53 protein-coding genes and 1 tRNA gene are annotated in these 57,671 nt (G+C 45.2%); 15 read left to right on the forward strand and 39 right to left on the reverse strand.

The window, feature by feature from the left end; genetic code table 11:
• Positions 1-142 precede the first annotated feature (142 nt).
• Positions 143-937 (forward strand): transposase family protein, encoded by a 795-nt coding sequence (locus QUA20_RS23030; RefSeq protein WP_333191436.1) that lies wholly within the window; start codon positions 143-145, stop codon positions 935-937.
• Between the two features lie 276 nt (positions 938-1,213).
• Here QUA20_RS23030 and QUA20_RS23035 read toward each other — a convergent pair whose 3' ends face one another.
• On the reverse strand, positions 1,214-1,819 hold the full coding sequence (locus QUA20_RS23035) for a 50S ribosomal protein L25/general stress protein Ctc (protein WP_333191438.1): 606 nt from the start codon (positions 1,817-1,819) through the stop codon (positions 1,214-1,216).
• Positions 1,820-2,012: 193 nt separating this feature from the next.
• Positions 2,013-3,350, reverse strand: a complete 1,338-nt coding sequence (locus QUA20_RS23040; RefSeq protein ID WP_333191440.1) for an adenylosuccinate synthase — start codon at positions 3,348-3,350, stop codon at positions 2,013-2,015.
• A 255-nt stretch (positions 3,351-3,605) separates the two neighbouring features.
• Here QUA20_RS23040 and QUA20_RS23045 point away from each other — a divergent pair, with 255 nt between their 5' ends.
• From QUA20_RS23045 to QUA20_RS23060, 4 genes are all read left to right on the forward strand, one after another.
• Positions 3,606-4,643, forward strand: a complete 1,038-nt coding sequence (locus QUA20_RS23045; protein WP_333191442.1) for an adenosine deaminase — start codon at positions 3,606-3,608, stop codon at positions 4,641-4,643.
• A gap of 201 nt (positions 4,644-4,844) precedes the next feature.
• The gene (locus QUA20_RS23050) at positions 4,845-6,323 is read left to right on the forward strand and encodes a TldD/PmbA family protein (RefSeq protein WP_333191445.1); all 1,479 of its coding nucleotides are present in this window, start codon (positions 4,845-4,847) and stop codon (positions 6,321-6,323) included.
• A gap of 111 nt (positions 6,324-6,434) precedes the next feature.
• Positions 6,435-7,781: a TldD/PmbA family protein gene (locus QUA20_RS23055; protein ID WP_333191447.1), complete on the forward strand. Its 1,347-nt coding sequence runs from the start codon at positions 6,435-6,437 to the stop codon at positions 7,779-7,781.
• Positions 7,782-7,961: 180 nt separating this feature from the next.
• Positions 7,962-8,402 carry a GNAT family N-acetyltransferase gene (locus QUA20_RS23060; protein ID WP_333191450.1) on the forward strand — a complete coding sequence of 147 codons (441 nt, stop codon included), beginning with the start codon at positions 7,962-7,964 and terminating at the stop codon, positions 8,400-8,402.
• Positions 8,403-8,502: 100 nt separating this feature from the next.
• On the opposite strand, the gene QUA20_RS23065 is transcribed toward QUA20_RS23060, so the two are convergent.
• The 3 genes from QUA20_RS23065 to QUA20_RS23075 form a co-directional block, all read right to left on the reverse strand.
• Positions 8,503-9,525, reverse strand: a complete 1,023-nt coding sequence (locus tag QUA20_RS23065; RefSeq protein ID WP_333191452.1) for a sucrase ferredoxin — start codon at positions 9,523-9,525, stop codon at positions 8,503-8,505.
• A gap of 75 nt (positions 9,526-9,600) precedes the next feature.
• Positions 9,601-10,749 carry a JmjC domain-containing protein gene (locus QUA20_RS23070; RefSeq protein ID WP_333191453.1) on the reverse strand — a complete coding sequence of 383 codons (1,149 nt, stop codon included), beginning with the start codon at positions 10,747-10,749 and terminating at the stop codon, positions 9,601-9,603.
• A gap of 141 nt (positions 10,750-10,890) precedes the next feature.
• A complete protein-coding gene (locus tag QUA20_RS23075) occupies positions 10,891-11,043 on the reverse strand; it encodes a hypothetical protein (protein WP_333024559.1) in 153 nt (50 codons plus the stop codon).
• 460 nt (positions 11,044-11,503) lie between these two features.
• Here QUA20_RS23075 and QUA20_RS23080 point away from each other — a divergent pair, with 460 nt between their 5' ends.
• A complete protein-coding gene (locus QUA20_RS23080) occupies positions 11,504-12,628 on the forward strand; it encodes a THUMP domain-containing protein (protein WP_333191455.1) in 1,125 nt (374 codons plus the stop codon).
• A gap of 279 nt (positions 12,629-12,907) precedes the next feature.
• Here QUA20_RS23080 and hpxZ read toward each other — a convergent pair whose 3' ends face one another.
• The 3 genes from hpxZ to QUA20_RS23095 all read right to left on the reverse strand — a co-directional run bounded on the left by hpxZ (position 12,908) and on the right by QUA20_RS23095 (position 15,048).
• Complete coding sequence (gene hpxZ, locus QUA20_RS23085) at positions 12,908-13,294, reverse strand: oxalurate catabolism protein HpxZ (RefSeq protein WP_333191457.1); 387 nt, start codon at positions 13,292-13,294, stop codon at positions 12,908-12,910.
• A 225-nt stretch (positions 13,295-13,519) separates the two neighbouring features.
• Positions 13,520-13,939, reverse strand: coding sequence for a peptidylprolyl isomerase (locus tag QUA20_RS23090; RefSeq protein WP_172185822.1), 420 nt, complete (start codon positions 13,937-13,939; stop codon positions 13,520-13,522).
• Between the two features lie 239 nt (positions 13,940-14,178).
• Positions 14,179-15,048, reverse strand: a complete 870-nt coding sequence (locus QUA20_RS23095; protein WP_333191460.1) for a prohibitin family protein — start codon at positions 15,046-15,048, stop codon at positions 14,179-14,181.
• A 135-nt stretch (positions 15,049-15,183) separates the two neighbouring features.
• Here QUA20_RS23095 and QUA20_RS23100 point away from each other — a divergent pair, with 135 nt between their 5' ends.
• Both QUA20_RS23100 and QUA20_RS23105 read left to right on the forward strand, forming a co-directional pair.
• Positions 15,184-15,975: an RNA ligase family protein gene (locus QUA20_RS23100; RefSeq protein ID WP_333191462.1), complete on the forward strand. Its 792-nt coding sequence runs from the start codon at positions 15,184-15,186 to the stop codon at positions 15,973-15,975.
• 15 nt (positions 15,976-15,990) lie between these two features.
• Positions 15,991-17,175 carry an AAA family ATPase gene (locus QUA20_RS23105; RefSeq protein ID WP_333191465.1) on the forward strand — a complete coding sequence of 395 codons (1,185 nt, stop codon included), beginning with the start codon at positions 15,991-15,993 and terminating at the stop codon, positions 17,173-17,175.
• Between the two features lie 10 nt (positions 17,176-17,185).
• Here the strand turns inward: QUA20_RS23105 and QUA20_RS23110 are convergent, their stop codons facing one another.
• The 4 genes from QUA20_RS23110 to QUA20_RS23125 all read right to left on the reverse strand — a co-directional run bounded on the left by QUA20_RS23110 (position 17,186) and on the right by QUA20_RS23125 (position 20,722).
• Complete coding sequence (locus QUA20_RS23110; RefSeq protein ID WP_333191466.1) at positions 17,186-17,866, reverse strand: HAD family hydrolase; 681 nt, start codon at positions 17,864-17,866, stop codon at positions 17,186-17,188.
• Positions 17,867-18,091: 225 nt separating this feature from the next.
• Positions 18,092-18,946, reverse strand: a complete 855-nt coding sequence (locus tag QUA20_RS23115; protein WP_333191468.1) for a manganese catalase family protein — start codon at positions 18,944-18,946, stop codon at positions 18,092-18,094.
• A gap of 372 nt (positions 18,947-19,318) precedes the next feature.
• A complete protein-coding gene (locus QUA20_RS23120; protein WP_172185828.1) occupies positions 19,319-19,528 on the reverse strand; it encodes an acetyltransferase in 210 nt (69 codons plus the stop codon).
• 27 nt (positions 19,529-19,555) lie between these two features.
• Positions 19,556-20,722 carry a zinc-dependent alcohol dehydrogenase gene (locus QUA20_RS23125; RefSeq protein WP_333191471.1) on the reverse strand — a complete coding sequence of 389 codons (1,167 nt, stop codon included), beginning with the start codon at positions 20,720-20,722 and terminating at the stop codon, positions 19,556-19,558.
• 745 nt (positions 20,723-21,467) lie between these two features.
• On the opposite strand from QUA20_RS23125, the gene mutS reads away from it, so the two are divergent.
• Entirely contained in the window at positions 21,468-24,095 is a 2,628-nt protein-coding gene (gene mutS, locus QUA20_RS23130; RefSeq protein WP_333191473.1) for a DNA mismatch repair protein MutS, read from the forward strand.
• 191 nt (positions 24,096-24,286) lie between these two features.
• Here mutS and QUA20_RS23135 read toward each other — a convergent pair whose 3' ends face one another.
• From QUA20_RS23135 to QUA20_RS23210, 16 genes are all read right to left on the reverse strand, one after another.
• The gene (locus QUA20_RS23135) at positions 24,287-24,997 is read right to left on the reverse strand and encodes a hypothetical protein (RefSeq protein ID WP_172185831.1); all 711 of its coding nucleotides are present in this window, start codon (positions 24,995-24,997) and stop codon (positions 24,287-24,289) included.
• A gap of 29 nt (positions 24,998-25,026) precedes the next feature.
• Positions 25,027-25,704 (reverse strand): actin-binding WH2 domain-containing protein, encoded by a 678-nt coding sequence (locus QUA20_RS23140; protein ID WP_333191476.1) that lies wholly within the window; start codon positions 25,702-25,704, stop codon positions 25,027-25,029.
• A gap of 371 nt (positions 25,705-26,075) precedes the next feature.
• Positions 26,076-26,146 (reverse strand) — tRNA-Gly (locus QUA20_RS23145).
• Between the two features lie 143 nt (positions 26,147-26,289).
• The gene (gene uvrC / locus QUA20_RS23150) at positions 26,290-28,317 is read right to left on the reverse strand and encodes an excinuclease ABC subunit UvrC (protein WP_333191478.1); all 2,028 of its coding nucleotides are present in this window, start codon (positions 28,315-28,317) and stop codon (positions 26,290-26,292) included.
• Positions 28,318-28,432: 115 nt separating this feature from the next.
• The gene (locus QUA20_RS23155; protein WP_333191480.1) at positions 28,433-29,185 is read right to left on the reverse strand and encodes an amino acid ABC transporter ATP-binding protein; all 753 of its coding nucleotides are present in this window, start codon (positions 29,183-29,185) and stop codon (positions 28,433-28,435) included.
• A gap of 62 nt (positions 29,186-29,247) precedes the next feature.
• The gene (locus QUA20_RS23160) at positions 29,248-30,483 is read right to left on the reverse strand and encodes an amino acid ABC transporter permease (RefSeq protein WP_333191482.1); all 1,236 of its coding nucleotides are present in this window, start codon (positions 30,481-30,483) and stop codon (positions 29,248-29,250) included.
• A 120-nt stretch (positions 30,484-30,603) separates the two neighbouring features.
• Positions 30,604-31,125: a DUF29 family protein gene (locus tag QUA20_RS23165; protein WP_333191484.1), complete on the reverse strand. Its 522-nt coding sequence runs from the start codon at positions 31,123-31,125 to the stop codon at positions 30,604-30,606.
• A 169-nt stretch (positions 31,126-31,294) separates the two neighbouring features.
• Positions 31,295-32,509, reverse strand: a complete 1,215-nt coding sequence (locus QUA20_RS23170) for an ABC transporter permease subunit (RefSeq protein WP_333191486.1) — start codon at positions 32,507-32,509, stop codon at positions 31,295-31,297.
• 180 nt (positions 32,510-32,689) lie between these two features.
• Positions 32,690-33,775, reverse strand: a complete 1,086-nt coding sequence (locus QUA20_RS23175; RefSeq protein ID WP_172185838.1) for an amino acid ABC transporter substrate-binding protein — start codon at positions 33,773-33,775, stop codon at positions 32,690-32,692.
• Positions 33,776-34,087: 312 nt separating this feature from the next.
• Positions 34,088-34,306 (reverse strand): hypothetical protein, encoded by a 219-nt coding sequence (locus QUA20_RS23180; RefSeq protein ID WP_172185839.1) that lies wholly within the window; start codon positions 34,304-34,306, stop codon positions 34,088-34,090.
• A 420-nt stretch (positions 34,307-34,726) separates the two neighbouring features.
• A complete protein-coding gene (locus tag QUA20_RS23185; protein WP_333191489.1) occupies positions 34,727-39,835 on the reverse strand; it encodes a PAS domain S-box protein in 5,109 nt (1,702 codons plus the stop codon).
• Positions 39,836-40,168: 333 nt separating this feature from the next.
• On the reverse strand, positions 40,169-40,570 hold the full coding sequence (locus tag QUA20_RS23190; protein WP_015178455.1) for a fasciclin domain-containing protein: 402 nt from the start codon (positions 40,568-40,570) through the stop codon (positions 40,169-40,171).
• Between the two features lie 347 nt (positions 40,571-40,917).
• The gene (locus tag QUA20_RS23195; protein WP_333191491.1) at positions 40,918-41,307 is read right to left on the reverse strand and encodes a hypothetical protein; all 390 of its coding nucleotides are present in this window, start codon (positions 41,305-41,307) and stop codon (positions 40,918-40,920) included.
• 1 nt (position 41,308) lies between these two features.
• Positions 41,309-41,671 (reverse strand): hypothetical protein, encoded by a 363-nt coding sequence (locus tag QUA20_RS23200; RefSeq protein ID WP_333191493.1) that lies wholly within the window; start codon positions 41,669-41,671, stop codon positions 41,309-41,311.
• A 128-nt stretch (positions 41,672-41,799) separates the two neighbouring features.
• Positions 41,800-42,189 (reverse strand): hypothetical protein, encoded by a 390-nt coding sequence (locus QUA20_RS23205; RefSeq protein ID WP_333191495.1) that lies wholly within the window; start codon positions 42,187-42,189, stop codon positions 41,800-41,802.
• Complete coding sequence (locus QUA20_RS23210; protein WP_333191497.1) at positions 42,182-42,523, reverse strand: hypothetical protein; 342 nt, start codon at positions 42,521-42,523, stop codon at positions 42,182-42,184. Before QUA20_RS23210 ends, QUA20_RS23205 begins: the two co-directional genes overlap by 8 nt.
• Before the next feature lie 27 nt (positions 42,524-42,550).
• On the opposite strand from QUA20_RS23210, the gene QUA20_RS23215 reads away from it, so the two are divergent.
• Positions 42,551-42,700, forward strand: a complete 150-nt coding sequence (locus QUA20_RS23215; RefSeq protein WP_333191499.1) for a hypothetical protein — start codon at positions 42,551-42,553, stop codon at positions 42,698-42,700.
• Between the two features lie 73 nt (positions 42,701-42,773).
• Here QUA20_RS23215 and QUA20_RS23220 read toward each other — a convergent pair whose 3' ends face one another.
• Positions 42,774-43,217 (reverse strand): Hsp20/alpha crystallin family protein, encoded by a 444-nt coding sequence (locus tag QUA20_RS23220; RefSeq protein ID WP_333191501.1) that lies wholly within the window; start codon positions 43,215-43,217, stop codon positions 42,774-42,776.
• Positions 43,218-43,620: 403 nt separating this feature from the next.
• Positions 43,621-43,908, reverse strand: coding sequence for a hypothetical protein (locus QUA20_RS23225; protein ID WP_333191503.1), 288 nt, complete (start codon positions 43,906-43,908; stop codon positions 43,621-43,623).
• A 186-nt stretch (positions 43,909-44,094) separates the two neighbouring features.
• Between QUA20_RS23225 and QUA20_RS23230 the strand changes: the two genes are divergently transcribed.
• The 4 genes from QUA20_RS23230 (at position 44,095) to plsY (ending at position 47,523) form a co-directional block, all read left to right on the forward strand.
• Positions 44,095-44,889 carry an MlaE family lipid ABC transporter permease subunit gene (locus QUA20_RS23230; protein ID WP_333191505.1) on the forward strand — a complete coding sequence of 265 codons (795 nt, stop codon included), beginning with the start codon at positions 44,095-44,097 and terminating at the stop codon, positions 44,887-44,889.
• A gap of 53 nt (positions 44,890-44,942) precedes the next feature.
• A complete protein-coding gene (locus QUA20_RS23235; RefSeq protein ID WP_333191507.1) occupies positions 44,943-45,335 on the forward strand; it encodes a DUF3119 family protein in 393 nt (130 codons plus the stop codon).
• Positions 45,336-45,394: 59 nt separating this feature from the next.
• Positions 45,395-46,726, forward strand: coding sequence for a DUF3086 domain-containing protein (locus tag QUA20_RS23240; protein WP_333191509.1), 1,332 nt, complete (start codon positions 45,395-45,397; stop codon positions 46,724-46,726).
• A 113-nt stretch (positions 46,727-46,839) separates the two neighbouring features.
• Positions 46,840-47,523, forward strand: a complete 684-nt coding sequence (gene plsY / locus QUA20_RS23245; RefSeq protein WP_333191511.1) for a glycerol-3-phosphate 1-O-acyltransferase PlsY — start codon at positions 46,840-46,842, stop codon at positions 47,521-47,523.
• A 94-nt stretch (positions 47,524-47,617) separates the two neighbouring features.
• Here plsY and QUA20_RS23250 read toward each other — a convergent pair whose 3' ends face one another.
• Positions 47,618-48,406 (reverse strand): calcium-binding protein, encoded by a 789-nt coding sequence (locus tag QUA20_RS23250; RefSeq protein ID WP_333191513.1) that lies wholly within the window; start codon positions 48,404-48,406, stop codon positions 47,618-47,620.
• 165 nt (positions 48,407-48,571) lie between these two features.
• Here QUA20_RS23250 and QUA20_RS23255 point away from each other — a divergent pair, with 165 nt between their 5' ends.
• The gene (locus QUA20_RS23255) at positions 48,572-50,980 is read left to right on the forward strand and encodes a bifunctional serine/threonine-protein kinase/ABC transporter substrate-binding protein (protein ID WP_333191515.1); all 2,409 of its coding nucleotides are present in this window, start codon (positions 48,572-48,574) and stop codon (positions 50,978-50,980) included.
• Between the two features lie 36 nt (positions 50,981-51,016).
• On the opposite strand, the gene proC is transcribed toward QUA20_RS23255, so the two are convergent.
• From proC to der, 8 genes are all read right to left on the reverse strand, one after another.
• Complete coding sequence (proC, locus tag QUA20_RS23260; RefSeq protein WP_333191517.1) at positions 51,017-51,862, reverse strand: pyrroline-5-carboxylate reductase; 846 nt, start codon at positions 51,860-51,862, stop codon at positions 51,017-51,019.
• Between the two features lie 192 nt (positions 51,863-52,054).
• Positions 52,055-52,672, reverse strand: coding sequence for a cell division protein SepF (locus QUA20_RS23265; RefSeq protein WP_333191520.1), 618 nt, complete (start codon positions 52,670-52,672; stop codon positions 52,055-52,057).
• Between the two features lie 117 nt (positions 52,673-52,789).
• Positions 52,790-53,455, reverse strand: a complete 666-nt coding sequence (locus tag QUA20_RS23270; RefSeq protein WP_333191521.1) for a YggS family pyridoxal phosphate-dependent enzyme — start codon at positions 53,453-53,455, stop codon at positions 52,790-52,792.
• Between the two features lie 72 nt (positions 53,456-53,527).
• On the reverse strand, positions 53,528-53,797 hold the full coding sequence (gene pipX, locus QUA20_RS23275; RefSeq protein ID WP_006634205.1) for a transcriptional coactivator PipX: 270 nt from the start codon (positions 53,795-53,797) through the stop codon (positions 53,528-53,530).
• A gap of 42 nt (positions 53,798-53,839) precedes the next feature.
• Complete coding sequence (acpS, locus tag QUA20_RS23280) at positions 53,840-54,298, reverse strand: holo-ACP synthase (RefSeq protein ID WP_172190292.1); 459 nt, start codon at positions 54,296-54,298, stop codon at positions 53,840-53,842.
• A gap of 165 nt (positions 54,299-54,463) precedes the next feature.
• Positions 54,464-55,459 (reverse strand): energy-coupling factor transporter transmembrane protein EcfT, encoded by a 996-nt coding sequence (locus QUA20_RS23285; RefSeq protein ID WP_333191522.1) that lies wholly within the window; start codon positions 55,457-55,459, stop codon positions 54,464-54,466.
• A 183-nt stretch (positions 55,460-55,642) separates the two neighbouring features.
• Positions 55,643-56,014, reverse strand: coding sequence for a four helix bundle protein (locus QUA20_RS23290; protein WP_333191524.1), 372 nt, complete (start codon positions 56,012-56,014; stop codon positions 55,643-55,645).
• Positions 56,015-56,206: 192 nt separating this feature from the next.
• Entirely contained in the window at positions 56,207-57,568 is a 1,362-nt protein-coding gene (gene der / locus QUA20_RS23295) for a ribosome biogenesis GTPase Der (protein WP_333191526.1), read from the reverse strand.
• Positions 57,569-57,671: the final 103 nt, after the last annotated feature.

Genomic DNA, 57,671 nt, shown 5'->3' on the forward strand with positions numbered 1-57,671 from the left:
CGCTCTTAAATTATAATGGAATTTTATCCCCAAAAACATGAGCCAACTCCGAGAATATATTGAAAAGCATCCATCCAAGACTAAAAGAATGTTGGGTATAGACTACGACCAATTAATACAACTAATTACCCATGCATAAAATTTGTACGCTCGTCAAAAAACATCTCAAGAAAGTCAGAAAACTCGGCTCATTAAACCAGGCAGCGGTCGCCCCCCTAAACTAACGATAGCAGACCAAATTATGTTGACATTAGTGTACCTGCATAACTTACCTACTTTTCAAATGCTTGGGGTACAATTTGGCATTGGTGAATCAACCGCTAATTATATTTTTCACCGCTGGGTAAAGATTTTAAGAGATTTATTGCCGGCTTCGGTGTTAGAACAAGTAAAAAAAAATGATGACGTTCGGGCATGGGTTCTGGAAATTTTGAAAGATGTTGAGTTGATAGTAGATAGCTACGAGCAGCCCATACAAAGACCTACAGACAATGAAGAGCAGAAAAAAAATTACTCTGGCAAACAAAAGAGGCATACTAAAAAGAACCAGGTAATAGTCATGCCATCCGGTAAAGAGATTGTTGACGTAGTAGTAGGAGAAACCGGAGCAACAGCCGACATAAACATTTGGAGAAAGCAGAGAGCGTCATTAGAAACATCACAAAAGTTTCAAGGAGATAAAGCTTATGTAGGAGAAGCATTAATTAATACTCCTCATAAAAAACCGCGTCAGGGAGTTCTGACTCCAGCTCAAAAAAGAGCGAATAAGTCAAAGGCTCAAAAAAGAATCTTTGTCGAGCATCTAATTAGATTATTAAAAATCTGGAGAGTAGCATCAGAAAGATTTCGCTTAAGAACGAAAAATTACGAGAGAGTAATTTTGGTGGTATGTGGATTAGTAAGATGGCGAATAGGTGCGCTCATTATGTATCAATAAAAGTCCCTACAAACTGAAAAAAAAAAAGTAAAATTTAGGTGATAAAATTGGGCCGTTTTTATCGATAGACCGTTGAAACCCTTATGGACGCGTTGGTTTCTGACGGACGGTTCCTGCAGGAACCGTCCGTCAGAAACCAAGCGGGGAAAGGGATTGGAATTATGGGAGAGGTCTAAACGAGAATAGCCTTTTTAGCAAAAAACGATCGCCCTTTTGGGAGAAAGCGATCGCCCTTTTTTTTTCAACAATTAGTTAACAACTATTAGTAATTACTAATCAAGCTGCTGCCTCTGCGTCTTCTTCTGCGTCTTCGGGTTCAGAACCTGCTTGAATTCCCAGCACTGTAACAACCACCTGATCGGGTTCGCCTAGAGCTACCACTCCCGGAGGCAAAACTAATTCGTGAATGTGCACCGCATCCCCTACCTTTAAATTAGAAATATCTACTTCAATTGCTTCAGGAATGCTGTCTGGTTTGCACTTAACTGCTAGTTGCGTCAGTACGGTATCCAAGATGCCGCCTTCTAACTTGACGCCGACAGCTTCGCCGACAAAATTCAGGGACACTTCAACTTCCAGACTGTCTTGAGTTGCCACGGAGAAAAAGCTCAGGTGGTAAGGATAGCCCTTCCAAGGATGAACTTGAACTTCCCGGAGCAAGGTTTTTCCGCTCCAAGAGAGGTCGGGAATGCTGAGGTCAATTAGGGCATTGTTGACTACGTGCTTTTTGAGCAGGTTTTCAACTGTTTTGGCTTTGATGGTAAGGGAAATGGATTCAGATCCTTTGTGGCCGTAGAGGACGGCGGGAATCAATCCAGAGCGGCGGAGGGCGTTAGGTTTGCTGCCTTCGGCCCGCTTTTGACATTCTACTGCGAGTTCCATTTTATGACTTTCTGTTGATTGTTTTCACATTTTATCAAATTTATGCTACAGAGATCGAACTTAATTAAATTCGCTGAATATTTGATCGTAATAATTGGGAATTGGGAATTGGGAATTTGGCTATTCTCCGAATCTCCGCCTCTCCAAATCTCCCTATCTCCCCATCACTCTTTCCCCATCTAAAATCTCAAACCTAAAATGGTTTGGCGGGATGGCCGTCAGCAGAGAGCAAAGCGCGTTTCGGCCCGTGAATCGGGTCTTCTACAATAATAGTTTGGTCGCGGCTCGCACCGAGAGAAACGATCGCGATCGGCACTGCCATCAAATCTGCCAAAAACTTCAGATAATCCAAAGCTTGCTGTGGCAAATCTTCCAAATTCCGGCAGTCTTCCGTTGACTGTTTCCAACCGGGAAGAGTTTCGTAAATAGGTTTGCACCGAGCAAATATCCGGGAACTTTTCGGAAAATCCACACAGCGTTCGCCGTCAATTTCGTAAGCCACGCAAACTTTTATTTCTTCTAATTCATCCAAAACATCTAGTTTGGTAATGGCCAGACAGTCAAGGCCGTTGATGCGGACTGCGTAGCGGCCGATTACTGCGTCGAACCAACCGCAGCGGCGTTTCCTGCCCGTTGTCGTGCCGAATTCGGCACCTCTTTCGCCCAAAATTGCGCCAACTCCATCTATCATTTCGGTAGGGAAGGGGCCTTCTCCGACGCGGGTTGTATAAGCTTTTGCTACGCCAATTACGCGATCGATCGCTGTTGGGCCGACTCCGGTTCCCACACAAGCCCCACCAGCGATGGGATTGCTCGAAGTAACGTAAGGATAAGTACCGTGGTCTAAGTCTAATAAAGTGCCTTGTGCGCCTTCAAACAGAATATTTTTCCGCTTGTGAATTCCCTCATAAATTTTCAGGGAACTATCAACTACGTGCGGCCGCAAACGTTCCGCATAAACTCGATATTCGTCAATTACCTCTTGGGGATTTAGAGGTGGCAAATTGTAGAGTTTTTCGAGAAGGACATTTTTACAATTAATCGTCCATTCCAGTTGTTCTCGGAATCCTTCCAAGTCCATTAAATCTAGCATCCGAATGCCAGTGCGTTCAGACTTGTCGGCGTAAGTAGGGCCGATGCCGCGTCCCGTGGTCCCGATTTTATAATTTCCCCGCTGCGTTTCCGATGCTACATCAATTAATCGATGATAGGGCATCGTTACGTGAGCCGTCTCCGAAATCATCAGGGAGGCTGTCGAAATATTCAGTTCCTCTAACTGGTCTAACTCTGCAATTAAAACTTTAGGGTCGATGACCGTACCGCAGCCGATGATACACTCTTTATCAGGGTAGAGAATCCCGGACGGAATTAAGTGCAGCTTGAAAGTCTGACCGTTTACTACCACGGTGTGACCGGCGTTGACGCCCCCTTGGTAGCGGACAACGATATCTGCGGATTTGCTGAGCAAATCGGTAATTTTGCCTTTTCCTTCATCGCCCCACTGGGCGCCGATCACAACTACGTTAGCCAAGGGTTTCTCGCGTTCAGTTCAGGTTGACACAATCTCCGATTATGGACGAATGCGTCCGAAATGTCAATCAATTTTAGATTTTAGATTTTGGATTTTAGATTTTAGAGGCTAGGCCACGGATACATCGGTTCACAGGTCGATCGGATACGCAAATTAGTGAGAGCCGATCCACAGACGAGTCCGGAGGCAACAGACCCGATTGTTTTCGGTCAAATTAATTTTTGTTAACATTGAGAAAATAGAGGCTTTGTTGCCATGACTTTACACGCTGAGTTGCACCGCCATCTGGGTGGTTCTGTCGTTCCTAGGGTGCTGTGGCGGTATTTCGATCGCCACAATGCTGAGATGGTTAATCGATTTCAAGAATACTCGGAGTTTGAGGAGTTTTACACTCGTCCGCGCAATACTCTCAATGAGTATTTGGAACTGCACACGCTGGTAGAAAGCGTTCAAACTGTTGAGACTTTGCCTTATTTCATCTATCGGTTGATGCGGGGCGCTTACGTGTTTGAAAATCTGGCTTATTTGGAGTTGCGCTATACGCCTTATTTGCGGACTCCAGAACATTTGAATCAGTCAGAACGCATAGATTTGATGGCAGGAATTGTAAAGGTTGTGGGCAAGGCAAGTCAAATTAGCGATTGTCCGATTGTTACCAGCCAAATTTTGTGTATGCACTCGCGTTTACCCTATGAGGTGAATCGGGCGATCGTAGATTTGGCGGCGCAAATGGGAGAATATGTTTGTGCGATCGATATAGCTGGCGGCGATGATTGTATTGGCGAGCGTTTGGAGGAGTTTGTAGGATTGTACCAGTACGCGAGGTCGATCGGCATCAAAACTACCGGCCACCTCTATGAAACTACCTCTGGCTGTTATCCCGAACTTTTGCCTTATCTGATGCGTATCGGCCACGGGATTCAAATTCCATTAAAATATCCCGAACTGCTGCCAGAAGTCGCGCGCAGGGGTCAATGCTTGGAGGTTTGCCCGACTACGTATCTCAAAACGGGGACGTTGCAGGATATGCGCGAATTGAAGGTTGTGTTCGATCGATGTTTTGAAGCTGGTGTCGATATTGCCATTTGTACCGACAACGCGGGATTGCACAACGTGCGGCTGCCTTTTGAGTACGAGAATTTGTTAACTTTGGATATCATTGATTTTCGGCAGTTGCAAGCGTGTCAAGAGGCAGCTTTTCGCCATGCTTTCGCGTGGCCCTACGACGAAAGGCCTGTGAAAATGCTGACAGGTTTGTTGCACCATGAGTCTGTACCCGCGATCGTTAATTAAAGAATATCTATTTAATGAACCGCGAAGGCGCGAAGAAAGACAAAGAGGAAGATAGGTAGATGTTTTCAGGTAAAGACTCTACTTGGAAATGAGAAAAAGCTCTTTCTTCTCTTCCTTCGCAATCTTTGCGTCCTAGCGGTTCGTTCAAAAAAATGAAAAGCGCTATAATAATTGACAACTAACGACGAATGACGAATAACTATGGTGCAATTAACTGCAAAAATCTCTGCTAACGAGTTAGCAAATTTGGCTGTAGATTTGATTCGGAAAACAGGTTGCGAGTACGGTGATGTGCGTTTTTGCACTTACCGAAAGCAGAATCTTTACGCGCGCGATCGATCTTTAAGTCAACTGTCCGATAATGTAAGTTCCGGTTTTGGCGTGCGGGTGCTTCTAGACGGCGCTTGGGGGTTTGCCGCCAGTCACAGCAAAACACCCGCAGAGGTTGCAAGAATAGTGGCTTTGGCTGTAGAAATCGCTAAAGGCAGCCGCCTAACTCAGAAGGAACCGGTGCGCTTAGTGCCTGTCGAAAAATATGTCGATACCTACATTACTCCGATCGCCATCGATCCTTTTTCTGTACCCGTTGCTGACAAAGCCGAACTGCTGCTAACTATCAACGAGAAGCTACTAGCACACGGCGCACAAGGCATCAAAAAAGCTTCTTCTTTTTTGCAGTTCAGCCGCGAAGACAAGGTTTTTGCTTCCACAGAAGGCTCGCTAATCGAACAAACAATCTACCGCAGCTATCCGGGTTTTGACTGTACGGCAATTGCGGGCGGCGATGCCCAAAGTCGCAGTTACGATCGCCCGCCAATGAATATCGGTTACGAACATATTAATCCTGAGGATTTGTTGAGTCAAGTCGAAAGAGTTGCGGCCGAAGCTATTGAGAAAGTCAGCGCTCCCACCGTTCCTGCTGGTATTTGCAAATCCCTAATTCTTAAGCCGACAAATTTGTATCTGACTATCCACGAATCTGTAGGACATCCAACAGAATTAGACCGGGTTTACGGCTACGAATCTAATTTTGCTGGCACGAGCTTTGCTACTACTGATAAGTTAAATAAACTGCAATATGCTGCACCTTGGGTGAATTTTAAGTGCGATCGCACTCAACCGGGTGGCCGCGGTACAATGGGTTACGATGATGAGGGCGTAAAATCACAAGATTGGTACGTTGTCAAGGATGGAATTTTAGTTGATTATCTCACTGACAGAGAGACGGCTTATCGCCTCGGACGCGTTAGCAGCAACGGTTCTGCTTACGCTGACAGTTGGTCGAGCGTGCCGATGGTGAGAATTCCCAATTTGGGATTGGAGCCGGGCCCGGATGGCGGCAGCCATACTGCTACTTTGGCACAGATGATTGCTGATACCGAAGACGGGATTTTAATCGACGGTATAGGTAGTTATTCGATCGACCAGCAGCGGCGCAATTTTCAATTCGGTGGCGATGCTTTTTGGAAGGTGGAAAAAGGTAAAGTTGTCGGTATGTTGAAAGATGTAACTTATCAGGCGATGACTACTGATTTCTGGAATCAAATAGATGCGATCGGGCCGGCTTCGGAGCTGGTTCAGTGCGGTACTCATATATGCGGAAAGGGCGAGCCGATGCAGGTTGCTCAGATGACTCACGCTTGTGTGCCGGTGCGAGTAAGGGATATTCAAATTGGCTAATAGGGCATCGGTTCTTAGTTATTAGTTAATTGCTAACCATGCCCAATTCGCAATGCCCAATTTGCAATACCCAATTCGCAATGCCCAATTCGCAATGTCTAATTACTAATCATGATTGTAACAACATCGCCCGCAAGTTTAAGTGAAGACCAAGCCTTATCTGTAGTAGAAAAAGCAGTCAAATTATCCAAAGCAGAGGAAGTATTTGTAAGTCTCTCTACTGGCGAAGAATCTCTTTCGAGATTCTCGGAAAATCAAATCAGCCAAAATATCAGCAAAACTGTATTTAACCTGAGCATTACTAGCTATTTTGGCAACAAAAGCGCCTCTGCTGCTGTTACAGAATTTGATGAAGATGCGATCGCCTCTGCAGTCAAGCGATCGGAAGAATTGGCCAGAATTGCGCCTGCAGACCCCGAATGGATGCCGCTGCTGCCGCCTCAAACCTACGATTTGCGATCGCCGGCATTCGACGCAGCAACGGCAACTGTATCGCCTCTAGCGCGGGCCAAAATGGTGCAGCAAGCTTGCGCCATTGCCGGACAGGGGGGGGCTCACGGTTCGGGTACTTTGAGCGCTGATGCGTCGCTGTACGCGATCGCCTCGTCAACCGGACTCCGCGCCTGCAACCAATCTACAGAGGCAGATTTCAGCTTTACTGCTCGCATTGACAACGGTTCTAGCTGGGCTCAGAGCACTGCTTGGAGTATCAACGAATTGCCGATCGCCCAATTAGCAGAACAAGTGCTCGATCGGGCGATCGCATCCCGCAACCCCCGCGAAGTCACTCCCGGCATTTATCCTGTAATCTTTGACGGTGCTGCTTTTGGGGACTTGCTACCGTGGGTAATTTGGAGTTTGGATGCGAGGGCGGCGGATGAGGGGCGATCGTTTATGTCGATCGCCGACGCAGAGGGAAAACCAGCGGGAAACCGCGCGGGAGAACAACTTTTTAGCCTGTTAGTGCAAGTGCAGCGCGATCCGGCTCATCCTTTGCTGCGATCGAATACTTTTTTCGGCGACGGATTGAGCAATAACTATTTGGAAATCATCAAAGATGGCGTCCCTCAAAGTTTGTCTTATTCCCGCTACTGGGCCGCACAAAAAGGCAAAGAGGCAAAAGGTGCTTATTACCCGATCGTGATGACAGGTTCAGACCAAAGTTTAGCAGATTTAATTGCTCAAACCGAGCGCGGAATTTTCGTCAGTCGAGCTTGGTACGTTCGGTACGTGAATCCGAAAACTTTGGAAGTAACGGGAATGACTCGCGACGGTACTTTTTGGATTGAGGATGGCAAGATTGCTTATCCGATTAAAAACCTGCGTTTCAATCAAGTTTTACCTGATATGTTGCGCGATGTGGATGCAGTTAGTGCGGTGAAGCGTTACGGCGGTAGTGTCGTGCCCGGAGTGCGCGTGAAAGCTTTTAATTTCACCAGTATTACTGACAGTTTGTAACTCGCACATTATAACGTAGGGTGCGTCGCTCCAAACAATCTGTAATTAAAATCGAAAATCTGGTAGCGACGCACCCGAAAAAGGGTGGATTTTACCAACTATCTTGACCTAAAACAAATTATATTGTAAACCCGCCCTCATCCTTTACTCTTATAAATACAACATTAATCAAATCAAAAAATGCCTCAAGTAGATATACATCCCGTTAAAAATCAACAAGAATTAGAAGAGATGTTTTACCAGCGGTGGCTGGTTTTGCGATCGCCTCTAGGAATGGAGATTGGTAGCGAAAGGGATAGTCACGAAGATGATGCTTTGCATTTAATTGCCATGTGCGATCGCCAAATCATTGCTTCAGCCCGACTGCGAGAATTATCCCCAAAATTAGGAAGCATCAGCTACGTTGCCGTCCTTCCTGAATTTCAAAATCGGGGAATTGGCACTAAATTGATTAAAAAATTAATAGCAAAAGCTCAGCAAAAAAATATCAAAACTTTGAGACTTATGTCTCGCATTAACGCCATTAAATTTTACCATAAACTCGGATTTTCCGAACAAGACAAGCCCTTTGAATTCCTCGGAATCCCGCACATATTTATGCAGTTAGACATTCAACCATGATTCCTGTAGGGGCGGGTTCACCAACAATATTTGTCAAAAACCGACAATCTCAAAAACCCGCCCCCGCCTATGTATTATGCACGATAGATCGGACACGCTTTTACACAGTTTCGACCAATTTTGGCAGCGAAACTGAAGGAGAGATTGCAAACTTTAACTCCTCCTTTTTCGAGTAAAAATGGATATTTTCTACCGAATATTTGACAAATTCTGACTCTTGTTTAGCACCGCAGGAACCTTTGAGTCGAACAGTTTTTGTTTCATCTTTTACCAAATCGGCACGATAGGTGTACGTACCGTCGGCTTTTTTAAAGGTAATTTCAGCTAAAAAAGCATCATTTTTTGTGTCTAAATCGAGAATTTTGCTGGCGACTTTGTAGTTAAACCAATCCCACCCGTAAAGCACGATCAATTCTCTTTCCAAAACTTGGATAGGATTTGGCAAAATTCCCCAACCACGATAAACTTTATTCAAGCATTCGATATCGCCTGTTCGCGTTAAAATTGATTGGAACGACGCGCGATCGAGATTTCCGTAATATCTGCCATCAGGCAAATCGATCGCAGTCGGTGCAAAGCGGTGTCCCCCAAAGTGACTGGCTCTCCAAACGCGAACATCATTCAATTCTAACTCAGAAGCTAAAGCAGTTGCTTGGGCATAAAAAGGATTGCCGTATCTCGCACAACACATATCATGACTGCCGTGAGTGCAAACCAAAATGTCTCTAGTTTGCTTGTTTTTAGTTTCGCAATCAGGGACTTCTCCAGCTAAATAACTTTTGACAACTCCCGCTACTTTATCAAAACTATCTACATTAAATTCATGCTTTTCGTAACCGCCAAAAAGTTCCTGTTCTTTATTTTCATAAATCAAAACTTTGCGCTGATTTGAACATTTTGTTCGATCGTTATTTATCAACAAAAATCTGATTTTCTGTTTTGAACGTTCTACTTCCTCTACCAAATCCTTGAGATTTTGGGAAATTTGTTTAGAATTAAACGCTTCAGATTCCCAAGGTAAACAACATTCAATTAATATATAGGTTTGGTAATTACTACCGCTGCCAATAATATCCTCTTCAACGCATTTAGAAGCATCAGCACAAAAAAACTTATCCATCATTGTTTAACTCATTGTATGTGTCAGAAATTGGTCTTTGTACAACCCATTTATAAGAACTCATGTTCTTCTCCAATTTTAACCAACAAAAATAATTCCTTCAACTACCAGCTTCGACAAAAGTGGCACTACATCTATTTCCCAATCATAATCCGGCAACCAATCCATAACATCTTCCCCAGTAAAAAACTCCGTACTAAATAAATTGTCCATAAATTTAGCTGTGACTCCTCTCAGGGATACTTCTTTACCTGCAACAACTATTTTGTATCCGCCACCATCAGATAATTCGTGAATTCTCACCCGCTGAAACTTGGGAATTCTAAACTTGGTTTGCACACCACAGGGAAAAATATTGAATCCTGCTTGATGAGGCAAAGAATATTTGGCAACAGGTTTTCCTAAACTGTCCAGATAACTGCTATACTCATCTGCAAGATTTTTACTGTTTGCGTAGCGCTGCAATTGGGCAATTAAACTGTTGACATTTGCATTGATAGAATCTGCGTTTGTTCGTAGCGGTAAACTTTTGCGCCAATCTGATTGTTCGCGCAATTCGCTAACCAACCATTCTAAAAAGTCAATTCCGGTTTTGCAATGTATTCCTAATGTTAAATGCAGCGATGGTTCTTCGCAAGCAACTGCATAATGCCAATGTCCGCGCGGTATGTAAAGCACATCCCCTGGATGTAAAATACAGCTTAAATATGCTTCGGTTTCTGGTGGTGGAAAAGATGAGGATTTTTGATCTTTCAGCGGATACTTAATTGTATCTTCAAATACATACCATTGCTTGATTCCGTCTACTTGCAATATAAAAACTTCGTGGGTGTCATAATGGGAAAAAAAGCCTTGTTTTTCCGGCCAGGAACAGTAGGCATTTACTTGATTTCCATAGCCAAAATCTGATTTTATTTCCGCAGCAAAGTTAGCGATTTCTGGAATTAGTTTGTGTACTTCATTTATAATTAAAGTTGCTCCCGATTGGCAGGATTTGATGAGGTTTTCATTGGCGCTTTCATCGAGAACTTTTCCTCCTATTGCTAATCGAATATCGGGATATCTTAGTTCGTGAAAGTTGAGGAGGTAGTTTAGTTTTTCCCAGGAAAATAGGTGTACAAAATTTTTCTTACCTTCGCTGGGGATCAAAACTGCTTTGGTTGTCCAATTGTTGTCTAAAAATTCTTTGAGATTGTATGGTTGCAATAGGTTGGCGAGCGATCGCATAATTGTTTATGACAATTTTTATCAATAAAAATTGAACAAATTAATTTTTAGAGGCAATGCCCCTATAGTTATCCCGCAAGCAAGGAGTAAAATCTATTACTTCTTGCTTGGGGATCGAAGTCTAACAGAAAAGACTTTTAATTATTCGTTGCTAACATCGCTACCATCAGCATCAACATTCAGATGAGATGAGAGGTTTTTAGCTGTTACCTGCTTGGCAATTTCCTTGACTTCAACTTGAATTTTGCTGGCACGGGATTGTTTGAAAGTCGATCCGTCAATTTGCTTTGACATAAATGTCTCCAAATGTAGTAAACCGATCTAGCTCAGATGTTCCTTAACAATTGTGTTGAGGGTTCAATCTCAAGCTCTAAGTACCTTAGCATAAAGTCAATAAATTGCGCAAGTAGTTAATAAAGATTTTCAAGAGTTGAGAAGAAAGCTCATCCGCAAGATTGAGAAATTAAGTTGATCGTGAGAGCTGAAGTCCTGTGAAAGTAAGAGTTTTAAGGTTTACTGCCTATGCTGCCGCGGTCAGCGCTATAAATAGAGGGATGGAAATGCGAGGACTTGTTGAATATTATTCTTAATAAGTTGGGATTGGTGAACCGACGCATCTGCCTTAAGGTACATTATTTTTTTGAGACTTAGGATTAAAACCAGCTACTATGGTGATCGGTCAGTTATCAGTTGTCAGTAGTAACCACTAACAATTAACAATTAACAATTAACCATTACCATTAACCATTAACAAATGAATCAATATTTTGCTACAGTTGCGCGCGGTTTAGAAACTATTGCCGCCCAAGAATTAGAACGTTTAGGGGCTCAGGATGTCAAGCCAGATTTTACTGGGGTTTATTTTGCGGGCGATCGCACTTTATTGTACCGCGTCAATCTTTGGTCGAGAACAATTTTTCGAGTGCTAATGCCGATCGCCGAATTCCGGTGTTACAACTCGGATATGCTCTACCGCGAAGTGCAGAAAATCCCTTGGGACGAATACTTATATCCCGAAAATACTTTAGCAGTAAACTGCACCGGCGGCAACGAAAAGTTGAACCACACTCACTATACAGCTTTGCAGGTCAAAAATGCGATCGCCGACCAACAGCGCCTTCAATTTAACAAGCGTTCTAATGTTGATGTAGAGCATCCTGATTTGCTAATTAACATTCACATCCATCAAAATAGAGCTATTTTAAGTTTAGACAGTTCTGGCGGCAGTTTGCACCGGCGGGGATATCGACCGGCGATGGGGCTTGCTCCACTCAAAGAAACCCTAGCTGCGGCTTTGTTGGAGATGGCAGAATGGACGCCAGATTTGCCGTTTTTAGACCCGATGTGCGGTTCTGGAACTTTGCCTTTGGAAGCGAGTTTAAAGGCTTTGAATATTGCACCGGGATTGTTTCGAGAAAAGTTTGGATTTATGACTTGGCGGGATTTTGACGAACCTTTGTGGGATAAATTGTGGGCCGAAGCTGAAAACAGCGAGTTACCGGAACTTCAGCAAGTGGTTGCTGGGTGCGATCGCGATTCCGATATGTTAACCCAAGCTCGCACGAACGCGCAGCAAGCTGGTATTTCCGGTAAGATTCAGTTTGCTCAAACCGAGCTATCCCAGTTGGAAGCACCCGCAGACAGAGGCGTTTTGATTTGCAATCCTCCCTACGGAGAAAGGCTGGGAGATGCTAGCGAATTGGGAGATTTGTACAAGATGTTAGGGGATATTTTCAAGAATCGTTTTAAAGGTTGGAATGCGTTTATTTTGACTGGGAATAAGGAGTTGGGTAAAAAGGTGGGACTCAGGACATCGCGGCGAATTCCGGTTTTTAATGGATCGATTCCGTGTACTTTGCTCAAGTATGAACTGTATTAGGGGAGAGGATATGGGAAAAAATCAGAGGTACTAATAGTAAAGAAAAAAAAGAATATATGCTGAATTAAATGGTTCAACAATAATCAAATTAAAATACTCCTTTTTCATTTGATTATATTTTTTTCTTACTTTTAATATCCTGTCATGTAAATTAATCACAATACTTGTAGGGCTGGGTTTCACTAACAATCTGTAGTTCACATCCATAATATCTATAAACCCGCCCAGCCCGATCGACAGAATTTCATTACGGGCAATTCAACGGAAATGACATAACATCTACACCGGCAAAAAAGAAACGTGAGCGGAAACAATTTTCCACCCTTGAGGAAACTTCCGCCACATCTGACTCTGCCGCCCCAGTCGCACCACTCCATCCATTACACGGCGAAATTCCAGCGTCACAGCCGCCGTGTCTGCATCGAATGTCACGACTTTGAGGTTGAACATTTCTCGATCGACATTTACAGGCGATCGCCCTTGGCGAAAAGCCCTCACCTCATCGCTTCCGTACAAGTTCTCCGTCACCCCAAACCGCACGACTTCCGGCGCATCCCAGAACAAATTATCGAGAGTTTCAATATCGTTCGTACAAAGAGCTTTTTCGTATTTTAAATATAGTTCAGTTAACTGGGCTGCCACAGCAGAATCATTGATAACAGTCATTCGATTTTAGATTTTAGATTTTAGATTGACACCACGGATAAATCCGGGGGCTTGAGGATGCAAGGATTTTGGATTTTGGATTGATTCCACGGATAAATCAGGGGGCTTGTACCATCAAGAAATTATTGGTGATAAATTGTAGATTTTAAAACTCTTAATTTTCACAAGTTTTGTTTGCAATAAGGACTCTTCGTCCTTACTACAAACGCAACTAATTAGTGAAAATTAATGCTCAATTTTCAGGGAAAGAATCTTGTCACCTTGGCGGATAGCATTGACGACAGACATATCCTCAGTTTTGCCAAAAGTTGTGTGAACTCCATCTAAATGAGACTGGGGAGAATGGCAAATAAAGAATTGGCTACCACCCGTATCTTTACCTGCGTGAGCCATCGATAAAGTTCCTGCCAAATGTTTGTTGGAGTTGATTTCGCACTTGATTTTGTAGCCGGGGCCGCCGGTTCCATTGCCTTTTGGACAGCCACCTTGAATCATAAAGTTAGGAATGACTCGGTGAAAAGCCAATCCATCGTAAAAACCTTTTTCCGCCAAGTCAACAAAATTCTTCACTGTGTTAGGCGCATCCGCATCGAACAATTCCAAATTGATTGTGCCTTTGTCGGTTTCCATAATAGCGCGGGTCATGATTTTTCCTTGCTTCCTAAAATGAGTGTGTTGCCTGCGTGTTAATTGCGGACTTCGCTTTTATAGCGACAGGTTTCAAACTGTCGTTATATTGTGGCTTTCAGAAGTGTAGCATATTCCGGCAACTCTCATAGGACTTATTATGTGTGCTTTCTGAGGAAACCCGGTTTATTGCGAGATTTCGGGTTAGCAAAACCAATATTTTCCGAGACACCGGGTTTGTTACCCTCTGTCATATTTTAATGGTTGGTCACTTGCGGGCGCTCGGGTTCTTCCTGAATATCGCTCATATTAAAAATGAAAGGAACCCGACTCGAACCGCTGCCCATCACCAACACTTTTGGCATCTGAGCGCCCCCGCTTCTCCAAGCTTCGATCGCCTCTTTTTGCAGAACTAAATTGCCGCCCTGAGCCTTCAAAGTTTCAGCCAACAGCCTTTGAGCTTCCGCCCTACCTTGAGCGCGGTTAATGTCAGCTTGAGCCTGTTGCTCTGCTTCCTGAGCCACATAAACAGCCCTTTGCGCCCGCTGTTCAGCAACCTGTTTCTCCTCAACCGCTTTTGCAAAATCTGTGGAGAATCGAATGTTAACAACGCTCGTATCGAGGACGATTACATCATACTTTGATAGCCTGTCCTTCAGCGCAGTATCAAAGTCTCTCTTCAGTTCACTTCTTTGAGTAATAGATTGTTCGGCGGTTCTGAGTGCAGCCGCTGTTTTAAATGCTTCTTGAGTCTGAGGAGCAATAATTTTTGAGACTATATTCTCCAAAGTTCCTTGAGTTCTTCTGATCTCAACTATTCTCTCAGCATCAAGGCGAAAATTGATCGCAAAACTAGCATTTAAATCCTGAAGGTCTTTAGTAGCACTCTGGGCCGGAACTTCAAATTTTTGCACTGTTACATCGTACACATCTACCTTAGAGATCAGCGGGGGTCTGAGGTGAAACCCCTCTAACAATGCTCCATCTCTGGCTTTTCCTAAAACGCTGACTACCCCTGCTTCGCCTGGATTGATGACGACAAAACAGTTTAAACCGATGAGTAGCGCGCCTACTAATAGAATCCCAGCGAGTGCTGATGATATGCTCTGAAAACTTTGATTTTTCAACTTACACGCTCCTTTGTGCTCATTTCATTATAATGGTTAAATAGATTGGGTCGCCTCTAAAGTCTCAAATCTAAAATTACAATCTAAAATGGATGGGGTTGCCTCTGAAATCTTAAATCTAAAATGGATGGGCTGATGCTCAAAATTGTTAAATATCCTAGAACTTATCACATCGAAGGTTCGCGTTTCCAACCAGGCGATGAAGACCTCGATAGCGTGCCATTTAGCGCCCTGAGCGATCGCCCTACAGTGATTGAAGAAAAGGTAGACGGCGCTAATACAGGCATCAGCTTCGCACCAGACGGACAAATGCTGCTGCAAAGTCGCGGCCACTATCTCACCGGCGGGCCGAGGGAAAAACATTTTAACTTATTCAAACAGTGGGCTTTCAGTCTCAGCGGAACCCTGGGAGAAGTCCTGGGAAATCGCTATATTCTTTACGGTGAATGGCTTTATGCCAAACACACTGTCTTTTATGATTTTTTGCCGCACTATTTCATGGAATACGATGTGCTCGACTTAGAAACAAATCAATTTTTGAGTACAGAATCCCGCCGCAATTTGTTAAGCGGACTGCCGTTAGTGTCCGTTCCCGTGCTGTTTTCGGGAGTGTTGAAATCTCCCAAGCAAATGATGCAGTTTATGGAAAAATCTAATTTTATTCAACCCGGACATTTGGAAAGCTTGCGTTTGTACTGTCGGGAATTGGGATTAGATGAAGAACGGTGTTTGAAAGAGACTGACAAGAGCGATCGCATGGAGGGTCTGTACATTAAAGTCGAAGAAGATGGCATAGTAAAGGCGCGTTACAAATACGTGCGTGCCAGTTTTTTGACTGCTATTAAAAATGCCGAAGGACATTGGCTAAATCGCCCAATTATACCCAATATTCTGCGTCCCGGCGCAGATTTATTTAATTTTAGTTAACTAGCAGGTGAATTTATGAATACACTGTTATCGCCCTCGCCGCCTTGGACTTTTCCCTTTTGTCCCGAACCGCCCAATTGGTTCCTGGATTGGGACGGTATTCAAACGCATTTCGACTGGATTGACAGCCTCAAAGGATGTCAGCAAGACCCGATTTACCACGCCGAAGGAGATGTTTTTATTCACACCAAAATGGTCTGTGAAGCCTTAATATATTCCCCAAATTGGCGGCAACTTCCCGAAAAAGAACGATCGATGCTTTTTGCCGCCGCTTTGCTGCACGATGTCGCAAAACCAACCTTTACAAAAATCGAAGCCGACGGCAGAATTAGCTCAAAAGGTCACGCCCGCCAAGGTGCGAGAATGGTCAGACAAATTTTATCTGAATTCGAGCCGCCTGTGCAGTTTGAGATTCGCGAAACAGTTGTGGCGATCGTCAAATTCGGCAGTTTACCCATCTGGCTGATCGACAAACCCAACCCGCAGCAGTCAGTAATTAAAGTTAGTCAAGTTGTCCGCTGCGATTTCCTCGCACTTTTAGCAGAAGCAGATGTGCGCGGCCGCCACTGCGCCGACAAACAAGAATTGCTCGATAAAATACAACTATTTCGGGAGTTTTGTCAAGAAAATAATTGTTTGGATTCTCCCCGACAATTCCCATCAGCACACAGCCGATTTATCTACTTCCGCAAAGAGAACGGAAACCCGGATTACGAAGCATTTGACGACACTAAATGCGAAGTAATTTTGATGTCTGGCTTGCCAGGAAGCGGTAAAGATTATTGGGTTCGGAAAAATCTCCCAGATTTGCCAGTAATCTCGCTGGATGCACTGCGAAAAGAGATGAATGTCCCTCCCGGCGAAACCCCTGGAAATGTGGTCACAGCAGCCAAACAAAAAGCGCGCGAATACATGAATGAGGGGCGTTCTTTTGTGTGGAACGCCACGAATACCACTAAACAAATGCGGCAGCAATTAATTGATTTTTTTGCTGCTTATCAAGCGCGAATTCGCATTGTTTATCTGGAAGTACCTCTACAAGAAATGTTGCAGCGGAATCGATCGCGCACAGCAACAGTACCCGAAGCAGTCATTCGCAAATTAGCTGCGCGGCTGGATATTCCAGATATCACAGAAGCGCATCAAGTCGAGTGTATAGTAGCCGATCAGGCTACTTTAGGGGCGATGCCCCGCAGTTAGCTATATTACTTCAACGCGCTACCAATTCCTTTTTTCCTAAAAGAGAATCGTCATAATGCGCCAACAAATCAGCAGGGTGATCGTAAATTTCCGCAGCATTTGCCAGCGAAGCATCATCGAAACCTCCGCACCGAAAAGCAATTACTGGCACCCCGCACTTGCCCGCAGCTTCGATATCGTAAGGAGTATCAGCTAACATCACAGTCTGACTCGCTTCCAGCTTCAATTTGCTCAAAGCAGCTTCCACAATATCCGGTTCCGGTTTAGAAGCTTCCGCATCGCTCGATGTCGCCGCTTCGTCGAGCAAATCATCTACCTGTGCGGCTTTCAGCAAATCGGAAAGTTCTTCGCTGGTAGCTGAAGTAGCAATAATTAGCCGCAGTCCTTCTTGCTGCATTTTTAACAGCAAATCCCGCGAACCGGGGGTTGGAGAAAGTTCGGGAGCAAAGCGGTTAATAATCAGTTCTTTGCGCCGCTGTGCAATCTTTTTCCCGTCGCCTGCTTCGTCGGAAAGTCCTGATACCATTTTGGGTATAACTTTGTCGCCTCTCATGCCAATTAGCGGGCGAACTTTCTCGAACGGCACCTCGTAGCCGTAAGCCGCAAATGACTCTACCCAAGCTTGAGCGTGGGCGTCATTGCTGAGCACGAGAGTGCCGTCAATATCGAGAATTACTGCTTGCAATTGCATAACTTATTTGTTGTTAGTTATTAGACTTATTGTCAAAACCTGGTTTGTAGTAAGGACTGAAGTCCTTAACTAATTAATTAGGAAATCAGCGATAAAAGTTCTTACTACAAACCTTTGGTTTGTAGTAAGAACTTTCGTTTTTGTTAGGTTAGGAGTAAGCATTTTAGTCCTTAGTTAGTTAAGTCAATCTGGGACTGGCAAGCTTACTATTAACTTTTTGATTGGCTATTTCATGCCTGTGCCGTGCAATTTGGGTTCGGGCGGCGGCGGTACTACTTCTGGCCCTAACGGTTGGGGATTGGCGACATATTCAAACTCGCCTTTGCCGTCCATTGATTTGCCTTTTGCCCAGCGTCCCTGGCTACTTTCGGAACCTTCAGAATGATTCCAAAACTGATAAGCAAATTCAGACTTTTCCAACTCCTGCGGGAAGGAACTCGGAACGGGGGTTGTTTCCATTCCCGAACTTTCTAGATCTTCGATCGCCGCCAGCCACAAATTTTGGTGCATCGTGTCGCGGGCGATCATAAAACTCAGGGTGTCTTTGACGCCCGCATCGTCTGACATTTCATACATCCGCACAGCCTGCAATCTTCCTTGCGATTCGGCGTGCAAATTCGAGCGAAAATCTGCTAAAAGATTGCCGCTAGCAACGATATAACGGCCGTTCCAGGGATACCCTACGCTGTCGCTAGGAAGTGCGCCCAAACCCGATACAATTGCGTGCTGCGGATTCATGCTGGCGGCGATCGCATCTCGGGGGCTGTTTCCACCCATCACAGCACCCACCACAGCATCCTTGAAACCGTCTTCTTGCATAGATACAGGAGCTTTATCTAACAAGTGAGCAATCATAGTTGCTAGCATCTCGATATGCCCGATTTCTTCTGTACCGACATCAAGCAGCATATCGCGATATTTGGCAGGGCCTCGGCAGTTCCAACCTTGAAATAGGTACTGCATCATCACGGTCATTTCGCCAAATGTACCGCCAATTAGTTCTTGTATTTTCTTGGCGTAAACGGCATCTGGCTTTTCTGGTCTTTTGTAATACTGTAGTGGCTTCTTATGGTAAAACATGGGGAATTCCTCCCAGGGTTGTTTGATTAACTTCCCTTATTTGTAACGCTGCCCGTGAGGGAGGAAATCAGCTTTTAGTCATAAAGAAATTCAATCAAACCCGGTTATCTTTATCACTTTAGTTTAATGCGGTTTTTCGCGCCCGCGAACTAAAGACTCTATTAAATTTAGTCGATCGTACATTCTATTTAAACAAACACAGCGCTGTGTCTTCCGGGTGTCAAAAAAAACGTCAAAACCGCCCTCCGGCAGAGGTTTTAACCCCTGTGGGAGAGCGGTTTTTCGGGTTGAGCTGACACCTATGTGCCGTGTCCCTAGCCCTAGCTTCCAGTCCCCCCCTTAACAAGGGGGGGCTAGGAGGAATGTCTTGAATCAGCTAGTTTTATAGTTTTCCTCAGTCCAACAGCGCGGTAGAGCTTCACCGGAAGGAAACACTAATTTACTTTTTGGAAAATTTGCTTTCTCTTGCTCTTCTTCACCAGCTTGATTTTTTCCCGGCACTTCATTTTTTGTAGGGCTGATTAAAGCATCTACATCGAGGATTTCAATCAAGTCGCCTGATTCTTTTTCTTGTAAAAGCATAGTTTTTCCTTGAAGGCTAAATGCGAGTTAGGGTTTGAGGACAACTTTGATGCAGTTGTCTTTTTTCTGTTTGAAAATCTCGTAAGCGTGGGGCGCTTCATCCAATTTCATTCGGTGCGTAATTACGAATGACGGGTCAATTTCGCCTTTTTGAACGCGATCGAGCAAAGGCCGCAAATAGCGGTGAACGTGCGTCTGTCCCATTTTCATGGTCAAACCTTTGTTGAAAGCTGCACCTAATGGCACTTTGTCAACGAAGCCGCCGTAAACGCCGGGAATTGACACTGTACCACCCTTGCGACACGCAAGGATCACTTGTCGCAGGGCCGTAGGTCGATCGCTCTCCAACCGCACGGCTTGCTTGGCTTTGTCGTACAAAGCGTCGAGACCGGTGCCGTGGGCTTCCATCCCCACCGCGTCGATGCAAGAGTCGGGCCCGCGTCCCCCCGTCATTTCGGTGACTGCTTCCCCGGCGTCCATTTCTTCGTAATTGATGATTTCAGCTTTAGCCGCGGCCGCCATTTGCAAGCGTTCCGGTACGCGGTCGATCGCAATTACTCGATCGGCCCCCAGCATAAACGCGCTTCTGATCGCAAATTGTCCGACTGGCCCACATCCCCAAACTGCTACAGTATCCCCCGGCTGAATATCGCAGTTTTCGGCCGCCATGTAACCGGTAGGAAAGATATCGGTGAGGAACAATACTTGTTCGTCAGAAAGTCCGTCGGGAATTTTTAAAGGGCCGACATCTGCAAACGGAACCCGCGCGTATTCTGCTTGGCCTCCTGCATAGCCGCCCGTTAAATGCGAGTAGCCAAACAGTCCCGCCGGCGAATGACCGTAGATTTTTTCAGCCAGCCCAGCATTGGGGTTGGAGTTGTCGCACAGCGACCACAAATCGCGGTTGCAAAAGAAGCAACTGCCGCAAGAAATAGTAAAAGGAATGACGACGCGATCGCCCTTTTTTAAGTTCTTGACTTGGCTGCCGAGTTCGACTACTTCCCCCATGAATTCGTGCCCCATGATGTCGCCCGATTGCATTGTCGGGATGAAGCCATCGTAGAGGTGCAAATCTGAGCCGCAGATTGCTGTAGACGTGATTTTAACTATTGCATCGCGCGGATTGATAATTGTTGGGTCTGGTACATTATCAACTCGCACATCATTTGCTCCGTGCCAGCAAAGAGCTTTCATTATTTTTTCCCTCTAGTTAACTACTAGCTAGTAGATTTTTGATTGTAAATCTTAAATTTACTACGCTGATAAATTACTTATTTGGATGATTTTTAATTTAACCCGATAAAATAAATTTTATCTCTATCGTAGGTATAATTTATAAATCTATCTTCCGGCTGTTTTCAATAACAAAAATGTAAAGTTTATCCTCCAACGAAAGTGGGGGAGATTTCACATTCTTCTGTTAAGCCCCAACAGTTATAGCAACCGCGCCCGACGGTTAGAACGTTCTTAATTGCTGAAACCGTTGCCGAAGATTGCTTCTTCCTTCTCTCCTAGATAACTAAAGCCTTATTCCTTCTCTTCTAGATAACTAAAGCCTTATTCCTTATTCCTTTTTCCTTGTTCTTTCTTCCTTCAACATCTGCTATAACAGCTAACAGCTACATAGCTGAGATTGTTTTTGTCGATCGGCGATCGCTCTTCTCTCACAATAAATAAAACCTTCGCACTTAATCTCACTATAGCGGAGGCAGAACCTCACTTTAGATAAATAGCGACCAAAAACTTCTCAACAAAAAGCGGGTTTATCGATTATTAAGTAGGGTGCGTGACTTTTGTATAGCTCAACACAATGCCCCAATATTGAGAATCACGCACCCTGCTTAAGAAGGATTAATCGTCAAATATTGTATATTAGTTATAGCTAAAAGCCGAGCTTGCGCTAAAGTTGTTAAAGATTAAAATTTATCGATCGCCTTTTATGCCTTACACTGCATCTACCCCAACAGACCCCAATCAACCCAACATCCGCAATGCCGACCACCGCCTATTAGAATTCACCAAGCTAACGCCGATGATGCAGCGGTATGTGGAAGTGAAAGAACAGTATCCCCACGCACTTTTATTGTTTCGAGTCGGAGATTTTTTTGAGTGTTTTTTCCAAGATGCAGTTACGATTTCGCAGGAATTAGAACTTGTTTGTACTAGCAAAGAAAGCGGCAAGGAAATTGGCAGAGTGCCGATGACAGGAGTGCCGCACCACGCCCTCGACCGCTACACTTCAATGTTAGTAGAAAAAGGCTATGCTGTAGTAGTTTGCGACCAAGTAGAAGATGCGTCGATTGCTGCGAAAGAAGGCCGCCAAGTCAAGCGCGAAATTACCCGCATTCTCACTCCCGGAACTTTGACTGATGACGGAATGCTCAAACCCAGACAAAATAATTTTTTAGCAGCAGTCGTCATCGCTGGGGAACATTGGGGATTGGCTTATACTGATATTTCTACGGGAGAATTCGTCACTACCCAAGCAGATAGTTTAGAACAATTAACCTTAGAATTGCTGCGCTTGCAACCTTCGGAAGTCTTGGTACCGACTAATGCGCCGGATTTGGTGACTATGTTAAGGCCCGGAGAGAAATCAGAGCATTTGCCCGATTGTTTGCCGAATTCGTTTTGCTATTCTTTGCGATCGCAAGTTCCGTTTAGTTTGTCCGAAGCAAAACAGAGAATCCTGCAAAAGTTCAAAGTGCGATCGCTCGAAGGTATGGGATGCGGACACCTTTCTCTCGCAGTGCGCGCCGCCGGCGGTTTGCTGCAATATCTCGAAGAAACTCAAAAGGAAAAAGCAGTTTCTTTGCAAAGATTGCACACTTACACTCTCACCGATTTTCTCGTACTCGACTACCAAACCCGCCGCAATCTCGAAATTACTCAAACAGTGAGAGATGGGGTTTTTCACGGTTCGCTGCTGTGGGCGATAGACAAAACCAGCACCGCAATGGGAGGCCGCGCTTTGCGCCGCTGGGTGCTGCAACCTTTGCTCAACATTAAAGGCATTGGCGCCCGACACGACACGATTCAAGAATTAGTAGAAAATAACGCCCTGCGCCAAGATTTGCAGCAGTTGCTGCGCCAAATTTACGACATCGAAAGACTGACAGGCCGCGCCGGTTCGGGAACAGCTAGCGCCCGGGATTTGGTCGCTTTAGCTGATTCTCTGGGAAAACTGCCGGCATTAGCCTCGATCGCAGCCCAAGGGATCTCGCCCTATTTGAAAGCGCTGCAAAATGTACCGCCAATTTTAGAAGAATTAGCAAGTAAAATTCACGATCATTTAGTTGATGAACCGCCGATTCATTTAAAAGAAGGAGGTTTGATTCGATCGGGAATCAATGCCATGCTTGATGAAATGCGCCAAACTGCATCAGCAGACCAAGAATGGATTGCAAATTTAGAAGCAACTGAGAGAAAACGCACGGGAATTTCTAATTTAAAAGTAGGCTACAATAAAGCTTTCGGCTATTACATCAGCATTACCAAGTCGAAAGTAGACCAAGTGCCGAACGACTACACCCGCAAGCAAACTCTCACCAATGAAGAACGCTACAGCACTGAAGAATTAAAAGAAAGGGAAGTGCGAATTCTGACAGCGCGGGAAGATTTAAATCAATTGGAATACGATATTTTTGCTAAAGTGCGATCGGAGGTAGGAGAACACGCCGAAATTATTCGCAATGTTTCCCGCGCCGTGGCGGCGGCCGATGTTTTGTGCGGTTTGTCAGAAGTAGCAGTTTACCAAAATTACTGCCGCCCGACTATGACAGAAAGCCGGGAAATTAAAATTATTGAAGGTTGTCATCCTGTGGTGGAAAAGTCTTTGCCGCCGGGATTTTTTGTACCTAATTCTGCTTTTTTGGGTCGGGAAGAATCGTTAAACCGCCCAGATTTAATTATTTTAACTGGCCCGAATGCTAGCGGGAAAAGCTGCTATTTGCGGCAGGTGGGTTTGATCCAGTTAATGGCGCAAATGGGCAGTTTTGTGCCCGCGAAAGCTGCGAGTTTGGGAATTTGCGATCGGATTTTTACCCGCGTCGGCGCAGTAGATGATTTGGCAACCGGTCAATCTACGTTTATGGTGGAAATGAACGAAACTGCAAATATTCTCAATCACGCCACGCCGCAATCATTGGTGTTGTTAGATGAAATTGGTAGGGGAACGGCGACGTTTGACGGACTGTCGATTGCTTGGTCTGTGGCAGAATATTTAGCAACTGAGATTCGGGCGCGGACAATTTTTGCGACTCACTATCACGAATTGAATGAGTTAGCTTCTATTTTAGATAATGTCGCAAATTATCAGGTGACAGTCAAAGAATTGCCGGATCAAATCGTATTTTTGCACCAAGTTCAGCCGGGAGGTGCTGACAAATCTTACGGAATTGAAGCGGGCAGATTAGCTGGTTTACCGCCGTCGGTGATTGACCGGGCGAGACAGGTGATGAAGCAGATTGAGAAACATAGCAAAATTGCGATCGGGCTGCGGAAAGGTGTTAAAAAAGATGGTAAAAAAGAGTCTGAGGGCGAACAGTTGGATATTTTTGAGGATTGAAATTTCCGGTGGGAAAAAATTTGTAGTAACTGAGATATTGCACCATTTTCAATAAGTCTTTCAGGGGCGGGCAGGATGCCCACCCCACAAGAAAATTTAATTTTTGTGGAACAGGCAGGATGCCTGTTCTTGAGCATGGTGCAATATCTCAGTTACTACTTTTACTACAAACCAGGAACTCTCCAGCAACTCTAACGCCCATTTTGCAACTTTCTTACCTCTTTGTGCACGCTCATCCCTATTTCCAAAGCCTCATTCAACAACCGCCCGTATTCAGTCGCCCGATCGCTTACATCCACCGCCATCAAAGCAGCCAAATTACTTTCAATATTAGCAAATAACTCGTAACGGCGGCCGATAAATTGCTGATTTTCCCTGAGAATCCTTTCTGTTTTTAAAGCACAGACTAAACTTTCTCTAGTAATTTTTAATGCCTCAATTGCATCTGCTCGGTTAATTAAATTGGCTTGTAAATTGCCAGCAGCCGTTAGGCGATCGATAATATCTAAAGCCTGGATCACCTCATGATACTTCTCAACTTCATCCAGCAGACCCGCCAGCGTTGCCAGAGGCTTTGCCTTAACCCATTTATAGATATTCCAAGCAACAGTAATCGCCAGCGACAAACCCAAAGTTATTTGTAAAACCCGGACAAATATCTCAGCATCGCTAAATGAACCAACATTATGTTGATTAGCAAGTAAAGCCACAGGCAGTGAAACAACTAATGTCACGCAAAATATCAGCAACTCATTCAATAAAAGAGAGAACAGCTTTTTCCCGTTCAGGAGTGCCGCCGATCGGTAAAAGTCGGCTGCAAAACCGTCGCTCAAAGCTATTCCGCTCAAATCCTCTAACTCTCTTTCCGGAATTGTCAACTCATCCAAATCCGCTTGTATCACTATTTCAAATCTCCTTAACTTGACATTAATTAAAACCCTCCAATCGACCTAATTGAATCCCACAGACTCAGATAAAAATTGCTTTCTCGGTTTCGGAACAGTTGAAAAGCTTGTCCAGGTGCGCCAAAAAACGGTCTCAGCGTCCATCCCAACTGACTGCCAACAAACGCATAGAGTCCCAACCAAAAGCGCAAAATATTTAGCCTGATGTCTTTGCCTTCCGTATCTTGTTCGGACAGAAAGTGCATTCCTTGATAAATGAAACTTACGCCCAAAAATCCTGTGATTGCCATAATAGCAACATTCAACACCAGATAAAAATTGTAATTGGTACTACTGAGAAGAAAAAACAGACTGACAGGTGCAAATCCAAATAGCAAAACGCTAATCATCGCCATCGCTGTCATCAACAATGTCAAATACTGTTCAAAAGTTCGTTTTGAACCAAACATGACATTAAAAAAGTACAGTGTGGGAAAGCAGATAATCAGCGTCAGCAAGTAAAGTGCTGGCAGCTTAATTGCTGAAACTAGACATTGCATCCACGTACTCGATGCACCTAATATCGCTCCGTAAATGCCAAAAAATACGGTACTAGAAATCAACAAACCGAAAATTTTAGATTTGAGCTTGACACCTTGGCGAATTTCTTCGAGAAATTGTTGCCGTTCCCGCAGCAAATACATTACTACTGAAAAATATTTCACGGGATCTCCTTGTGACTGATGCGACTCCGAATCAGTCATAACTCAAGCTGAGTGCGCTCGGCAAGCTTGTCAAATCAGGGAACTCTATGTTAACCAATTATTCTTGCAGATACAGGACTTACACAGTACGTAATTATGTTGGGTGTTCTTCTGCCGCGCACCTTACCGCTATTGACTATGGGCTGGATATTTCTAGTCAAATTCTAGTCACATTGTCTCCAAATTGTATCCAAAAAGGTCATTTGATAGTCATTCCGTAGTCAAATCGTAGTCAATTTCTAGTCACTTGGAGCCCCGACTCACCCCTATTCTGGGCAATAAAAAACCTCAAACCGTTGACTTATCGTTGGTTTGAGGTTTTTGTAGGCGCAAGCGGGCAGCGGGAATCGAACCCGCATAGTTAGCTTGGAAGGCTAAAGTTTTACCACTAAACTATGCCCGCGCACAGAAACTAAACATACCACAAGTCTCTGGGGATTGCAATAGGCCTGTGCAAAATTTTTGAATACCTCCCTCACAGTGGCTGAATCGGGACTTGCAGCCCGATCGCGCCTACAATCCCCGTCTCCGATGCTGGGTAACCCTTTACGGGTGGAAATAATCGTAAATTTGCTGCGCCAGACGCGGGCCAATCCCAGAAACTTCTGCCAACTGTTCGGGAGTCGCTAAACGCAGGTAGTCGATCGACCGAAAATGTGCCAACAATTGTTTTTGTCGGTGGTGTCCCAATCCGGGAATTTCATCAAGGCGCGATCGCTTCATTCTCTCGCTTCTTCGATCCCGGTGAAAACTCACAGCAAACCTGTGCGCCTCATCCCGCACCCGGCGCAATAATTGTACGCCCGGTTGCTCAGAATTAGTTGGCAGCGGCAAAGATTCCCCTGGCAGAAATATCTCCTCTCGCTGCTTGGCCAAACTGACAACGCGCAACTCTTCTAGCAAATTCATTTCCCGCAAAACAGCCACAACTGCTGACAGTTGACCTTTGCCGCCATCTATCATAATTAAGTCGGGTTTGTCGGAAATAGTAGGAGAATCTGAGGATAAATTGCTGAGTTCTTTCGGTTCTTCTAAATCGCTAAACCCATCTTCCATCTTCCCTCTTTCTTCTTCCTTCAATCCTCGGAATCGGCGACCGATAACTTCTGCTAAACTAGCAAAATCATCAGAATGCCCTGATTTAATTTCAGGATTTTTAATTTTGTAATGGCGGTAGTGTTGATTTGCCGGCAAACCGTCAATAAATACGACGCGGGAAGCTACGGCGTCAGAACCTTGAATGTGAGAAATATCGTAACCTTCAATGCGCCGAGGAACTTCTGGCAAATCAAGAATTTCTGCTAAATCTTCCATTGCTTGAGAATTGCGATCGCTCAATCTTTGCATTCTCGCCAATTCATACTCAGCGTTGCGTTCCACCATCTCAATCAATTCTGCCTTAGTTTGCCGCTGCGGCGTCAAAATGGTAACTTTTCGCCCCTTACGATTGCTCAACCAATCTGCTAATATTTCCGCTTCTGGCAATTCGTACTGCACAGAAATTTCGCTGGGAATTTCTACAGATTCGACATTTTGATAGTGTTCTTCCAACACGCGCTGCAAAATCGCTCCGGCCTCTACCCCCCCTTGCCAAGGTGGGGAGGAAAGAGAAAGTTGAGATAACTCTTGATCCCCCGATTGTAGGGGCGGTGCCTCCGTTCCCGCCCTGGGCTGGGGGGGTATTTCCGCCATAAATCCCAATCTTCCGACCAATTGACCGGCGCGAATTTGGAACAATTGAACGCAAGCGTGCTGACTATCGGCCGCCAGTGCGATCGCATCTCTGGAAACCGTATCGTCGGGCAAAGACACTTTTTGACCCGCACTCAAAGACTCCAAACCCTTAATTTGATCGCGAAGGCGCGCCGCAGTTTCAAAGTTTAAATCTTCGGCAGCTTGTTGCATTTGCGGCTCCAGGATATCAAGCAATTCCTGAGTCCTTCCCTGGAAAATCATCGCTACTTTTTGGATAATTTTTCGATATTCTTCAGGGGAAGTTAACCCTTGACAAACGCCAACGCAGCGCCCGATGTCGTAGTTCAAACAAGGACGATCTTTAAACAGCGGTTGAGGGCGCTGCCGCAGGGGGAAAATTCGCTTAATTAAATGCAGCGTACTCCGCAGCGCCCCTGTATCGACGTAAGGGCCGTAATAGCGGTCTTTTGCACTTCCTGCGCGGCGTTTGCGGGTGATAAAAATGCGCGGGTATTCCTCCGACCAAGTTATGCACAAATAAGGATATTTCTTATCATCTTTGAGGAGGACATTAAAGTAAGGTTGGTGCTGTTTTACGAGGTTTGCTTCTAAGGCTAAAGCTTCTGCTTCTGTGTCGGTGGCGATGAATTCAATTTCGCGCACTTGCTGCACCATCATCGCGATGCGGGGAGTGAGATTTTGGCTTTCGCGGAAGTAGGAACGGACGCGGTTTCGGAGTTTTTTGGATTTGCCGATGTAAAGGATGCGATCGCTCTCATCGCGCATTAAATATACACCAGGAACCGCCGGAATTTCTTTTAGGCGACTTTCTAGGCGTTCCGAGTCTTTAACTAACGGCAGAGTTTTTGTGGATGGCATTGCAAGCTATCTCAGCAAAATAGAGAGTTATTGTACACTCTTTTATTTTACCTTAATTGTGCGGACTTTTACGGCGGCTACCGTCGCAAACCCACCGACTAAACTTGAAAATCAGTTACAATATCTGAGATAAAAACTTGCGCGTGCGTTCTTCCTTCGGGTGCTGAAAAAACTGTTCCGGCTTCGCTTCTTCAACTAAAACGCCGCCATCCATCAATACAATGCGATCGGCAACTTCGCGCGCAAACCCGACTTCGTGAGTTACCACCACCATTGTAATTCCTGTTTGAGCCAAATTTCGCATTACATCTAAAACTTCCCGCACCATCTCCGGGTCTAATGCTGATGTCGGTTCATCAAACAGCATGATTTTAGGCTGCATTGCTAGAGAACGTGCAATAGCGACCCGCTGCTGCTGTCCCCCAGACAACTGTCCGGGATATTTTTGTGCTTGTTCCAAAATTCCCACTCTTTCTAACAGTTGCATCGCCACTTCTTCAGCTTTTTTTTTCGGCCAGCGGCGCACCCACACCGGCGCTAGCATGACGTTTTGCAACACTGATAAGTGGGGAAACAGGTTGAATTGCTGAAACACCATTCCTACTTCGCGGCGAATTGTCTCGATGTTGCGCAAGTCGTGGGAAAGTTCGATTCCGTCGATCGTAATTTTACCTTGTTGGTATTCTTCTAATGCGTTGAATGTGCGAATAAACGTCGATTTGCCCGAACCAGATGGCCCCATCACGACCACGACTTCGCCACGGTTGACGGTCATGCTGACGCCGCGCAGTACGTGAAATTGTCCGTACCATTTGTGGACGTTTTCTGCGACAATTACTGTTTCTGGGCTTTTTTGCTGAGTTTCCATAATGTTTTTATTTTTTAACCGCAGATGGAGGCAGATGAACGCAGATGAAAGTAGATGAGTTTTTAGCGCTGGCCTACGCCTAAAGTTCGCTCTATTTTGCGGCTGGCTAATGACATTGAGTAGCAGAATATCCAATAAATAATCCCGACGAATATGTAAACTTCGGCGTATCTGCCGATATAGGAAGGATTTGCTAAAACTGCGCGGGATATTCCGATTAATTCTAACATTCCGAATAGAGACAGCAGGGATGTATCCATAAATAATCCGATGAATTGACCGCCGATCGCCGGAATGACTATTCGCAATGCTTGAGGCAGTACAATTAAAATTGTCAGCAGGGGTGTATTGAGTCCGATCGACCTAGCTGCTTCTATTTGTCCCCTGGGCACGGCCTGCAAGCCACCGCGCACGTTTTCTGCCAAGTAAGCTGCACTGAATAGAGTCAGTCCAGCAATGGCTCTAATTACTCTATCCAATTTGGGATATTCTGGCGGCAAGAAGAGTTGCAGCATCACTTGACCTAAAAACAAAATGCCAATTAATGGTAAACCGCGAATAATTTCAATGTATAATGTTGATAACAATCTCACAACTGGCAAAGAACTTTGTCGGCCAAGTGCTAGCAATACTCCCAAAGGAAAGGAAAGCACAATACTAATAACTGCTAAAAACAGCGTCAATACTAAACCGCCCCAATCATTTGTTGAGACTTCTGTCAAACCCAACCCGCCTTTAATTAGCCACAAAATTATTGGGAAGGAAAGAGCCCAAATTGCAGGCATCCAGTTAACCCCCCCCAACCCCCCCTTGCTAAGGGGGGGCGAGGGGGGGTTGCGGTTAATTTGCCTTCCGATGACATAGCTGGCGGCGGCTGCGATAATAATTCCTAAGAGGTAGAGGCGAGAGGTGAGGTCGATCGGCGAAATGACCGCACCCACAACCGCAGCACCGAGTATAATTAGTAAAGGCGGATTCCAAAGACGTTCTTGCCGCTGAATGTTTCCCCAAGTTAATCCTCCCAACAAGGCAATTATCCCCGTTACTATCCACAGCCTCCAGTAGGAGTCGCGGGGAAATCTGCCGGCGAAAAATAGCGGCAAGTTGGCTTCTAACACGTGCCATTGAGCTTTTGTTGTTGCCCAAACGATAATTCCTCTAATCGCTTGGAAGGCGATAATTAGGCAAACTACTGTCAGAATGCTGTTGTACCAGGTACTAAATAAATTTTTGCGCGCCCAATTCCAAGGGGTAGGCGATTCGGTGGCTGGGGGCGGTAATATGGGGACAGTTTCCATATAGCGGTTTTCAATCCTATGATGTAGAGTAACAACCAGTTATTTTTTTATTAAGCCGCCTAGGCGGGTTTTGTTTGTGTAGACGCGATTTCCAATCGCCAAGCCTAAAAAAAATCCTACTTATTTTCGCCGATTTATCCAATCTTCTCCACCTGGTAACTGACTAAAATGCTGGGCTAACACTGCGGGTAAATCTTTGGCGGAATGGATATAAGTCAAGTTCAATAGCCTGACAGCAGTCTGAATAATCAGGTTTCTATCCATCGTCTCTGCAAGTTGAAATTGAGTATAAACACCATTCAATACTTCCTCCGCAGCCTCTGCGATCGCATCCTCAATCACCTCCTCCTCTATAAAACTCTCCCATTCATCAGAATTGATGTAATAAGATGTTTTATTATCTTTAATATTTACCTTCTTAATTTCTCTGATTGAATTGCGAATCGAACTTGCCCAAGAACCAGTTAATCGCCGTTCAACTTGATTTTTAATCAAGTGAATCAGCAAAATATTTAAAAAAGATTGAATTTGTCGCAAAATTGCCTGTTTGCTCATTCCATCTAACTCATCGACTATTGCCAAAGCATCCGTGTACCTTCCTTCCAATATGCTATTTCTAAGAGCAATTAATTCTTGTGTCATTTGATTTACCTCAACTTTGATACTAACAAGGCAAAGATAGTTGTGACTTATTTATTATTGCTTAATCGTCAACTCACAAGTTTCGTTTCTCTGTCTAAGCTAAAGTCACTGTATGCCACTTTATGCGCTATCCTTTGATTTCCAGTAAATTTGGTTAAATTTAAAGTCTTTACCTTTCCTTGATTTGTACGGTTTTATTGTACCAATTCATGAACAGAGAAACTATCAAACTAATTGTTAGATATGTTACCATGATAATTAACATTGCTTCGATCGCCCGACCGGTCTGATTCAACGTCGGAGCTCCCACCACAAAATAAACGTCGGGATAAGCAACCGCAACCGCTAAACTCGAATTCTTAGCTAAATTCAAATACTGACTGGTTAAAGGCGGCACAATCACCCGCAAAGCTTGCGGCAAAATTACCATCCGCATCATTGTTCCAGACTTCAGCCCTAAAGACTTTCCGGCTTCCCACTGGCCTCTCGATACTGACTGAATTCCGGCCCGGACAATTTCTGCAATGTAACTGCCAGTATACAAGCTGAGCCCTGTCACCAAGGCTGCAAATTCTGGAGTAACTTTTAATCCTCCTTCGAGTTGCAATGCTGGTGTCAGGCGGGGGAAATCTAGGCGAAAAGGCAGATTTTTGGTGATAATCCAAGCTAAGATTGCACTCAGCCCGATCGCACCTAGAGCCCAAAACAACTGTCTTCCCGGCTTAGCTTCTTCCAACATCACCCGCGCCCGCCACATCCACAGCCCCGCCGCCGCCAAAACTCCGATAGTTAGCAAAATCACCCAAATCTCAAAACCCGGCAAAGCCACAGGCCAAGGTACAGCAATGCCGCGATTTGTCAAGTAAATCGGTCCCCTCACCTGCTGATTGTCTTCCAGTTTTGGCAGGGAAATGAAAACTGCAAAATACCAGAAAAATAATTGCAGCAATAAAGGCGTATTTCGCAGAATTTCTACATACAAACCAGCCAAACTCCGCAGCAACCAATTGTCGGAAAGGCGCGCAATTCCTACAGTCAAACCCGCAACTGTTGCGAAAACAATCCCGATACCCATTACCCGCAGCGAGTTGATTAAACCGACAAAATAAGCTTGTCTGTAACTGTTTTCGGGACTGTAAGGAATGACACTTTCGCCGATATCAAAAGATGCTTGGGAATTGAGAAAATCAAATCCAAAAGCAATCCCCAGTTGCGAGTAATTGGCACTGAGATTGTCCCAGAGAATCGCGATAACAACTATTACTAAAATTAGGGCGATCGCCTGTCCGGCTATTTTCCAGAAGCGATCGTCCCGCAGCAGTTTTGATATATCTTTAAATTTGGGCAATTTCTGCGATTTGCCCGGTTGAGGTTCTGGGTTCATAACTGTTTAATGTAGATCGAACTATACCTAACTTTAGCTTGCCTAAAATATCTTGTAGGGTACAGCTAGCAAGCACCTTACAAGTCGGGTAAGCGCGGAGTACCTTGCTGTCTAAAATATCTTGTTGGTTAACTGTTAACAGCCAACGGTCAACAGTTAACAGTCAACAGTTAACTAAAATTAGCGGAACGGCGGCGAATAAAGCAAACCGCCATCTTTCCAGAGTCTGTTTTGACCCCGTTCTAACTTAAGTGTACTTTTGGGGCCGAGGTTGCGATCGTACATTTCTCCGTAATTCCCCACTTTCTTAACAACGCGGACTGCGTAGTCGTTCGGGAGTCCCAAACCTTTACCTAAATCTCCTTCTGTTCCTAGCAAACGTTTGACGTTGGGGTCTGTAGTGCTTGCCACAATTTTGTCTACATTTCCCGAATTAATTCCCAAATCCTCAGCTTCAATCGCCGCGAAAATAATCCATTTCACGGCGTCCGACCATTTAGGATCGCCGCTTTTCACCGCTGGGGCTAAAGGTTCTTTTGACATCACTACCGGCAAAACAACATTATTCTCGGAATTCGGCAGAGTTGTCCGCTTAGAAACAAGTTGCGAGCGATCGGCAGTAATACCTTGACAGCGACCTTCTTGATAGGTAGCAAAGGTAGTATTCACATCTTCAAACACCACAGGAGTGTATTTAATTCCTAATTTTCGCATTTGGTCGGACAAATTCTGTTCGGTGCTCGTACCTGTTTGCACGCAGATAGATTTGCCCGCAAAATCTTTTAAAGTTTTGATGCCGCTGTCTTTTTTGACCATGATGCTTTGAGAGTCATAAAAGATCACCGGGGCAAATTCCAGTCCGGTAGTGCTGTCGCGACTCGCCGTGTAGGTGGTATTTCGGCTGAGAATGTCGATTTCTCCAGCCTGCAAAACTGTAAATCTATCTTTAGCGTTGAGCTTTCGGTACTCGACTTTTTCGGGATCGTCAAATATTGCCGCCGCGACAGCCCTGCACACATCCACATCCAGTCCCGAATATTTGCCTTTTTCGTCTACAAAGCTAAAACCCGGCAGTTCGCCGCTGACACCACAAATCAGTTTGCCGCGGCTGACAATTGTATCTATCCGGCTCGAACCTTGTTGCGAGTTGCCACCCGCAGCATTTGTTGCTGGTGTTTGTCCGATTTGTGCCGATCGATCCCTACAAGATGCCAACGGTGCCGCAAATAACACGCTTGCTAGCAGCAGAAATCCCCATTTACGCATAGATTTTAGTAGAACGCTTTCCTGATCATCCTACCTTGTAGATGTCGAGAACTGTGGCGCACAACAGTCTCCGGCTTCAAATTAGCCGTTTTGCATCCGGTGCTGCACTCTGGCAACTGCATCAGCTACCCGCCTGTGTTTTTTTCAGCAAGCAGGGCGCGGAGAGCGAGAAACCCGGTTTGTGGCTGGAGGCGCCGCCGTCCAACCCAAGATTTATCATAGAAACCCGGTTTGTTTGCGGCTATTTTTGCCCGCGGCGATCGCCCTTCCCTGGAATATTTATCCGATTTTGATTGAATGCGCTCACTGTACCTATGGTGCTAGGCGCTGCTCAGCTAAATCGCGGATTAGGGACAGCCGAGACTCGATGTACTCGTTCAACAAATCTGCTTCTTTGCCATTAAGCGCAGAGTTCATCTTCAACTGCTTCAGCAGCCACTGTACCAGGGTGGCATCGTCCAAATTCACTAACAGAGTAGCTTGGGTGGTCTCAATTAACGACCAAAGTTGACGTAACATGATGGGAGTCATAAAACCTCCTGGAGCGTAAATACGCAGTTAATGGGCGGACTGGGCGAAAACTTGGTCTTTGTGTCTCAAGCCGGTAGACGAAAAGCACCGTCATAGCCATCGGCTTAATGATTTTTTTATATTTGACCACAATAACTCAATAAAGTAGTGTCACAAGCTACAACACACAAGATGTTATAAGAGTTCCGAATTCTGTCACATTGAGATAAAAATCTTGATAAAAAATTAACAATCTTTACATACTATAGCTCGTGGGGGCTGCCAGGAGCTGTCCGGGATCGAGCACTCCTGCCCGGTTCGCCAGAAAATTAATTAATAAACTGTTGCGCATTTAAATTGTATATTTCAATGCCGTATTCCCCAAAAAGTCATCAAATATTGTCCCCCTCTCACCTTCTCCCTCTCGAACATAGCAGCAGCTTACTCAGGGGCCACCCACTTTTGAACCCCCGCCAGAATTATTTCTAATTCAGCGATGATTTTCGTGGCCTCCTCCCAATCGTTTGATTCGCCAAGACTTTGAAGCCGATCTGCCATCTCGGGCATTAACCGCACCGCCGCCGTAGCACTGACACCTTTAATTTGATGCGCGCGGCGGGCCAATGTCTGGACATCTGCCGAGGCGATCGCTACCTTAGCCGCTTCTAAATAACTGCCAGTATCAACCACAAAAGCTTGCAGTATTTCCCGCTCAAACTCTAAATCAGCACCAGCAATTTCGCGCAAACGTGCCATATCCACTAAAGATTGAATACCCTCTGAAGAGTTTTTGAGTTCCTCGCCATTAAACTTTGGACTTTCAATTTTTAACTGGGCAGACCAATTTTGGAGCACAGATTTTAACTTTTCGATCGAAATAGGTTTGCTAATATAATCGTCCATGCCCGCCGCCAGACACTTTTCGCGATCGCCCTTCAAAGCACTCGCCGTCATCGCAATCACCACCGTCTTTTGATGTGGCTCGATCGAACCAGCAGCAGCATTTGCCGCTTCCAGGCGGCGCAATTCCTGCGTCGCTTCGTAACCGTCCAAAACCGGCATCTGACAGTCCATCAACACAATGTCATACTTTTTGATAGCAACCATCGATAGCGCCTCTGCGCCGTTATTCGCGACATCCGCCGTGCATCCCAAAACTCTGAGTTGATTCAGACCAACTTTTTGATTTATCGGGGTATCTTCAACTAACAAAATCTTTAAGTTGGCTAACTCCCGGTTGTCAATAGGTGAGGCTCCATTGGACTTTGGATTTGCCACCTGCCGATCCATCGCCGCACCCGGGGCGATCGCTTTCACCAAGCAATCAAACAGCCGATGAGCTTTCACAGGTTTAGTTAAATAACCGCTAAAACCGCTATTTACCAAACGTTTCGCCTCCGATATTTGAGTAATTGAAGTCAGCACCACCCACTTTGTATGCTGCTTTGTCGGCTCAGAAACCATCAAGCGTTCCAGGCTTCCCGCCACCATTTCCGGCAACTGAATATCAACCAAAACAATATCGTAAGGGCAATTAACGCTGACAGCTTTGTACAGAGATGCGATCGCCATCCAACCGTTCTCAACCTCCTCAACTTCCATTCCCCACATCACAGCCATTCTCAGCAGCACTTTTCGCACTGTCGGCTTATCGCTAGCAACTAACATTTTTCGCCCCGCCAGCACCGTTTGCAAATTAACTTCGCACGCCGTTCCTACAGCAGTTAAATTTTCCTCGACTGCCGGCACAGTAAACCAAAAAGTCGAGCCTCTGCCAGGGGTACTTTCCGCACCGATTTGACCCCCAATTAACTCTACTAACTGCTTACAAATAGCCAGACCCAAACCTGTGCCACCGTACTTTCTCGTCGTAGAAGCATCAACTTGAGTAAAAGATTGAAATAGCTTTTTTTGGTCTTCTTGAGAAATCCCGATTCCTGTATCTGTGACTTTAAAAAGCAGGAATGTCGAGCCAGTGCTTCCGAGTTCTAACGGTTGGATATTCTCTACAACTTTCTGCTCGTCGCTGTCTGCCAATAACCCCTGATGCCTGCCAAGAGAAACCTCAATTACCACTTCTCCAGATTCTGTAAACTTAATCGCATTGTTAATCAAATTAGTGAGGATTTGCCGCAACCGCGCTGCATCTCCTTTAATTTGCAGTGGCACGTCGCTGTCAATCAGCGCTACCAATTCTATACCTTTTTCTTGGGCGGGAGTTGCCAACAAATCTAGCACATCATCCACACAGATACTGAGGTTAAATTCGATTGTTTCTAAGCGCATTTCTCCTGCTTCCAGTTTGGAGAGGTCGAGAATATCGTTAATGATGGATAGCAAATTTTGACCGCTGAGTTTTAGCGTCTGCACAAAGTCGAGTTGTTCGGGAGTAAGATTCGTTTTCAGCAGCAAATCAGTCATCCCCATCACTCCATTCATCGGAGTGCGGATTTCGTGACTCATATTTGCTAAAAATAGCGACTTCATTCGAGATGCTTCTAGGGCCGCTTCTCGGGCCTGCTGCGCTTGTTCAAACAAAGTAGATTGCTGAATGGCGATCGCCAACTGCACGCTCAACCTTCCCAGCAAATCAATCTCAGAATCAGTCCAAACACGCGGAGCGCTGCACTGGTGGGCAACCAGCAATCCCCACAATCGATTTTGACTCGCTTCCAAACTCCCCATCGGCGACTCAATTCCGGGAGTTTCCGGCGAATATTCTGTTGCCAACTCCTGACTTTCATCGCCGATAAAAATTGGTACAACTAAATTAGCCCTTACTTGGAAACTAACAAGGAAATCTCGGTGGATGTCGCTCAAACTGGCCGTATAAATATCTGCCCTTGCTTGAATTTTTCCGGCGCGGTATAGCGATAGATCATTTTCGCCAAAAGATATTTCTGGAACTTGTATGCCCAGCAAGGGAATCCAATCATCCCCTACAGATTCCACAACAACACTCGCTGTTTCCTCGGAATCAAAACGATAAATTACCGCGCGGTCAGTTGCCAGCAACTCCCGCACTTCTTGTACGGCAGTGCTCAGAGTTTGAGTGAGGTTGAGAGACTGCCGGACTCGCTGGGCGATCGCCGAAACCAGCCGTTCTTGTTCTGCTTGTTCCCGCAGCCTTCTCTCAGCTTGCTTGCGTTGGGTGACATTGCGAATTACCGCAGCCAAGCACAGCGGTTCGCTGCTTTGAGGGTGCTTGACCAGAAAAGCATTCATCACAACATCAATGCTTCTTCCGGTGTGCAAGTGCTGCATTTGACCTTCTCCTTGCCACTGACCCTGACTGATAATTATTGGCAAAATCTCTTGACTAAATTCCTGTTTAAAAGTTGGAGCGAAATAATCCCATATCTCCGTATAAAGCTGTTCCGAAATATTTTCTAAGCCCACCAGTTTTCGTCCGGCTTCGTTCACAAACAGCGTTTTGCCTTTTAGGGTAGCCATACCGATAAAATCACTGCTGTTTTCAATCAGCGACACAAATTTTTGGCGTTCTTCTTCTCCTTTTATCCGTTCGGTAATGTCGCGCTTGACGCAGACATGACAAATTACATCGTCGGCGTTGTTAATCACAGAGTATGCCGCAACGTCGATCGCCAGCGTGCGACCTTTTTTAGTGGAGTTAGTAATTTCGCCCCGAAAAGTTCCTGTTTTCGCTAAACTTTTGGCAATTGTCGGAAACCACTCCCCCGCAACCAGCGGCGACGCTTCTGCTTGTAATTCCGCGTCTGTGTATTCTAGAAGCGATTGGTGAGCGCGATTTTGTTCGAGAAAAAACCCCTCAGCATTGATAATGACGATCGCATCGTTGGAGTTTAAAAATATTTCTCGGTAAAGTTTGAGTTTTTCCTCAGCTCGCTTGCGTTCGGTGATGTCCCTTTTGACGTTTACGTAACAGACTACATCCCCAGCACCATTGAGAACCGCAAAAGCCGAAAGCTCCACCTCAACTGTTCCCCCTTGCAAAGCCTTAATAAAGGTCATTTCGCCTCGGTAACTCCCAGTTTCTGCCAAGCTTTGCAGTACCGACGCAAATGCCTGTTCTCCCATCCCAGTTGCAGGCGTTTTTCCCCACAATTTCGACGAACTGTAACCCAGCAAAGCTGTGTGAGCTTGATTTGTTTCTAAGTAATAGCCTTGGGGGTCTAAAATGGCGATCGCATCGTTGGATTTCAAAAAGATTTGTTGATAAAGTTGCAGCTTCAATTCCGCTTGTTTCCGGGCGCTAATATCCGTGAACAAGCCGTAGTAAACTATCTCCCCCGATGCTTGCAATTCTGGCTGAGAAGCTCCTTGCACCCATTTAAGTTTTCCTGACGGAGTGACAATTCTTCCTTCCCAGCGCCAAGGCTGCAAATTTTCAGCAAAAAGCGTGACAGAATTGAGAAAATCATCTCTATCTTCGGGATGAATCATGTCAACAATTACATTAAAATCCTGCTGAGCAGCCTCTGGTTCTATTTCATACAATTCTCGGCAGCCGGCGCTCACAAAGGAGAAAGCCATTGAGCCGTCTGGATGCAAGTCAATTTGATATACCGTACCGGGTACGCTAGCAGTAATTTTTTGCAGTTTGGCTTGGCTTTGATTCCTGGCTTCATTTGTGGCCTGCAATTGACCAATCTCCCGAGAAAAACCCAAAACCGCAAATATATTGCCCTCTGCATCGCACAGCGGCAGTTTTTGCGTGTCAAAGATGTGCTCTTTGCCGCCTTCAAAGGCGATCGTCTGGTAGGGATTGCGAACAATCTCCCCGGCCAGCACAGCTCGATCCTCCTCGCGGATGCCCCTAACCCGGCCGTTGCGATCGCCAAATACTAATTCGGCTGAAAACCCTAATTCAATATCATCTTTGCCGATAATTTCCTCAACATTTTTCCCCAAATATGCCGCAAAACTTTGATTTACCAAAATGTATCTAAAGTTTCTATCTTTCGCAAAAACTCTGTCCGGCGCACCGTCCATTACAGCCCGCAACAATAGTTCTTGACTTTCCGAATCCAGAGCCAAATTATTTTGAGCTTTCCCCTTGACATTGGTCGTTTTAGCTGCTAGGCTAATTAACGATTTGGCACAAATTTGAGCGACTGTGTGGAGCAAACAAAGGTGTTCCAAATTAAAAGCCGTTGCTTGCTCTGCACCAATGAAAACTACTCCCAACAATTCTTCACTTTCATCCGGGTTAGCCGGTGCTATCAAGACCGACTGAAACTGAGCAATGGGTGGCGGATCGATGCGATCCGCCCAGTCTCGATTTCCAGCGAGCCATTCAACGCGAGCTGCTTGCAATCGGCCTTCAATTTCGGCTCTGGCGCTAGCAGTTAAGGGCTGTAAGTGTTGCAGGTATAGTCGATCGTCCGGTGGCGTCAAAATTGCGATCGCCGCGCCCGGAATCAGGCGCTCGAGATGTGTCAAACACGCAGACCAAATTTCATCAGCGCAAGTGGCGAGTTGTAATTTCGCAGTAAGTTCGTTGAGAACTTGCAGTTCCAAGGTACGCTGGCGGACTTTTGCTTTGAGGCTGGCGGCTAGGATTTGCATAGTGCTCACCACACTGGTTTGCTTATATTATAATTATTGATTTTCAAACTTTTGTAAACAATGATTTTAAAAGATATGCGGCGAAAAGACAACTTTATTTATATTGATATTACCTTCAACCGCTAAAAAACAAGGGCGCGATCGGGAGCAAAGAGACACTGCTCTATGCAAGCTTTCGCTCCCATTGCCCGACTTAACCTTACACCCAAAGACAGATGCAAGCTCCAGACTTTCGTGGTAAAATTTAAAAAATTTTAGACCAAAGTTCAAAGCCTCAAATTCATCTTTAGAGTCAATCGAAAATTGAAAATCGAAAATCGATGGACGGTGAAACTACCCCATTAAAATCACGTTATCGATCACATGAATGACGCCGTTATCAGCTTCGATATCCGCAGCGACAACTGTAGCATTTTTCACCTCAAAACCGTCAGAACAATCAATTTTAATCGGCGAACCTTCCAAGGAAGTAACAAAACCGAGTTTTGCCAAATCAGCTTTCATAAACTTGCCAGAGACAACGTGAAACATCAAAATCCTAGTCAATTGGGGAACGTTCTGCACTAGGGTTGTGATAGTTCCCGGCGGCAATTTCGCAAAAGCATCGTCATTGGGTGCAAAGACAGTAAAAGGGCCCGGACTTTTGAGCGCGTCTACTAAATTAGCTACTTGCACGGCTGTTACGAGGGTTTGGAACGAACCCGCACCTACGGCAATATCAACAATATCAGGCATTGTGTTTTACCTCATCTGGGAAAAAAGTTCTATTAAGTATCGTAAACTGAGGCGGGCAAAAATACCTACTGTCTTTTTTGAAAAATTGGTAATTCTTTTGTAGTGAAGACTTCAATCCTCAGATTTTTGATGAGGACTTCAGTCCTCACTACAAACCTAATAATATAGGACTTACATATGGGGGCCCAGAAACCGCGTTTTTTACGAAAAGACGCGTTAAAACCCGCAGATTAGGTAAAAAACCCAGTTTCGAGGAGTCGGAGTGCGTCCTGGACTGTAATAGTTATTTTACACGACATAATATTACTAACGGCTCGGCAATTTAACCGCGCGGGGGTTTTCAATTTCTACAATACTGCTGGCGATTGTGATACCAAAACCTCTGTTTCTAAATCTGCTACTTCAGCATTTAGGTTTTCTCCCTTGTGAATGCTAAAACTGCCGTACAAAATTGAAATTTCAAAAATATCCGTATGAATCAAAGCCGCTTTCCGGTGCGCGTTTTCACCCAAATGAATGCCAATCAAATCAGCTAATGGTTCTTTTACTTCCTCTTCATCATGCACCTCCCACATAATTTCTCGGCAGTCTTGAAAAACTAAAGAGTAAGGCAATTGATCGCCTGTAGGATCGTAGATACATTCCAGTAATACTTCATTCCCCCACAAAGACACATTGACATTTTTCACTAGGGATGTAAGTCCACCTAAATTAAGCAATTTGTAGTCATCAGGCATATTAATTACTCACTTTTTCTCCAGTAATGTGCGTATCAGGAATCTGATTGCCAAATTCATCGCGTGTTTGGAGTACGCTACCATCTTTGTCAAGACGCAAACCCCAGTTTATTCTTCTACCATCTGAGTCATATCGCGGTGCTGGCAGGCGAACAACTTCACTATTAGTGCGGATTATGACTTTTGACCTGTCAGAAAATTTGTATTCAACATAATTTCCTGAAGAACTTTTTACCTTAGCACCCAGTCCGCGCAAGAAGTCATCGACTTCTTGGCGAGTCATCCCGGTTAAGTCTCCAAACTCAGATGCAATTCCATTTCCTCCAACTCCCTGACTCGGCACGCAAGTCTCCTCACCAACCATTGCTTATTGGAGTTTAGCACATTACCTTGTGCAAGTAGCTACGCAATACGCTTGTGATACCAAAACCTCTGTTTATCAACTCATTCCCACTTCTTTAATCTCAAATCTAAAAGCTCAAATCGAAATTACTACAAGAGTGCTTGCGCTTGTGATACCAAAACCTCTGTTTCTAAATCTTCAGAATTTAATTTTTCTCCCTTGTGAATCCTAAAACTGCCGTACAAAATTGAAATTTCAAAAATGTCTGTAGTAATCACCGCAGGCTTGCGGTGTTCGGGCTCGCCCAAAGCAATTCCGAAAAATTCAGCTTCCAGTTCGCCAACTGCCTCTTCATCGTGTACAGTCCAACTGATATCGCGACAGTCTTTGAATGCCAGGATATAAGGCAATCTTTCTTCTGGATTGTAGACGCATTCAATTAATACTTCGTTTCCCCATGAACATAGGTTGACTTTTGTGATTAAAGATGTAAGACCACCCAATCCAAGCAAGTTATAGTCATCCTTCCAATCACTCATTTAATTTTTCTCCCGTATTGTGAGTACCTAGAATTAAATTACCAAATTCGTCTCTCGTTCGCAATAATTTACCATCTCTATCGAGACGCAAACCTTTGTTGAGATTTTTTCCATCTGATCCATATTTCGGTGCAGGCGTTCTAATCACTTCACCGTTAGGACGGATCATTACTGTTGACTTATCAAAAAATTTATATTCAACATAACCATCTCTAGTAGTTCTGATTTCTGCACCCAAGCCGCGCAAAAAATCATCGATTTCTTGGCGAGTCATTCCGGTTAAGTCTCCAAACTCAGATGCAATTCCATTTCCTCCAACTCCCTGACTCGGCACGCAAGTCTCCTCACCAACCATTGCTTATTGGAGTTTAGCACGGTTGGAAGGAAGAAGGAAGAAGGAAGAAGGAAGATGGAAGATGGAAGATGGAAGATGGAAGATGGAAGGATCATTCCTCAAACTCGCCATGCCCAATGCTTTTCGGTCCAATTATCAATTCCCAATGACCAATAATCAATTTCAAAAACAAATAGGGGGTGCCTTGCGCCCCCCCTACTAATTAACTAACTAAAGTAGCAAACAATTATTAGCCACCGAGTTGAACTTTAACCACGCGGTTCTTTTCTGCTTCCGCTTTGGGCAAATTCAGGTGCAAAACTCCATTTTTGTACTCAGCTTCTACGCTGTCATTTTGAACCCGTGCGGGTAGGGGAATCACCCGGCGGAACGAACCGTAGCGGAACTCAGAGCGAGTCATGCCTTTATCTTCACTCTTAGTTTCGTGACGGCGTTCACCACTGATAGCAACAGCTTCTGCGGTTACTTGTACGTCCAAATCCTTAGCTTCCATGCCCGGAATTTCTAACTTAAGGTGGATGGCTTCAGGAGTTTCATCGAGTTCGGCGGGGGGTACAAAAGCAACACCGTTAGATGCGCGATCGGTTGCCGGTGTCAAGCTATCAAACAACCGATTCATTTCTCGCTGCAAGGAGTCCATTTCCCGCAAAGGTTCCCAACGAATAAGTGCCATAACTAATACCTCGACTATCTGAAGTTTTTAAGGTTGAGAAACACTTGACTCAACCTGTATTTAATATATTCCAGCTTCCAAAACTGGGGGATTCGGTTTTCCGAAAAAAGGGCGATCGCTTTTCCGAACATTTGCGATCGATAATGTTGAGTCAGTCGATTTGAGGTTGAAGATTTGAGATTTTAGATTTGAGATTGACTCCACAGATGAATCTGGAAGTTTGAACCTTAGTCTAAAATTTTTTGCTCGCCACCACTCCTGTCTGCTAGCAAGTATCCGTTTTTCCGCGAAGTCATTGCAGGTGGCGCTATTCGATCGCACCGCAACGCAACAATTTGAGATTTTAGATTGAATTTAGAATTCCCAACCTAAAATCTCAAATCCCACATATAACGAAACAAAATTAACTCCACCGCGAATGCTGATAAGAAGCGTAGGTATCAAACAAAACACCCACCAAACTAAAAGTTAAGCCGATTACGAAAAAACCCTGGAGGGGACAGCCGCTGCCGAAAGTCGTTAAAAACTGCAAAATCAGGTCTTCTCCAGAACGACCAACTCCTTGGAGAGCAGGCACCAGGCCGAGCAGCGAAAAGCTAGTCAATCCCCCGCCGATTAACAATAAGGGGGCGACAAAGCTCAACAGGCTGGTCAGCAGTACAGAGCGAAGAAAATTGGGGAAAATGCTCATAAGAGTCAGTAAATTCAGCTAAACTGCCGAAAGGTGCAAGTAAACAAAACTTGTCCTTTTCTACGATAGGCAGCGATCGCCGTCAGTGGCCCGTTCTGTCAGAAATCTTAAATGTTATAGAAAAAACTTGTTTAAGATTTGTAGATAAATTTCATTTTTGGCAGTTGTTCTATACTCGAAATCCCCTTGAGCACCACTACATCTTCGAGCCTCAGTTTGTGGAGTCAGCGGTTGCTGGCAGCAATTTTATTGGGCGGTCAAGTCATGCTGCACTTGCTGAAGGGCAAAATTCACCGCCGCAACACCCTCGATCAAATGGCAGCAGTCGGCCCGGAATCTCTGCTGATTGCTTTGCTGACAGCGGGTTTTGTCGGCATGGTATTTACTATTCAGGTAGCGAGGGAGTTTATTAACCTCGGGGCCGGCAATGTCGTCGGCGGCGTTTTGGCTTTGTCTTTGACTCGCGAACTCGGCCCCGTCTTAACAGCCGTGATCGTGACGGGACGGGTAGGTTCGGCTTTTGCGGCGGAAATCGGCACGATGCAGGTAACAGAGCAGATAGATGCCTTGCTGATGCTCAGAACAGACCCGATCGACTATTTAGTAATTCCCCGCGTCCTTGCTTGCTGCTTGATGCTGCCAATTTTAACCATCATGTGTCTCGTCACCGGCATAGCCGGCGGACTGCTGATTGCTACGGCGATGTACGGCATCTCTCAAAACGTGTTTTTAGAATCAGTCCGCAATTTTCTGAGTCTGTGGGATATTTGCAGCGCGGCAATTAAGGCTTTTGTATTCGGTGGTTTGATTGCTGTAATCGGCACTAGCTGGGGTTTGACTACCACTGGCGGGGCAAAAGGCGTCGGTCAATCTACTACTACGGCGGTGGTGACGGCTTTGCTGGCTATTTTTATTGTGAACTTTTTCATGACTTGGCTGATGTTTCAGGGGACGGGCTCTAGCGTACTCAAAGGCTTGTAAGCTAGGAAACGGTAAAATATAAAGTATTGACAAAATTCGTTTAACTTAAACCCGTGACTACAACTGCCTCTTCAACTGCGCCGACAAGTACGATCGAACTCGCTCCGAGTTATGCGCTTCCCCTAGTTTTGGTACTGGCGGGCGTACCGCTGCTGTTCGTGCAGAAGTGGGCGAGTTTGTCGCTTTCGCTGTTCGGCTTGTTTCTGATGTACCAAGCCGCCACCATCCGGCTGCAATTTACCCCAACCGATTTGGACATTTATCGATCGTCCAATTTAATCCGCCGCTTTCCTTACCGCGAATGGCAAAATTGGCGGATATTTTGGCCCGCGGTGCCGATTTTGTTCTATTTCAAAGAAATTAACAGCATTCACTTTCTGCCGGTTCTATTCGATCGTAAAATGCTACAGACCTGCTTAGAACAGCGCTGTCCCCGTCAAGACTAAAAAAGTTGTTAATTTTAAATTTTTAACTTTTCTGTGCCCCACGCCAAACAAAATTTCCCATGAATTCAGACGAATCTCCAACCCAAGAACCGCAACCACAACCAGCCGCCCCAAGCGGTGACGGCGAAGTCGATTTACCCGTGAATGAGACGGAGTACCAACTTCTATCTCAAACACGGGATTTGTGGATCGACGAAAATGAACTGCCAGCCCAACTCCCGCCAGAAACAGACCCGCCGCTGGGCGGGGAAGATGCCGAAATCGCCGAATTCGTGGACGAAGCAGGCGCCCAGGCCCAAATCCCGCTCAACACCGACGATGGCGAATCAGAAAGTCCGATCGCTCAAATCGACCCTCCAACCGACTCCCAGCCAACAGCAACCGCAGAAACGGTAACTCCCATCCCAGAAAATGTTACCGAACAGTTGGCAGACAGAGTCAAACAATTGCAGCAGCAAGAACAAAATTTGACTGAAAGAATTGCCGCCTTGGAAGCCGACAAAGCCAATGCTATAGAAGCGTTGGGCGAGGCTCAAGCATCGATCGGGCGTTTGGTACAAGACGGCTTGATTCAACTAGATCAGCGCAAACAAGCGCTGCAAATCGAAGTAGAAAAACTAGAACGCCGGCGCGATCGAATTCAAAAGGAAATGCGCACAACTTTTGCCGGCGTTTCCCAAGATTTAGCAATTCGAGTCCAGGGTTTCAAAGACTATCTAGTAGGCAGTTTGCAGGATTTGGCGGCTACCGCCGAACTCTTAGATTTGACCCCGCCGGTGCAAGAGACACCCAAGCAAATTCCTGCTGAGGAGTCTCAATCCTCAGCACCCATAAATCCCAGATTTTCTGAACAGGGATTTCAAGAACAAGCCAAACAAATTCGGCGCACCCTCGATCAATACCGCACTCTCCCAGACTACTACGGCCCGCCTTGGCAACTCCGCCGCACTTTTGAACCCATCCACGCGGAACGAGTTTCTAACTGGTTTTTCACCCAAGGAGGAAGGGGCGCTTTGCGGACTATGGGTTCGCGCTTGCAAAATATCTTGATTACTTCGACAATTATTTCTGTACTCAGAAGCGTCTACGGCGGACGGGTGCGGACTTTAGTGCTCGCCAACAGTCCCGAACGTTTGGGAGAGTGGCGCCGGGGTTTGCAGGACTGTTTGGGCATTACTCGCAGCGATTTTGGCCCGGAAAGGGGGATTATTATGTTTGAGTCTGCGGAAGCTTTGGCTCAAAAAGCCGATCGACTGGTGAAAGATGGCAAATTGCCGCTAATTGTCATTGATGAAACTGAGGATTTAATTAGTTTGTCAATGCTGCAATTTCCGCTGTGGTTGGCCTTTGCTTCTGACCCGCAAACTTTGACGACTGCTAAGGATTTTTGATTGGGTAATTGGTAATTGGTAATTGGTAATCGGTAATTGCTAATTGCTAATTGCTAATTATGCTAGTAGAAAGGTGGCAAATTTTAAAAGTACACAAAATATCAAATTAAAAAATGGCTAGCTGGATAATTTTAAATGGCGCACTGTTAATAGCAGCTTATCTGCTGGGATCGATTCCGACTGGGTACGCCTTGGGGAAATGGATGCTAGGAATTGATATTCGAGAGGTTGGTTCGGGTTCGACTGGTGCGACTAACGTACTGAGGACTTTGGGAAAGTGGCCGGGGTTGGGGGTGTTGCTGGTTGACGTGTTGAAGGGGGTAAGTGCGATCGTCCTAATCCGCTACATTTATTCTCTCACTTTTACCCAGCAGCTAGCAACCGCCGCAGGTTTAGAAAATACTGCAACTGTCATCCCTTGGATGGCAACTTTTGCTGGTTTCTCTGCTATTTTGGGCCACAGCAAATCAATCTGGCTGGGGTTTACCGGCGGTAAATCTGTGGCTACGAGTTTGGGAGTTTTGCTCGGTTTGTACTGGCCTGTTGGTTTGGGAACTTTCGGAATTTTCGGGATAGTATTTGCGGTGTCGCGAATTGTTTCTTTAAGCTCGATTATCGGGGCAATTAGCGTTGCTGGATTGATGTTTGCTTTACATCAGCCGCTAGCTTATGTATTGTTTGGAATTGCGGGCGGCGTATTTGTAATTGTACGGCACCGGAGCAATATTCAGCGTCTGTTGAATGGTACGGAACCGAGAATTGGGGAGAAATTGGAAACAGCAGCTAGCGATCGATAATTAGTATTTTTGTACCGCTGGTTGCAGATTACCATTTCTCTTTCCAATCTTCGATTTAAGCTTTTGCAGGATGCGTTGGAGCGCATTATACAGCTTAGAATCCCTGAGCAGAGATAATACTTCCTTGAATCTCAGCCACTCTTACATTTGCCACAAACCCTACTATGTCGCCGGAATTCCTAACTTTAATTAGAGTGCCTTGACTCTGTATCGGTTGAAGATCGAATGAACCTGGCGGGGTAAATAGTTTGAAACTTTCTGGTGCATCATACCCAAATAAAACTGTGACGTTTGTCACGTATTGCAAGTCTACATCGCTAGCAGTCAAACCGCCTGCCAATCCAATTCGATCGAAAGCGGGTCTGAAACCTACAATCAAATCGGCATTATTGACATCTGTAACTCCGGGTTCTGCTTGGAGGACGTACAAATTGCTGCCCCCGATTTTGATTGAACTATTATTATCATCCAAAGCTCCTAAAATGTCGCGACCCAAACCTCCCACCAGAGTGTCATTTCCGTTACCGCTGACTAAAAAATCATTGCCTCTACCGCCCAAGAGAATATCATTTCCCGCACCACCTATCAGAAAATCTGCATCTTGACCGCCGCTGAGAGAGTCATTTCCCTCATCTCCAGTCAGCAAGTCTTTATTTTTTCCTCCTAATAAAGAATCGTTGCCCAAATCCCCGCTGATAATATCTTCTCCTTCATTGCCATAAACCAAATCATTAGCTGTTGAGCTGGTGACTACATCGTCACCTCCAAGCATCCAAACTCCCAAAGGAAAATTAGTTGCATCTGCGATCGACAAAGTAACGACTTCGGATGTATTGTCGTCAATTAATCGCCGCTGTTCTGACGGATCGGGTTTTAAAGCCATAAAAAATCTCCGCGTAAAATCTCAGATGTCAAGATTATTAAATAAGCCAATCTCAAAGTCTATTCATAAATTCATAACTTTGAGTTCATAAAAGTCATAACTTTGAGTTCATAAAAGTCATATTTGTGGTACGATAGACACCAACGAGTGCAGCGAGTTAAGGGGATGGAACAATTTAGGTGCCTGAAGCCTGGAGATATTCTGCGCGATCGCTACCGAATTATCGGTCAATTAGGGCAGGGAGGGTTTGCTAAAACCTATACGGCTAACGACGCTTTAGGCAGCCCCGAAAATCCCCTGTGCGTCGTCAAGGAAATTGAGCCTCCTGAATCTAACGATCCGCGGCTGTTGAAGGAAGCACAACAGCAATTTGAAAGAGAAGCTCAAACCCTGAAGTATCTCGATAAGTGTCCGCAGATTCCCAAGTTGATCGATCGCTTTATTGAACAGGGAAAATTTTACTTAATTCAAGAATACATCGAAGGAAATCCGCTCAACAAAGAACTCGCATCTATCAGCCAGTTTCAGGAGTCAGAAGTTATTGATTTATTGCAAGATATTTTGTCAGTTTTAGATTGCGTCCACTCTCAAGGTATTATTCACCGCGATATTAAACCGTCAAACTTAATCCGGCGCAAGCTTGACGGCAAAATTGTGTTAATTGACTTTGGGGCAGTAAAAGCGATCGGCACTTTGGCGATCGAGAACGGTCAAATAACTCAAACTCGCGCGGTTGGTACAGACGGTTATATGCCAGCCGAACAGTGGAAAAATCAGCCCAGATTGAACAGCGATATCTATGCTGCGGGAATCATCGGCATTCAAGCGATCGCAGGGTTAGATATTGAAGACTTTTTTAATGATAAAAAAACTGGCGAACTCATCTGGCGCTACTCAAGTGACGATCGCCCGATGGTACAAATTAGCGACCAACTGGAAAAAGTTTTAAATAAGATGGTGCGCTACCACTTTAACGACCGCTACCAATCTGTTGCTGAAGTGTTGCAGGATTTGCGATCGCTAACAGAGTTGCACTCACCACCGCCGAAACGCAGGCTGTTTTCTCGATCGATCTTTAGCTTGTTACCATTGGCAGTTGCGGGAATGACAGCGGGACTGGCAGCCCCTATTTTTTTACGCACAATTACACCTAAAACTTGTCCTTTAATCCAGGGAGATGCTTTGAGTTGCGGCGAAGAAATCCTCGTCAAAACTTCTTCACCTCGGTTAAAGCAAAAGGGAGTTGAGGAGTTTGCCAAATCAAATTATCAATCTGCTTTTGATTTATTCAAAAAATCCTGGAACGAAGAAGACAGCATCGATCCAGAAACTTTAATTTACATGAACAATACTTTTTTGAAAAACAAAAATGCTGATTATTACACACTTGCTGTTGCCGTTCCCATCCTGAAAAATCAGTCAGGTTCTGCCGTTAATGCTGATTCGGCAAAAGAACTTTTGCGCGGCGTTGCCCAAGCCCAAACGGAAGTTAATTTAGGATTAATCGCTGCTACTGAGAGGAATCAAAACTTTCCCGGTCAAAGCTCGATCGAAGCCAAAGCTATTAACGGCAAAGGTCTGAGAGTCATCATTGCTGACGATGCGAATCTCAAAGCAGAGGCAATTAAAACAGCAAATGCACTGGTTAAACAGCCGGATATTTTAGGGGTAGTAGGTCATTATGCCAGTGAAATTACCCTATCAGCGATAGATATTTATGACCAAAATAATCTGGTGCTGATTTCTCCTGGAAGCACAACGGAAGAACTGACAGAAAAGCATCGAAAAATTTTCTTTCGCACATCCTATTCGAGTCGGTTTGCAGCTCAAAGTTTAGCAAAGTATCTGCGGTCAGTAGGTAAAAATCAAGCAACAGTTTTATACAATCCCGGCAGTTCGTCGGGTTCTTATTTTACACAAGCATTCAAAAGGCAGTTTCAAGATGACAAAAAAGGAAAAATAGTCAGAACTCGCGACTTCGATTTATCGAAAAATGAATTTAACGCCCAAACAGCTTTAAATGAAATCCAGCGAACAGGAGAAACAGCGATCGTGTTATCTCCAGACGGTCAAATTACCAATTCATTAAATAACGCGATCGCAATGGTTAAAGCCAACCGCGATCGCAATTGGATAGCCGGAATTTGGGTACTCTACAAGTGGAGAACTTTAGAAGCAGCATCCCAGCTAAAATCTTTTGAAAAACTAATCGTGTCTGTCCCCTGGCATCCCTTAAGTAGTCTTAACAAAAAATTTCCTCAACAGGCTCAAAAGCTGTGGGGAGGAAAGGTAAATACCGATACAGCCTTAGCTTACGATGCAACTATTGCACTGATTAAGGCAATGGAAATGCAACAGCAACCCAGCCGCGAAGGAATGCAGAAAACGCTTTCCAATCAGAATTTTATTGCGTCAGGAGGAACGGGAACTATTCAGTTTGGAAAGAATGGCGATCGCAAAAATCCCCCCAGCGAATTGGTGCATATTGTCAAGTGTCGAAAAGAAGAGTTTGGTGTAGCTTTTGTTCCCGTCAAATATCCGACGGCAAAAGCGGCAGGTTTAAAGTGCGATTGAACTCGTTTATGATTGTTTCTGTGCGTTATTCCTAACTTATTTCCCTAATTCTTGAGAACGCAAACAAGCTGCTTTCACTGCTTCGATCAGCGCAGAACGAAAACCGCTACTCTCTAATTTAGCAATTCCGGCAATAGTTGTACCGCCGGGACTCGTAACTCGATCTTTCAATTCTGCTGGGTGCATTCCCGTTTCTTGCAATAGTTTCGCCGTACCGAATACTGTTTGCAAAGCTAATTGAGAGGCGATCACCCGTGGCAGTCCTGCACAAACTCCGCCATCTGTCAAGGCCTCTATCAAAATTGCGACATAACCGGGCCCGGAACCCGAAAGCCCCGTCACCGCATCCAGCATACTCTCAGGTACTTCTACCACTTCTCCGACGGCCTGAAAGATCCGCTTTACCAATTCTAAATCAGCCGATTGAACAAGTTTTCCCGGAGCGATCGCGCTCATTCCTGCTCCTACCGTAGCCGGAGTATTCGGCATCACACGCAGCACTCCCCGCCCCGGGAAGGCTGGTTCGAGCTTGCTCAGTGGCACTCCAGCCAAAATCGACACTACCAGCGCTTCTGGCTGGGAATTAGCCGTTTCTCCATTATTTCCCTGTTTGCGATCGGCCGCCACCGCCAACTCCAAAGCTACGGTATCAAAAACTTGCGGTTTAATCGCCAAAAACAGCACTTCTGTAGCGGCAGCAACTTCTAGATTGCTGGCTGTTGTTCCAATCCCGTAGGTTTCCGTCAAAAATTGGCGCCGTTGAAGTTGTGGCTCGCTCACCAATATTTCTGAAGGCAAATAAACTTTTTGTGCAATTAAGCGGGATAAGAGAGCTTCTCCCATTACCCCGCCGCCGATCGTACCAAATTTTATGTTAGTCATTAGTCAGTTGTCACTTGTCACTTTTGAGTTATCAGTTGCCAGTTATCAGTTGTCAGTTGTCATTGGTTACTTAGTTGTTAGCTAATGTTATTAATCCGCAGTGTTTATTCCACAGTTATTAGTTGTTAACTATTGACTACTGACTACTGACTACTGACTACTGACCACTGCCAACTGACTGCTAACTACTGACTACTGAGCCATTGGAGCTTGTTCTGCCGGCCAGACTGTAGGTGCAGGAGCAGCAGGGCGGGGCCGTCCTTGGGCTGGAGGCACTTCGTGAACCACACCCGACTGAGTTCTCACCTGCACGCAGCTAGGCGTAAACAAGAAAATACTTTCGCCAATTCGCTCTTGATGACCGTCAAGGGCATAAGTACCGCCCGCCACAAAGTCCACAGCTCTTTGCGCTTGGTCTGGGTCCATCACCGTCAGGTTCAAAACCACAGACTTCCGTTCCTTAAGAGCTCGAATTGCTGCCGGCATCTCTTCAAAAGTGCGCGGCTCCATTACTACTACTTCCGAAATCCCGTTCATAGCTCCAGGCATTCCAATCACGTTATTCATTACTGACCCTACTCCCCCGGTTGGTGCAACGACATCCATACCTGTCGATCCTACTACTGACCGCTCCCGCATTCTACGATTTTGACGACGTTCTTCTTCTGCTGCTGCGACGGCAGCGGGGTTGGGTTCAGGCGCTTGGTAGAAGTTCTGATAGCGCTCTCCTTCGGTTTCGTCGTACACGTCATCGTACTCAGGCTCATTGTTGATGCCTACAAAATCTCGCAGTTTAGAAAAAATATTCATGATTCACGCTCCTTCACGACTTTGCTACCCCGACTATACTCGCGTTGCGCGTTAGTTGCGGGTGGCTGACTACTCTATATTTAACCTAAATTGTCTTTATCAGAAGATTTCAATTATTTATCCCCTCCTAGAGCCAAATAAGGTTTGTCCTAGCCGTACCATAGTAGCACCTGCTTGAATTGCCAAATGATAATCTCCCGACATCCCCATCGAGAGCTGTTGCATTTGAATGCAGGGCAAATTTTGCTGCTGGATTTTGTCAGCAAGTTCGCGGGTGCTGTTAAATAATTCTAGGATTTGCGACTCATTTAACCCCTGTGGGGGTATTGTCATCAAACCTTGAATTTTGATATGCTGACATTTGTTTAGTTCTGGAAGGTCGGCAAGCAGTTCTGGAACGCTCCAGCCGTATTTGTCCGGATCGGTCAACATTTTGACTTGCAGGCAAACTTGGGGAGAGCAGGACTGTTCGCCCGCCAAGCGCGAAAGTCGCTGAGCGATTTTTAAATTGTCTAGAGAATGAATCCACTGGAAATGCTCTAGGGCTTTAGCGGCTTTGTTGGCTTGCAAGTGGCCGATCAAGTGCCAGTTGATATCCGGTAAATCTTGCAGTTGGCTTTGTTTTTCGGCAGTCTCTTGAACCTTACTCTCGCCAAAATCGCGGATACCGGCGTCGTATGCTTCGCGGATAGCATCAGTCGGTACTTGTTTGGTAACGGCAATTAACCGCACTGATTCGGGCAAGTGTTGGCGAATGCTGTTAATTCGAGAGGCTATGGTCATGGTTGCTCAACGCTGGGAACTGGAGGGAAGGAAAATTAAGACAGTTACCAATTACCAAATTACTGATTTTCGTTATTGAAACGTGCGCTGGTGAATGGTCTGCAATTGGTCGTACTCTTGATATTGTCCGCTGCGACGCAGGGTTCGCAGGCGAATTTCGACCATGAGGCGAGCGTCGGAGCGGCTGATTGGTTCAAATCTCAGCCCGCCTGGGCCGTTTGTCACCAAAAAAAACAGGCGTTGGGCGTATAGGGTGGTAAATAATTCTTGGCTGTCTTCAACCTGGGATACCCTGAAGAGGAGGCCAAAGTTTGGATGATTCAGGTAAGTTTCGGTAGTCATTCAAGTTTACAGTCGGTCAATTTTAGATTAAAGATTTCGATTTTAGATTTTAGTTTCGGTGTTTGTGGGCACGGCGTTGTTTGAGGGCGGGGTACAAAGGGCGATCGCCGTAGCCATAGAATAGTCTCCGTCATGGCTGAGGCTCAATTGCCACTGGCAATTTCCCCAAACAGAGGCTCGTGCTGCTGCGTTTCCGTGCAGTTGCACATTGGGAGCACCGTTTTCGGAACGCCGAATTTCCACATCTGCATACCGTATTCCCCGCCATCCCGTGCCTAGAGCTTTGACAACAGCTTCTTTTGCTGCCCAGCGCCCTGCTAGTTGGTTGCAGGAAACTCGATTCATTTTACCTTTAATGCTGCTGTGTTGAGAATTTAGTTGCCCGCAGTCCCTTTGTTCGGCGGGCGTGTAAACTTTTTCGAGGAAGCGATCGCCAAAGCGGTCTAATGCAGCTTGAATGCGCGGAACATATACGATATCTGTCCCAAGATAGATGTTCAAGGTCTTGGATCTCTAAATATTTGTCTCCATTACTTTAGCAGGACTGTCACGTACCAGACAAAATTTACTCAAATGTAGGCCCGTTTTCCAAACCCCGCTCGAATCAGTCCTTGCCAATCCTTCAATATTATTCAATCTAAAATCTAAAATCTAAAATCTAAAATCTCAACTGTCCCAACCCCAAACGAAGCGGGCGCTCCAGAGGACGATCAAGCACCCGAGGGCGATCCAGTCTCGGATTTTCAATTGCAACTGGTGCCATTCTACACGGTGTCGATCGGGACTGGTGAAGCCGCGAACTTTCATGGCGCTGGCTATTTGTTCGGCTCGCAGGAGCAAGTTTTCTAAGAGTCGCTCGGCTATCATCAACCACACTTGAGCGGCGCGGCGAAATCCGAGTTTTTTCCAGTTGATCGCTCGGGTTCTGACCGATCGCACTAAATTTTGTATTTCTTCCAATACTAGGGGAATGAAGCGCAAAGATAACGTTAATGTTAGTGCTATTTCGGTAACAGGCCAGTTCAAGCGGCGCAGAGGTTGCATTAAGTTTTCGATCGCGCTGGTTATTTCTTCACTGGCTGTGGTAAGGAGATAGAGGTTGGTACTGTAAATTACTGTGAAAAAGAGGGTGCTGACGTTAATAGCTAAATCTAGGGATTTGCGGGTGATTTTAATCGGGCCTTGTTTGAATAAAACGTAACGGTAGTTTGTGGGTTGGGGGAGTTGATTTGAGATTTGGGATTTCGGATTTGGGATTGGGGAATTTGAGCCTAAATTAAAAGTTTTGTACCAGGGTTTTGGCTGGGGCGGGGGTGGAAGAGTTGCGGGCTGTTGGGAAAAGGTGAATTCGTCGGCGGGGATGCGGGGCTGGTGTTCTGATGGGAGTGCGTCGGGAGCGATCGCGCTCAAGCAAAATATTAAAATGCAGAATAGCAGCAGCAGTCCCATTTGCTGTTTCCATACCCGCAAAGGGATTGCTGCTGTTAGTGTCAGTACGATTAACATTCCTACCAGCATCAACCGCCAGATGGGATTGGCGAGTATTGGCGCGATCAGAAATGTCATCAACCAAGCTAGTTTTACGCGGGAGTCTAGGCGGTGAAGCCAGGTTATTGGTTGTTCTAGGTAGAGTCCGATGGGGAGCGATCGAAGTAAGTCCATCTTGCGATTTTAGATTTTAGATTTTAGATTTTAGATTTTTTGATTGGGGATTGTTTGATTGTTTGATTGATTGGGGATTGCTTGATTGGGGATTGTTTGATTGTTTGATTGTTTGATTGTTTGATTTATGGTTGGGATTGTTTGATTTTAGCTTGGCAATTTTTGTAGTATTTGAGATTTTTTTTATTGGCGATTTGCTGTTGGGTTTTTAGCAATTAAAGTTTTGATAGAGGCAACTGTCATTGCTAAAATTTCATTCGTTTCTGACATGATATTCCTCAAATTATCGACATCTACTAATTTAGCTTCAACTATCAACTCCATCCAGTACAAACATTCATCCGCTTCTTCTTCCACTATTCTGAGTTTGGCAATTAAGTCTGCTGTCGATCTAGCGCGACAAGCTGCTCGATAGTTAGCCCCTACAGAAGTTCCTGAACGAATTAACTGCTTGCCAATTACCTCAGAAACGGTATTTTTTGGCAGTGAACTTACTAGCTTAATAACTCTTAATGCTAGCTGCTTCGTTCTTTGTTTAAACTCTTGTTCGTCCATCTTGGGATTTTAGATTTTAGATTTTAGATTTTTTCATGGGGGATTTAAGATTGTTGATTTTCGATTTGGTATTTGACATTTGGAGTTGGCAATTCTTTGATTTTTGAGGATACAAAAAAAACGCAATTCATTAATTTTATCATTCAATTGCGTTTTTTCTTCAATCTAAAATCCAAAATCTAAAATCGAAAATTACTTGACGCGCAGTGCTCTGTTTGTTGTGCTCATTTCGGTGGCACGAACTTTTTTTCCTCTCCAAAGCAGCCGCATTGGTGTACCGGTAAAGCCGAGGTGTTTGCGAAATTGGCTTTCCATGTAACGGCGGTAATTTTCGGTGAAGCGTTTGGGATCGTTGACAAACAGCGCAATTGTCGGTGGCTGCGATCGCACTTGAGTACCGTAATAGATTTTGCCTTGTTTTCCTTGGCGGGTAACTGGGGCTGAGTGCCAGCTTGTGGCTTCTTCTATGACTTCGTTAATGACGGCGGTAGTGACGCGGCGTTTGTGTTCGTCGGAGGCTTTGTCTACTAATTCAATGATTTTTTCAACTCGCTGTCCGCTCATGGCGCTAACAAAAATCATTTCTGCCCAGTCGAGGAAATAAAGTCTGGTTCTTACTTCTCTTTCGTACTCGTAGATGGTGTCGGAGTCTTTTTCTACTGCGTCCCATTTGTTGACGACTATGATGCAGGCTCGACCTTCTTGGCTGATGCGATCGGCTAATTTTTGGTCTTGATCGGTAACGCCGTCAATTGCGTCAATTACTAACAGTATGACGTTGGCGCGGCGGATGGCTTTGAAAGCGCGGTTGATGCCGAAAAATTCTGCGCCGTATTCGACGTTTTTCTTTTTGCGGATGCCGGCTGTGTCGATCAGGCGGTAGGTTTGACCGTTGCGTTCTACTAAGGTGTCGATCGCGTCGCGGGTTGTGCCGGAAATCGGGCTGACTATGGCACGATTTTCTCCGAGAAATGCGTTTAACAAACTCGATTTGCCGACGTTGGGACGACCGATAATTGCTACTTTAATTTCCTCAACTTCTGGTAACGCTTCCGTGGGAAGGTGAGTAATTAATTTGTCGAGCAATTCGCCGGTGCCGTTGCCGTGAATGCCTGAAATTGGGTAAGGTTCTCCGAGTCCCAATTGCCAAAAGTCTGCTGCTTGGGTGAGTCCTGTATTTTCCGATTCGCACTTGTTGACGGCGAGAATGACAGGGACTTTTTGCAGTCGCAGCCAAGATGCGATCGATTCGTCGCCGCCGGTGAGCCCGGTTTGTCCGTCTACTACGAAAATGGCTGCGCTGGCTTCTGCGAGGGCGGCCATTGCTTGTTCGCGAATTAAAGGCAGAAATTCTGTCTCGTCGTCGAATACTAACCCGCCGGTGTCTACGACTTGATATTCCCGATCGCCCCAGTAAGCCGGTCTGTAAGTGCGATCGCGCGTGATTCCTGGTTCGTCGTGGACGATCGCGTCTTGGGTGTTGGCTAAACGGTTGACGATCGTCGATTTGCCTACATTGGGGCGTCCAATAATAGCAACTATAGGTAGAGGCATAAAAGTAGCAGCAATTAGGCTGCGCAGTAATTTTGAGCTTTAATCTTTAATTATAAGGGAATGTCACTCAAATGGAAAGGCTTATTTCTGTATTGAGGTTAGC

This window comes from Microcoleus sp. Pol7_A1, assembly GCF_036701085.1.
GTDB classification, from domain to species: domain Bacteria; phylum Cyanobacteriota; class Cyanobacteriia; order Cyanobacteriales; family Microcoleaceae; genus Microcoleus; species Microcoleus asticus.

Excerpts from the sequence above, each read along its gene's own strand:
- QUA20_RS23195 (WP_333191491.1), bottom strand. The coding sequence starts at position 41,307 with ATGCCTGATGACTACAAATTGCTTAATTTAGGTGGACTTACATCCCTA.
- hpxZ (WP_333191457.1), bottom strand. The coding sequence starts at position 13,294 with ATGACTGTTATCAATGATTCTGCTGTGGCAGCCCAGTTAACTGAACTA.
- QUA20_RS23250 (WP_333191513.1), bottom strand. The coding sequence starts at position 48,406 with ATGGCTTTAAAACCCGATCCGTCAGAACAGCGGCGATTAATTGACGAC.
- QUA20_RS23060 (WP_333191450.1), top strand. The coding sequence starts at position 7,962 with ATGCCTCAAGTAGATATACATCCCGTTAAAAATCAACAAGAATTAGAA.
- QUA20_RS23290 (WP_333191524.1), bottom strand. The coding sequence starts at position 56,014 with ATGGACGAACAAGAGTTTAAACAAAGAACGAAGCAGCTAGCATTAAGA.
- QUA20_RS23265 (WP_333191520.1), bottom strand. The coding sequence starts at position 52,672 with ATGAATATTTTTTCTAAACTGCGAGATTTTGTAGGCATCAACAATGAG.
- QUA20_RS23200 (WP_333191493.1), bottom strand. The coding sequence starts at position 41,671 with ATGGTTGGTGAGGAGACTTGCGTGCCGAGTCAGGGAGTTGGAGGAAAT.
- QUA20_RS23190 (WP_015178455.1), bottom strand. The coding sequence starts at position 40,570 with ATGCCTGATATTGTTGATATTGCCGTAGGTGCGGGTTCGTTCCAAACC.
- QUA20_RS23110 (WP_333191466.1), bottom strand. The coding sequence starts at position 17,866 with ATGCAATTGCAAGCAGTAATTCTCGATATTGACGGCACTCTCGTGCTC.
- QUA20_RS23170 (WP_333191486.1), bottom strand. The coding sequence starts at position 32,509 with ATGAACCCAGAACCTCAACCGGGCAAATCGCAGAAATTGCCCAAATTT.
- QUA20_RS23155 (WP_333191480.1), bottom strand. The coding sequence starts at position 29,185 with ATGGAAACTCAGCAAAAAAGCCCAGAAACAGTAATTGTCGCAGAAAAC.
- QUA20_RS23205 (WP_333191495.1), bottom strand. The coding sequence starts at position 42,189 with ATGAGTGATTGGAAGGATGACTATAACTTGCTTGGATTGGGTGGTCTT.
- QUA20_RS23075 (WP_333024559.1), bottom strand. The coding sequence starts at position 11,043 with ATGTCAAAGCAAATTGACGGATCGACTTTCAAACAATCCCGTGCCAGC.
- QUA20_RS23065 (WP_333191452.1), bottom strand. The coding sequence starts at position 9,525 with ATGATGGATAAGTTTTTTTGTGCTGATGCTTCTAAATGCGTTGAAGAG.
- pipX (WP_006634205.1), bottom strand. The coding sequence starts at position 53,797 with ATGACTACCGAAACTTACCTGAATCATCCAAACTTTGGCCTCCTCTTC.
- der (WP_333191526.1), bottom strand. The coding sequence starts at position 57,568 with ATGCCTCTACCTATAGTTGCTATTATTGGACGCCCCAATGTAGGCAAA.
- QUA20_RS23125 (WP_333191471.1), bottom strand. The coding sequence starts at position 20,722 with ATGAAAGCTCTTTGCTGGCACGGAGCAAATGATGTGCGAGTTGATAAT.
- QUA20_RS23185 (WP_333191489.1), bottom strand. The coding sequence starts at position 39,835 with ATGCAAATCCTAGCCGCCAGCCTCAAAGCAAAAGTCCGCCAGCGTACC.
- proC (WP_333191517.1), bottom strand. The coding sequence starts at position 51,862 with ATGACTAACATAAAATTTGGTACGATCGGCGGCGGGGTAATGGGAGAA.
- QUA20_RS23090 (WP_172185822.1), bottom strand. The coding sequence starts at position 13,939 with ATGACCCGCGCTATTATGGAAACCGACAAAGGCACAATCAATTTGGAA.
- plsY (WP_333191511.1), top strand. The coding sequence starts at position 46,840 with ATGGCTAGCTGGATAATTTTAAATGGCGCACTGTTAATAGCAGCTTAT.
- QUA20_RS23070 (WP_333191453.1), bottom strand. The coding sequence starts at position 10,749 with ATGCGATCGCTCGCCAACCTATTGCAACCATACAATCTCAAAGAATTT.
- QUA20_RS23100 (WP_333191462.1), top strand. The coding sequence starts at position 15,184 with ATGCTCAAAATTGTTAAATATCCTAGAACTTATCACATCGAAGGTTCG.
- QUA20_RS23165 (WP_333191484.1), bottom strand. The coding sequence starts at position 31,125 with ATGACACAAGAATTAATTGCTCTTAGAAATAGCATATTGGAAGGAAGG.
- QUA20_RS23050 (WP_333191445.1), top strand. The coding sequence starts at position 4,845 with ATGGTGCAATTAACTGCAAAAATCTCTGCTAACGAGTTAGCAAATTTG.
- QUA20_RS23035 (WP_333191438.1), bottom strand. The coding sequence starts at position 1,819 with ATGGAACTCGCAGTAGAATGTCAAAAGCGGGCCGAAGGCAGCAAACCT.
- QUA20_RS23160 (WP_333191482.1), bottom strand. The coding sequence starts at position 30,483 with ATGGAAACTGTCCCCATATTACCGCCCCCAGCCACCGAATCGCCTACC.
- QUA20_RS23105 (WP_333191465.1), top strand. The coding sequence starts at position 15,991 with ATGAATACACTGTTATCGCCCTCGCCGCCTTGGACTTTTCCCTTTTGT.
- mutS (WP_333191473.1), top strand. The coding sequence starts at position 21,468 with ATGCCTTACACTGCATCTACCCCAACAGACCCCAATCAACCCAACATC.
- QUA20_RS23220 (WP_333191501.1), bottom strand. The coding sequence starts at position 43,217 with ATGGCACTTATTCGTTGGGAACCTTTGCGGGAAATGGACTCCTTGCAG.
- QUA20_RS23055 (WP_333191447.1), top strand. The coding sequence starts at position 6,435 with ATGATTGTAACAACATCGCCCGCAAGTTTAAGTGAAGACCAAGCCTTA.
- QUA20_RS23255 (WP_333191515.1), top strand. The coding sequence starts at position 48,572 with ATGGAACAATTTAGGTGCCTGAAGCCTGGAGATATTCTGCGCGATCGC.
- QUA20_RS23080 (WP_333191455.1), top strand. The coding sequence starts at position 11,504 with ATGAATCAATATTTTGCTACAGTTGCGCGCGGTTTAGAAACTATTGCC.
- QUA20_RS23175 (WP_172185838.1), bottom strand. The coding sequence starts at position 33,775 with ATGCGTAAATGGGGATTTCTGCTGCTAGCAAGCGTGTTATTTGCGGCA.
- QUA20_RS23285 (WP_333191522.1), bottom strand. The coding sequence starts at position 55,459 with ATGGACTTACTTCGATCGCTCCCCATCGGACTCTACCTAGAACAACCA.
- QUA20_RS23045 (WP_333191442.1), top strand. The coding sequence starts at position 3,606 with ATGACTTTACACGCTGAGTTGCACCGCCATCTGGGTGGTTCTGTCGTT.
- QUA20_RS23180 (WP_172185839.1), bottom strand. The coding sequence starts at position 34,306 with ATGACTCCCATCATGTTACGTCAACTTTGGTCGTTAATTGAGACCACC.
- QUA20_RS23240 (WP_333191509.1), top strand. The coding sequence starts at position 45,395 with ATGAATTCAGACGAATCTCCAACCCAAGAACCGCAACCACAACCAGCC.
- QUA20_RS23120 (WP_172185828.1), bottom strand. The coding sequence starts at position 19,528 with ATGCTTTTACAAGAAAAAGAATCAGGCGACTTGATTGAAATCCTCGAT.
- QUA20_RS23115 (WP_333191468.1), bottom strand. The coding sequence starts at position 18,946 with ATGTTTTACCATAAGAAGCCACTACAGTATTACAAAAGACCAGAAAAG.
- uvrC (WP_333191478.1), bottom strand. The coding sequence starts at position 28,317 with ATGCCATCCACAAAAACTCTGCCGTTAGTTAAAGACTCGGAACGCCTA.
- QUA20_RS23225 (WP_333191503.1), bottom strand. The coding sequence starts at position 43,908 with ATGAGCATTTTCCCCAATTTTCTTCGCTCTGTACTGCTGACCAGCCTG.
- QUA20_RS23270 (WP_333191521.1), bottom strand. The coding sequence starts at position 53,455 with ATGACCATAGCCTCTCGAATTAACAGCATTCGCCAACACTTGCCCGAA.